General features: G+C 42.4%; 56 protein-coding genes (2 of these 56 running past the window's edge). 42 read left to right on the forward strand and 14 right to left on the reverse strand.

What is annotated here, in order from left to right; all coding sequences use genetic code 11:
- A protein-coding gene (locus DYI25_RS01155; RefSeq protein WP_213365999.1) for a CvfB family protein crosses the window boundary here: on the forward strand, window positions 1-381 show its 3' end. It extends 483 nt beyond the left edge of the window; the window shows 381 of its 864 coding nt (coding positions 484-864); its start codon lies off the left edge, out of view; the stop codon is at window positions 379-381.
- 179 nt (window positions 382-560) lie between these two features.
- Here DYI25_RS01155 and DYI25_RS01160 read toward each other — a convergent pair whose 3' ends face one another.
- Together DYI25_RS01160 and DYI25_RS01165 are read right to left on the reverse strand one after the other, a co-directional pair.
- Window positions 561-692: a DUF3941 domain-containing protein gene (locus tag DYI25_RS01160; protein WP_071976845.1), complete on the reverse strand. Its 132-nt coding sequence runs from the start codon at window positions 690-692 to the stop codon at window positions 561-563.
- Between the two features lie 63 nt (window positions 693-755).
- On the reverse strand, window positions 756-1,616 hold the full coding sequence (locus DYI25_RS01165) for a DegV family protein (protein ID WP_213366001.1): 861 nt from the start codon (window positions 1,614-1,616) through the stop codon (window positions 756-758).
- 129 nt (window positions 1,617-1,745) lie between these two features.
- Here DYI25_RS01165 and DYI25_RS01170 point away from each other — a divergent pair, with 129 nt between their 5' ends.
- Window positions 1,746-2,588 carry a YitT family protein gene (locus DYI25_RS01170; protein WP_213366003.1) on the forward strand — a complete coding sequence of 281 codons (843 nt, stop codon included), beginning with the start codon at window positions 1,746-1,748 and terminating at the stop codon, window positions 2,586-2,588.
- Window positions 2,589-2,611: 23 nt separating this feature from the next.
- The gene (locus DYI25_RS01175; protein WP_213366005.1) at window positions 2,612-3,400 is read left to right on the forward strand and encodes a BsuPI-related putative proteinase inhibitor; all 789 of its coding nucleotides are present in this window, start codon (window positions 2,612-2,614) and stop codon (window positions 3,398-3,400) included.
- Between the two features lie 41 nt (window positions 3,401-3,441).
- Here the strand turns inward: DYI25_RS01175 and DYI25_RS01180 are convergent, their stop codons facing one another.
- From DYI25_RS01180 to DYI25_RS01190, 3 genes are all read right to left on the reverse strand, one after another.
- Entirely contained in the window at window positions 3,442-3,633 is a 192-nt protein-coding gene (locus DYI25_RS01180; RefSeq protein ID WP_213366008.1) for a DUF3813 domain-containing protein, read from the reverse strand.
- Window positions 3,634-3,786, reverse strand: coding sequence for a hypothetical protein (locus DYI25_RS01185; RefSeq protein ID WP_213366012.1), 153 nt, complete (start codon window positions 3,784-3,786; stop codon window positions 3,634-3,636).
- 260 nt (window positions 3,787-4,046) lie between these two features.
- Window positions 4,047-4,865 (reverse strand): Cof-type HAD-IIB family hydrolase, encoded by an 819-nt coding sequence (locus DYI25_RS01190; protein ID WP_213366015.1) that lies wholly within the window; start codon window positions 4,863-4,865, stop codon window positions 4,047-4,049.
- A 366-nt stretch (window positions 4,866-5,231) separates the two neighbouring features.
- On the opposite strand from DYI25_RS01190, the gene DYI25_RS01195 reads away from it, so the two are divergent.
- The 3 genes from DYI25_RS01195 (at window position 5,232) to DYI25_RS01205 (ending at window position 7,707) form a co-directional block, all read left to right on the forward strand.
- Window positions 5,232-5,999, forward strand: a complete 768-nt coding sequence (locus DYI25_RS01195) for a prolyl oligopeptidase family serine peptidase (RefSeq protein ID WP_213366018.1) — start codon at window positions 5,232-5,234, stop codon at window positions 5,997-5,999.
- A gap of 78 nt (window positions 6,000-6,077) precedes the next feature.
- A complete protein-coding gene (locus tag DYI25_RS01200; protein ID WP_213366022.1) occupies window positions 6,078-6,389 on the forward strand; it encodes a metal-sulfur cluster assembly factor in 312 nt (103 codons plus the stop codon).
- A 190-nt stretch (window positions 6,390-6,579) separates the two neighbouring features.
- Window positions 6,580-7,707 carry a TIGR04053 family radical SAM/SPASM domain-containing protein gene (locus DYI25_RS01205; protein WP_213366025.1) on the forward strand — a complete coding sequence of 376 codons (1,128 nt, stop codon included), beginning with the start codon at window positions 6,580-6,582 and terminating at the stop codon, window positions 7,705-7,707.
- Between the two features lie 81 nt (window positions 7,708-7,788).
- Here DYI25_RS01205 and DYI25_RS01210 read toward each other — a convergent pair whose 3' ends face one another.
- Window positions 7,789-8,487 (reverse strand): Crp/Fnr family transcriptional regulator, encoded by a 699-nt coding sequence (locus DYI25_RS01210; protein WP_213366028.1) that lies wholly within the window; start codon window positions 8,485-8,487, stop codon window positions 7,789-7,791.
- A 435-nt stretch (window positions 8,488-8,922) separates the two neighbouring features.
- Here DYI25_RS01210 and DYI25_RS01215 point away from each other — a divergent pair, with 435 nt between their 5' ends.
- The 4 genes from DYI25_RS01215 to cls all read left to right on the forward strand — a co-directional run bounded on the left by DYI25_RS01215 (window position 8,923) and on the right by cls (window position 14,704).
- Entirely contained in the window at window positions 8,923-10,215 is a 1,293-nt protein-coding gene (locus DYI25_RS01215) for a NarK family nitrate/nitrite MFS transporter (RefSeq protein ID WP_213366031.1), read from the forward strand.
- A gap of 42 nt (window positions 10,216-10,257) precedes the next feature.
- On the forward strand, window positions 10,258-11,472 hold the full coding sequence (locus DYI25_RS01220; RefSeq protein ID WP_213366034.1) for a nitrate/nitrite transporter: 1,215 nt from the start codon (window positions 10,258-10,260) through the stop codon (window positions 11,470-11,472).
- Between the two features lie 300 nt (window positions 11,473-11,772).
- Entirely contained in the window at window positions 11,773-12,789 is a 1,017-nt protein-coding gene (moaA, locus tag DYI25_RS01225) for a GTP 3',8-cyclase MoaA (protein ID WP_213366037.1), read from the forward strand.
- Window positions 12,790-13,192: 403 nt separating this feature from the next.
- The gene (gene cls, locus DYI25_RS01230; protein ID WP_213366040.1) at window positions 13,193-14,704 is read left to right on the forward strand and encodes a cardiolipin synthase; all 1,512 of its coding nucleotides are present in this window, start codon (window positions 13,193-13,195) and stop codon (window positions 14,702-14,704) included.
- Window positions 14,705-14,783: 79 nt separating this feature from the next.
- Here the strand turns inward: cls and ric are convergent, their stop codons facing one another.
- A complete protein-coding gene (ric, locus tag DYI25_RS01235; RefSeq protein WP_213366043.1) occupies window positions 14,784-15,482 on the reverse strand; it encodes an iron-sulfur cluster repair di-iron protein in 699 nt (232 codons plus the stop codon).
- Window positions 15,483-15,704: 222 nt separating this feature from the next.
- Between ric and glp the strand changes: the two genes are divergently transcribed.
- The 3 genes from glp (at window position 15,705) to DYI25_RS01250 (ending at window position 18,048) form a co-directional block, all read left to right on the forward strand.
- On the forward strand, window positions 15,705-16,970 hold the full coding sequence (gene glp / locus DYI25_RS01240; protein ID WP_213366046.1) for a gephyrin-like molybdotransferase Glp: 1,266 nt from the start codon (window positions 15,705-15,707) through the stop codon (window positions 16,968-16,970).
- Window positions 16,958-17,473 (forward strand): molybdopterin-guanine dinucleotide biosynthesis protein B, encoded by a 516-nt coding sequence (gene mobB / locus DYI25_RS01245; RefSeq protein ID WP_249745201.1) that lies wholly within the window; start codon window positions 16,958-16,960, stop codon window positions 17,471-17,473. Before glp ends, mobB begins: the two co-directional genes overlap by 13 nt.
- A gap of 146 nt (window positions 17,474-17,619) precedes the next feature.
- Entirely contained in the window at window positions 17,620-18,048 is a 429-nt protein-coding gene (locus DYI25_RS01250) for a respiratory nitrate reductase subunit gamma (protein WP_213366049.1), read from the forward strand.
- A gap of 141 nt (window positions 18,049-18,189) precedes the next feature.
- On the opposite strand, the gene DYI25_RS01255 is transcribed toward DYI25_RS01250, so the two are convergent.
- Window positions 18,190-18,762 carry an MEDS domain-containing protein gene (locus tag DYI25_RS01255; RefSeq protein ID WP_213366052.1) on the reverse strand — a complete coding sequence of 191 codons (573 nt, stop codon included), beginning with the start codon at window positions 18,760-18,762 and terminating at the stop codon, window positions 18,190-18,192.
- 247 nt (window positions 18,763-19,009) lie between these two features.
- Between DYI25_RS01255 and DYI25_RS01260 the strand changes: the two genes are divergently transcribed.
- Entirely contained in the window at window positions 19,010-19,726 is a 717-nt protein-coding gene (locus DYI25_RS01260; protein ID WP_213366056.1) for a YwiC-like family protein, read from the forward strand.
- 62 nt (window positions 19,727-19,788) lie between these two features.
- On the opposite strand, the gene DYI25_RS01265 is transcribed toward DYI25_RS01260, so the two are convergent.
- On the reverse strand, window positions 19,789-20,481 hold the full coding sequence (locus DYI25_RS01265) for a Crp/Fnr family transcriptional regulator (protein WP_213366059.1): 693 nt from the start codon (window positions 20,479-20,481) through the stop codon (window positions 19,789-19,791).
- A 223-nt stretch (window positions 20,482-20,704) separates the two neighbouring features.
- On the opposite strand from DYI25_RS01265, the gene argC reads away from it, so the two are divergent.
- The 7 genes from argC to argF all read left to right on the forward strand — a co-directional run bounded on the left by argC (window position 20,705) and on the right by argF (window position 30,128).
- The gene (gene argC / locus DYI25_RS01270) at window positions 20,705-21,739 is read left to right on the forward strand and encodes an N-acetyl-gamma-glutamyl-phosphate reductase (RefSeq protein WP_213366062.1); all 1,035 of its coding nucleotides are present in this window, start codon (window positions 20,705-20,707) and stop codon (window positions 21,737-21,739) included.
- A gap of 11 nt (window positions 21,740-21,750) precedes the next feature.
- Complete coding sequence (gene argJ, locus DYI25_RS01275; protein WP_249745202.1) at window positions 21,751-22,986, forward strand: bifunctional ornithine acetyltransferase/N-acetylglutamate synthase; 1,236 nt, start codon at window positions 21,751-21,753, stop codon at window positions 22,984-22,986.
- A 22-nt stretch (window positions 22,987-23,008) separates the two neighbouring features.
- Complete coding sequence (gene argB, locus DYI25_RS01280) at window positions 23,009-23,770, forward strand: acetylglutamate kinase (RefSeq protein WP_342032502.1); 762 nt, start codon at window positions 23,009-23,011, stop codon at window positions 23,768-23,770.
- On the forward strand, window positions 23,770-24,927 hold the full coding sequence (locus DYI25_RS01285; RefSeq protein WP_213366068.1) for an acetylornithine transaminase: 1,158 nt from the start codon (window positions 23,770-23,772) through the stop codon (window positions 24,925-24,927). Before argB ends, DYI25_RS01285 begins: the two co-directional genes overlap by 1 nt.
- Window positions 24,928-25,001: 74 nt before the next feature.
- Entirely contained in the window at window positions 25,002-26,081 is a 1,080-nt protein-coding gene (locus DYI25_RS01290; protein WP_213366072.1) for a carbamoyl phosphate synthase small subunit, read from the forward strand.
- Window positions 26,074-29,175 (forward strand): carbamoyl phosphate synthase large subunit, encoded by a 3,102-nt coding sequence (locus tag DYI25_RS01295; RefSeq protein WP_213366075.1) that lies wholly within the window; start codon window positions 26,074-26,076, stop codon window positions 29,173-29,175. The genes DYI25_RS01290 and DYI25_RS01295 overlap by 8 nt, the downstream gene beginning before the upstream one ends.
- The gene (argF, locus tag DYI25_RS01300) at window positions 29,172-30,128 is read left to right on the forward strand and encodes an ornithine carbamoyltransferase (RefSeq protein ID WP_213366078.1); all 957 of its coding nucleotides are present in this window, start codon (window positions 29,172-29,174) and stop codon (window positions 30,126-30,128) included. The genes DYI25_RS01295 and argF overlap by 4 nt, the downstream gene beginning before the upstream one ends.
- Before the next feature lie 189 nt (window positions 30,129-30,317).
- On the opposite strand, the gene DYI25_RS01305 is transcribed toward argF, so the two are convergent.
- The gene (locus DYI25_RS01305; protein ID WP_213366082.1) at window positions 30,318-31,130 is read right to left on the reverse strand and encodes an undecaprenyl-diphosphate phosphatase; all 813 of its coding nucleotides are present in this window, start codon (window positions 31,128-31,130) and stop codon (window positions 30,318-30,320) included.
- 155 nt (window positions 31,131-31,285) lie between these two features.
- Here DYI25_RS01305 and DYI25_RS01310 point away from each other — a divergent pair, with 155 nt between their 5' ends.
- Both DYI25_RS01310 and clpB read left to right on the forward strand, forming a co-directional pair.
- Window positions 31,286-31,468: a YjzC family protein gene (locus DYI25_RS01310; protein ID WP_079508079.1), complete on the forward strand. Its 183-nt coding sequence runs from the start codon at window positions 31,286-31,288 to the stop codon at window positions 31,466-31,468.
- A gap of 143 nt (window positions 31,469-31,611) precedes the next feature.
- Window positions 31,612-34,215: an ATP-dependent chaperone ClpB gene (gene clpB / locus DYI25_RS01315; RefSeq protein WP_213366085.1), complete on the forward strand. Its 2,604-nt coding sequence runs from the start codon at window positions 31,612-31,614 to the stop codon at window positions 34,213-34,215.
- A 221-nt stretch (window positions 34,216-34,436) separates the two neighbouring features.
- Here clpB and DYI25_RS01320 read toward each other — a convergent pair whose 3' ends face one another.
- Window positions 34,437-34,625: a YjzD family protein gene (locus DYI25_RS01320; RefSeq protein ID WP_213366088.1), complete on the reverse strand. Its 189-nt coding sequence runs from the start codon at window positions 34,623-34,625 to the stop codon at window positions 34,437-34,439.
- A 259-nt stretch (window positions 34,626-34,884) separates the two neighbouring features.
- On the opposite strand from DYI25_RS01320, the gene DYI25_RS01325 reads away from it, so the two are divergent.
- The 4 genes from DYI25_RS01325 (at window position 34,885) to DYI25_RS01340 (ending at window position 37,825) form a co-directional block, all read left to right on the forward strand.
- The gene (locus DYI25_RS01325) at window positions 34,885-35,622 is read left to right on the forward strand and encodes a hydrolase (RefSeq protein ID WP_213366091.1); all 738 of its coding nucleotides are present in this window, start codon (window positions 34,885-34,887) and stop codon (window positions 35,620-35,622) included.
- A gap of 68 nt (window positions 35,623-35,690) precedes the next feature.
- Window positions 35,691-36,518: a hypothetical protein gene (locus tag DYI25_RS01330; RefSeq protein WP_213366094.1), complete on the forward strand. Its 828-nt coding sequence runs from the start codon at window positions 35,691-35,693 to the stop codon at window positions 36,516-36,518.
- Between the two features lie 143 nt (window positions 36,519-36,661).
- A complete protein-coding gene (locus DYI25_RS01335; RefSeq protein WP_213366096.1) occupies window positions 36,662-37,612 on the forward strand; it encodes a BMP family ABC transporter substrate-binding protein in 951 nt (316 codons plus the stop codon).
- 24 nt (window positions 37,613-37,636) lie between these two features.
- Complete coding sequence (locus DYI25_RS01340; protein WP_213366099.1) at window positions 37,637-37,825, forward strand: ComZ family protein; 189 nt, start codon at window positions 37,637-37,639, stop codon at window positions 37,823-37,825.
- Window positions 37,826-37,853: 28 nt separating this feature from the next.
- Here the strand turns inward: DYI25_RS01340 and DYI25_RS01345 are convergent, their stop codons facing one another.
- Window positions 37,854-38,165, reverse strand: a complete 312-nt coding sequence (locus DYI25_RS01345) for a hypothetical protein (protein ID WP_213366102.1) — start codon at window positions 38,163-38,165, stop codon at window positions 37,854-37,856.
- Between the two features lie 278 nt (window positions 38,166-38,443).
- On the opposite strand from DYI25_RS01345, the gene DYI25_RS01350 reads away from it, so the two are divergent.
- From DYI25_RS01350 to opp4C (DYI25_RS01410), 13 genes are all read left to right on the forward strand, one after another.
- Complete coding sequence (locus DYI25_RS01350) at window positions 38,444-39,376, forward strand: beta-ketoacyl-ACP synthase III (protein ID WP_213366106.1); 933 nt, start codon at window positions 38,444-38,446, stop codon at window positions 39,374-39,376.
- Window positions 39,377-39,435: 59 nt separating this feature from the next.
- Window positions 39,436-40,677, forward strand: coding sequence for a beta-ketoacyl-ACP synthase II (gene fabF, locus DYI25_RS01355; protein WP_213366109.1), 1,242 nt, complete (start codon window positions 39,436-39,438; stop codon window positions 40,675-40,677).
- A 493-nt stretch (window positions 40,678-41,170) separates the two neighbouring features.
- Window positions 41,171-42,154, forward strand: a complete 984-nt coding sequence (locus DYI25_RS01360; protein ID WP_213366112.1) for an ABC transporter ATP-binding protein — start codon at window positions 41,171-41,173, stop codon at window positions 42,152-42,154.
- Entirely contained in the window at window positions 42,151-43,173 is a 1,023-nt protein-coding gene (locus DYI25_RS01365) for an ABC transporter ATP-binding protein (RefSeq protein WP_274609480.1), read from the forward strand. Before DYI25_RS01360 ends, DYI25_RS01365 begins: the two co-directional genes overlap by 4 nt.
- A 212-nt stretch (window positions 43,174-43,385) precedes the next feature.
- Entirely contained in the window at window positions 43,386-45,035 is a 1,650-nt protein-coding gene (locus tag DYI25_RS01370; protein WP_213366115.1) for a peptide-binding protein, read from the forward strand.
- A gap of 419 nt (window positions 45,036-45,454) precedes the next feature.
- On the forward strand, window positions 45,455-46,405 hold the full coding sequence (locus DYI25_RS01375) for an ABC transporter permease (protein ID WP_213366118.1): 951 nt from the start codon (window positions 45,455-45,457) through the stop codon (window positions 46,403-46,405).
- A gap of 87 nt (window positions 46,406-46,492) precedes the next feature.
- A complete protein-coding gene (gene opp4C, locus DYI25_RS01380) occupies window positions 46,493-47,332 on the forward strand; it encodes an oligopeptide ABC transporter permease (protein ID WP_249745332.1) in 840 nt (279 codons plus the stop codon).
- Window positions 47,333-47,964: 632 nt separating this feature from the next.
- Window positions 47,965-48,618 carry a DUF2268 domain-containing protein gene (locus DYI25_RS01385; protein WP_213366124.1) on the forward strand — a complete coding sequence of 218 codons (654 nt, stop codon included), beginning with the start codon at window positions 47,965-47,967 and terminating at the stop codon, window positions 48,616-48,618.
- Window positions 48,619-48,793: 175 nt separating this feature from the next.
- The gene (locus tag DYI25_RS01390) at window positions 48,794-49,816 is read left to right on the forward strand and encodes an ABC transporter ATP-binding protein (protein ID WP_213366127.1); all 1,023 of its coding nucleotides are present in this window, start codon (window positions 48,794-48,796) and stop codon (window positions 49,814-49,816) included.
- Window positions 49,816-50,802, forward strand: a complete 987-nt coding sequence (locus DYI25_RS01395) for an ABC transporter ATP-binding protein (protein ID WP_213366130.1) — start codon at window positions 49,816-49,818, stop codon at window positions 50,800-50,802. The genes DYI25_RS01390 and DYI25_RS01395 overlap by 1 nt, the downstream gene beginning before the upstream one ends.
- Before the next feature lie 45 nt (window positions 50,803-50,847).
- Complete coding sequence (opp4A, locus tag DYI25_RS01400) at window positions 50,848-52,569, forward strand: oligopeptide ABC transporter substrate-binding protein (RefSeq protein ID WP_213366133.1); 1,722 nt, start codon at window positions 50,848-50,850, stop codon at window positions 52,567-52,569.
- A 37-nt stretch (window positions 52,570-52,606) separates the two neighbouring features.
- Window positions 52,607-53,572: an oligopeptide ABC transporter permease gene (gene opp4B, locus DYI25_RS01405; RefSeq protein ID WP_102261866.1), complete on the forward strand. Its 966-nt coding sequence runs from the start codon at window positions 52,607-52,609 to the stop codon at window positions 53,570-53,572.
- Between the two features lie 11 nt (window positions 53,573-53,583).
- Window positions 53,584-54,492, forward strand: coding sequence for an oligopeptide ABC transporter permease (opp4C, locus tag DYI25_RS01410; RefSeq protein ID WP_213366136.1), 909 nt, complete (start codon window positions 53,584-53,586; stop codon window positions 54,490-54,492).
- A 36-nt stretch (window positions 54,493-54,528) separates the two neighbouring features.
- Here the strand turns inward: opp4C (DYI25_RS01410) and DYI25_RS01415 are convergent, their stop codons facing one another.
- Window positions 54,529-55,509: a nuclease-related domain-containing protein gene (locus DYI25_RS01415; RefSeq protein ID WP_213366139.1), complete on the reverse strand. Its 981-nt coding sequence runs from the start codon at window positions 55,507-55,509 to the stop codon at window positions 54,529-54,531.
- A gap of 330 nt (window positions 55,510-55,839) precedes the next feature.
- On the opposite strand from DYI25_RS01415, the gene DYI25_RS01420 reads away from it, so the two are divergent.
- Both DYI25_RS01420 and DYI25_RS01425 read left to right on the forward strand, forming a co-directional pair.
- A complete protein-coding gene (locus DYI25_RS01420) occupies window positions 55,840-56,055 on the forward strand; it encodes a hypothetical protein (protein ID WP_213366142.1) in 216 nt (71 codons plus the stop codon).
- A gap of 81 nt (window positions 56,056-56,136) precedes the next feature.
- Entirely contained in the window at window positions 56,137-56,883 is a 747-nt protein-coding gene (locus tag DYI25_RS01425) for a YjbA family protein (RefSeq protein ID WP_213366145.1), read from the forward strand.
- A 50-nt stretch (window positions 56,884-56,933) separates the two neighbouring features.
- Here the strand turns inward: DYI25_RS01425 and trpS are convergent, their stop codons facing one another.
- Window positions 56,934-57,671, reverse strand: the 3' portion of a protein-coding gene (gene trpS / locus DYI25_RS01430; protein WP_213369323.1) for a tryptophan--tRNA ligase. The gene runs 255 nt beyond the window's last position; only the last 738 of its 993 coding nucleotides appear in the window; its start codon lies beyond the right edge, outside the window — the gene reads right to left on this strand; the stop codon is at window positions 56,934-56,936.

Raw genomic sequence — 57,671 nt, forward strand, 5'->3', positions numbered from 1 at the left:
ATATACCGGACGGCAAGGGTTGGAAGCTGGATGATTACTGCTGAAGGCTTTAAAGGTTTCATCCATGAATCACAGCGTCAGACAGAACCGCGCATCGGCCAGAAAGTCGAGGGCAGGATCATCGATGTGAAGCCGGATGGCTCCGTCAATATCTCACTGCTGCCTCGCAAACAGGAAGCGCTTGATGAAGATGCTGAAAAAATTATGGAATACCTGGAGCTCCGGAATGGTGCTATGCCTTATCATGACAAGAGTATGGCCGAGGACATCCAGGAACGCTTTGGCATGAGCAAAGGCTCCTTCAAACGGGCATTGGGAAGGCTGATGAAAGAAGGCAAGATTTATCAGGAAGGTAATTGGACTTATAAAAAAGAAAAATAGAGCCAGCTGGCTCTATTTTTTTATAGTATCAGAAAGATAAATTTTTCACTTCAAGAATTGGCCAGCTCCAACGCCTATCCCCCTCGAGTCGCTTCAGTCCTGCCAATGATGTCAAAAAACGACTTCACTGTCAGTCCCTCGAGCGCTTGTTGGGGCTGACCAAGGCGCTTTCGCTTTTCTTATAGATGATCTGTTTTCTTGGAATATTGGTTCTTGCCTGCTTTGCGGTTCTTTTCGCGCATCATATTTTTTTCATGGCGAAGGGCATTATTGTCCTTTGCTTTTTTATCATTATCAGAAGTATGTGGCATAATAAAAACTCCTTTCAGGTTAGGTACATTTTATTTTTCCTAAAACCTGAAAGGAGTATGTAATTATGAGTACTGTTTATTCAAAAAGAAAATCGCAATCGTACCTGGACCGGTATGGGACCCGACAGCAGCTCCGATCGAAGTAATGACAACATCCTTTGGCTGAAGCTCCTCAATGATCATTTTTTTCATTTCAGTCGCTGTTTCAAGATCATCTGCCTGGCTGATGCCGACGACCTGGTTTTCGAATGATGCTCCACGTTCTTTCATTACTTCAACAATTCTCCGAAGAAGCTTTTTCTTTCCACGAATTTTTTCGATAGGAACCAGCTTGCCGTCCTCAACATTCAAGAGAGGCTTAATGTTTAAAAGACCGCCTACGAAAGCAGATGCTTTTGAGACACGCCCGCCTTTTGCGAGATGGTCGAGGTCATCGACTGAAAATAAATGCTCCATATGCTGGCTGAAAAATTGAACTGCTTCGACGATTTCTTCTTTTGAAGCATTCTCTTTTGCCATGCGGACTGCTTCCATAACCACAAGACCTTGACCCAGCGAAGCGCATTTTGTATCAATGATGGACAAGTTAAAGTCAGGGTATTCCTCCTTGACCTGCTCAGCAATCATGACCGCTGTCTGATAAGTTCCTGATAGTTCGGAAGAGAAGGCTATGTATATCCCATCTTGCTTATTTTTGGCCAATTCTGTAAAGACTTCTGTAAAACCAGCTGGAGAAGCCTGTGAGGTTTTTGGAAGGTTGCCAGCACGGATTTGGTCGTACACTTGTTTTGGCTGGATTGTTCGTAGATCCTCATATTCATTGCCATTAATATGGACCTTTAACGGGAATAAAATTGCATCATTTTCTTCATAAAAATTCAATGGCAAATCACATGCACTGTCAGCCATAATTTTTACTGACATAACTTTCACCTGCTTTCAACCTTTATATGTTAATAGTTTATAGGGAATATGGGAAAAAGACAATTAAATATAGTGATTTTCGGCAAAATAGGGGTACAGGAAGAATAGAAAAGAATAAGGGGGATTTACATGGTCTGGTTGGAAACAAAAAAAATCATCATCGTGGTGATCGGTGCATTCTTGAATGCTATGTCACTGAATTTCTTTTTAATCCCGGCAAATGTGTATGCCAGCGGGTTTACCGGGATCGCCCAGCTCGTATCGAGCATACTTGGCGAATTTGCTCCATTTAATATTTCTACCGGGATTCTTCTCTTGTTATTAAATATTCCGGTGACCATCCTCGGTTGGATGAAGGTAGGGAAATCATTTACACTTTATAGTTTTATCTCCGTTTTGCTTTCATCATTCTTTCTTGAAATCATTCCGGTAAAAGAAGTATCGAGTGATATTCTGCTGAATGCCGTTTTTGGGGGAGTCATTGCAGCGTTAGGCGTTGGACTGACCTTAAAATGGGGGGCTTCCACGGGAGGAATGGATATTATTGCAATGGTCCTGTCACGAATGAATGATCGTCCGGTTGGTACATATTTCTTTACCTTGAATGGCATCATTATAATGACAGCTGGCTTTGTATTTGGCTGGGAAAACGCTCTTTATACTCTTGTCGCTCTGTATGTGTCCACCCGGTTAATTGATGCCATCCATACACGCCATGAGAAACTGACGGCGATGATTGTCACGAAGAAATCGGATGAACTAAAGAAGGCGATACATGACAAACTTGTACGTGGCATCACGCTGCTGCCTGCCAAAGGAGCCTTTTCAGGAGAACAGAAGGAAATGCTCATCATTGTTGTCACAAGGTATGAATTGTATGACCTGGAACACATTATCAAAGAAGTCGATCCACATGCGTTCACCAATATTGTTGAGACAGCAGGGATCTTCGGGTTTTTCCGAAGGGAGTAATCACTGAAACGGAGGTTTAGTTAATGAGGAAGGTCAGTTTGTTGATCATTTTGCTTTTGATGTCCGTGGCACCTGCACTGGCGATAGGGGAAGAAAAACAGTCACCAGCAACTCTGGAATACAGTTTTTACATAGACCCTTTAGCTGGTCCTGAAAAAGCTGAATTTGAGATCGTCCTGCAAAACCAGGGGAATACAGAGCTTTCTTTTGAATTTCCGACATCACAAAAATACGAAATTACCGTTCTGGATGCCAATAAGAAAAAGGTATATCAGTATTCAGAAGGAAAGTCTTTTGCCCAGGCTTTTGAAACCCTGACCTTGAAACCGCAGGAGAAGATGAAATGGGTGGAAGGTTGGGATTACTCGACGGCAGGAAAAAGAGTCCAAGAAGGGGAATACATGGTCACTGCACAGTTAAAAACATCTAGTGTCAACGGAAAACCAGTCGGGGACAAAAAGCTGCTGACGGATACGAAGACAATGTACATCCCAGGGGAAAATCCAGTTTTTAAAGGCGTTGTATCTGAGGGCAGCAAGGGCAATTATAAAATTATGGGTGAAGCTAGGCCGATCAATGGTACGTTCTACTATACTGCTGAAGATGGACATAACCAGCTAATTCCTGAAACAAAAGTTGTTCCTGGTGTAAAATACCCGCAATGGAAGCCTTTTTCGCTGGAAATTTCAATACCAGAAAACAAGCTTCCGCAAAATGGATCAGTCATTCTTAATCTATATGAGCGCAGCAAGGATGGCGATATCATCCATTCCTATCCAGTGTTGCTCGAAAGATTTAATAATAGCAATTAACAAAAGCAAAAGCTGGCGGGTTTTCCGCCAGCTTTCACTTTTTACTTGCTTTCAATTGAATTCAGCTCGTCCTGAAATGACCGAAGCTGCTCCTTTTCAGCCATCGTCGTATTGGCATACGCTGATGACAGAGCATTTTGAGCAGTGTTGATGGCTGCAGATTGTTCCGCAGGCTCCGCAGTCTTAGCTAACTGAACAGCCTTCCTAGCTTCCTGAAAAAGCCTGTTTCCCATCTAAATCCCCCCTAAAGAGGACTCTTTGACATTCGCCATCTTTTGAGCCTCAGCCTCGGCATAAGTGGTGTGGTAAGGGATTCGTTCATCATGCTTGGAGACAGTATCTACCCCTTGCTGTACAAAACGCTTGGATTTATTGCTTTTACCCATCGTTTTACCCCTCCATCTACGAGCGAATTTGAAACAGGCTATAACGCTGCTTCGTTTATAGTATGCTCTTTTGACATAAAAACAATCGGTTTTGGTGTAAGTTCAATTTGGAAGGTACAATTAATGATTTTCATTTATCGGAAAGCAGTGGGAATCAAAGGCAAAGTGTTCGATAAACCGCTTTTAACGGACAAACAGAACGGGAATCAACAGGAAAATGTCCGATAGAGCTTATCTATCGGACATCTTCTTGTGTGCATTTATAGTGCTTTCAAATTAAGCAAGTCGTTCAAGTAAACGCCAATGCCGTCTTCTTCATTTGTCAATGTCATGTCGTTTGCGATGTTTTTCACTTCGTCAACGGCATTGCCCATCGCGATTCCGCGGCCTGCGTATTCAAGCATTTCCAAATCGTTATCCTCATCGCCGAATGCAATGATACGATCAGCGGGGATTTGGAAATAATCAGAGGCTTTCTTTAAGCCAACTGCTTTGTTCAAGCCGCTTTTTACGATTTCTACGACGTGGAACGGAGCAGCCCAGCTTCTGTGGTCGATCACTTCGGCATGGACCTCTGACAGATGGTTACGAATTTTACGGACATGCTCTTCATCAGAGTGGATCAACATACTAGTTGGGGATGTCTTCAAATATCTCCTCAAATCGCCTGTCGTGATATTTGGATTTCCCATATTAAAGATGTCCATCAGTTTTTCATCATGATAATGGACATATACATCGTCGATTACTTCGGCAATGATGTTGTAGAACTTGAAATCATCAAGTGCTTCGACAATATCCTTGGCTACATCGATTGAAAGTGGAGAATGGTGCACTCCCCAACTATTATCAAGCGGGTGGTGGGTAAACGCGCCATTGAAGTTAACGATCGGCGTATCAAGTTTAAGCTCATGGTAGTACATCTCGCTGGATCGGAATGGTCTTCCTGTCGCAATCATGACAACATGGCCTGCTTCTCGTGCCTTTTTAATCACATGTTTGTTCTTTTCTGAGATCGTTTTATCATCTGTAAGTAATGTTCCATCAAGATCTAAAGCAATTAAATGTTTTTCAGCCATAAATACTCCTTCTTAACACTTTTTTTCTTTATCTAAATATTAAATTTTGGCACTAAGACTAGTGTCTAGCTACAGCGCCTAGCCCCCTCGAGTCACTTCGGTCCGCCCAATGAAGTCAAAGAACGACTTCACCGGTCGGCCCTCCAGTGCTTGTCGGGGCTGACCAAGGCGCTTCCGCTTTTCATAATGATATGCGTATGATTGGCTCTTTTTTCGTAAGAGTTCTACAATACATATATTGGATGATGGTTAATTGGTCTTATAACCACTATGGTAACCATTTTACATATAAAATGTAAAAAAATCATTTTAGATACTTAAAAGATCGGTAAATTTAATATCAGTTCGATGCAGGAGGGTTAATCATTGATTTTGGTCGAAAAGAAACGCATTCAACATATTCCCGTTCTCCATATTGTAAAACAAAAGCAATTTTCAGATAGAATGCCTTTGATTGTTTTTTTGCATGGGTTTACGAGCACTAAAGAACGAAACATGCATTATGCTTATCTTATTGCGGAAAAAGGCTTTAGGGTCATTATGCCAGAGGCGAAATATCATGGAACTCGCAGTGAAGGACTGTCAGAGACGGAGCTTAGCTACCGTTTCTGGGACATCGTCATCACGTCGATTGAGGAACTTTCAACAATCAAACAGGAATTGGTTGAGGAAGGTTTGGTGGATCCCGCAAGAATCGGTGTTGCAGGAACATCAATGGGCGGCATTACGACACTTGGCGCATTGGCAAGGTATGAATGGATAAAAGCTGGTGTCAGCTTGATGGGGAATCCTTCATTTGAGGATTTTGCTCTATGGCAGCTGAACGAAATGGAAAAAAGGAATATTCAGATTGGGCTGTCAAAGGAACAAGTATCAGATTTGCTGAACTTGCTTAAAAAGTATGACCTAAGCCTTCAGCCTGAAAAATTGAACAAGCGCCCGCTGTTATTCTGGCATGGAAAGATAGACCCAGTCGTCCCATATCAAGCTGCTTATCATTTTTACGAGCAAAACAGGAAAAGCTATGAGGGAACAAATGGGATGTTTGAATTCATCACAGATGAAAATGCCGGACACAATGTATCAAATGCAGGTGTGGAGGCAACTGCAAATTGGTTTGAAAAGCATTTATGATGCCTTTCCGCTTTTAATGCGTATAAATCATTGTTATGATAGAAATAGGTTACAGCAATAAAAAAGGAGTGTTCACCGATGGACCAAGATTTAAAAGATAGCCTTATGGGTGCGCTTGAGATGGTCGTTGACCCCGAACTTGGCGTTGATATCGTTAATTTGGGGCTAGTATATGATGTGGATTTGAACGAGGAAGGGCTTGCGACAGTGACAATGACATTGACGTCTATGGGCTGCCCGCTTGCAGGCACGATTGTTGAGCAGGTTAAATTAGCTCTTTCCGACCTACCGGAAGTTAAAGATACAGAAGTAAATATCGTGTTCAACCCGCCGTGGTCTAAGGACATGATGTCCCGTTACGCAAAAATCGCATTAGGCGTAAGGGATTAAGGTATAATCTCGAAGCAGCAGGAAACCTTCCTGCTGCTTTTTCTATTATTGAGGGTGTCCCATTAATCTCAGGTCACAAAATTGTCATACAAAAAGGCGATTATGGGTCTATTTATGTGAGTTAGTTCACTTAATCATGTTGGAAACACTTATATACTTCTTTTATAGAGAAGTACTTAAGGAGGCGCCAATGATGTTTGAAAGAGATTTTAACAAAGACCCATTCATTGTGATTTGGGAACTTACTAGAGCCTGCCAATTAAAATGCCTGCACTGCCGTGCGGAAGCACAATATAGAAGAGATCCGCGTGAATTGTCCTTTGAAGAAGGTAAAGCGCTGATTGACCAAATGTATGAAATGAATAATCCGATGCTTGTGTTTACGGGTGGGGACCCTTTGATGAGGGAGGATGTTTTTGATATCGCAGAGTATGCGGTGAAAAAAGGCGTGCGTGTTTCGATGACACCGAGTGCGACACCTAATGTGACGAAGGAAGCGATTGAAAAGGCGAAGTCAGTTGGGTTATCCCGCTGGGCATTCAGTATCGACGGGCCAACTGCTGAAGTCCATGACCACTTCAGGGGAACAGCAGGTTCTTTTGATTTAACGATGGAAAGAATCAAGTATTTGCATGAGCTGGAAATCCCGATTCAGATCAATACGGTTATTTCACGGTACAATATTGAGTATTTAGATGAAATGGCAAAGATGGTTGAAGATTTGGATTGTGTCCTTTGGAGTGTGTTTTTCCTTGTTCCGACAGGACGCGGCCAGGAAAAGGACATGATCTCTCCGGTAGAGCATGAAAAAGTCTTCACTTGGCTGTATGATTTAAGCAAAAGGGTAAAGTTCGACATTAAAACGACTGCGGCGCAGCATTATCGCCGGGTTGTGATCCAGCAAAAAATGCGCGAAGCAAAGGAGCATACAGAAGAAATTGATTATTTGACCGCGCTGACTAAGGAAGGGTTGACTGGGTCTATCGACGGCCTTGGACGTGCGCCAAAAGGAGTCAACGATGGCAATGGTTTTGTGTTCATTTCCCACGTTGGAGATGTCTATCCAAGCGGACTGCTCCCTGTGAAAGCAGGGAACGTAAGGGAACAGCCGCTTGCAGAAATTTACAGGGATTCGCCTGTCTTCAAGTCATTGAGGAATCCGGATGAGTACAAAGGAAAATGCGGAGTGTGCGAGTTCAGGTATGTATGCGGGGGTTCACGTTCAAGAGCATACGCCATGACCGGTGATTACCTGGAGAGCGAGCCATTCTGCGTATACATCCCTAAAGCGCTGAGAAAACAAAAACAGGAGAGCTAATAAGCTCTCCCGCCTCTGGCAAAATTACTTTCAACATGAAAAGCGAGTGAATCCAAAAGGGGATTTACTCGCTTTTTATCATTAATCTATGGAACAAAATACCGCCGGGCAGTTTTCGCAGCCGATTTCCTGTCGCAAATAATCCACATCATGAATTAGGATTTTACCTTTTTTAATTGAAATGATTCCTTCACGCTTCAAGTCGTTCAGGATGCGGTTTGTGCTTTCGCGGGAGGTGCCGCAGAAGTTTGCCAGCTCCTGGTTTGTTAACGGCAGGTCGATCAAAATGCCGGCATCTTTATTGATACCATAGCTGTTAGTCATTCGGATCAAGGTAGAAAATAATGCTCCTTTTTTTCCGTTAAGTACAAGATCGCGGAATTTAGTCTGAGTTTTACGGAAATGATCGCTCATCCACTTCATGAATTCAAATGCAAGTTTTGGATTGTGGAATATCTCCTTTTCAATTACATCTTTTCTGATTGCTGCGATTTTCGCATCCTCGAGGATAAGCGCACTTAAGAGATACTTAGGTGCATCAGTAAAAAGTGTCAATTCTCCACAAATATCGTTTTCCCCACAAATTCTTAAGGCAAGCTCGCGGCCATCCTGGGTGACTTTGCTGATTTGGACCTTGCCGCCAAGGATCAAATAAAGCTCCTCTGCCTCCATGCCTTCCTGGAACAGGTAAGAACCTTTTTTCACCTGGATCGTCCGGTCGGCAAACTGGAGTAATTCTTTAATTTCAATCGAATGAGTTACTTTAGTTGTGTTTGGCATGGTCATCACCCTTTTTAAAAAATTTGCTCTGCTAAAGATTGTCGCTAATGGTTGAAATTTAAACATAGACCAAAATATCTGAGTCACGTCATGAACAGTTGATTTTCCGTAACGAGTAATTTGTTTGTAACAATAATAACACCGTCATAGTGTTAATCGGATATCGAATCACCAATTGTCAAAATGTCGTCACATTTAAATGGTTGTATGTTCACAATTCAGAAACAAATAACCCCAGTTCTATTATACCGGTATTAAAGAGCAGCGGCAGCAGGGTTTGGAGCTAACTGTGACGTTTTGTTGAACAACAAAAAAGGTGTGAAGTTAATCACATAATAACGTTGAAGAGTTTTCTACGATTGAACAAAAGAGAATATTTTTGCTCGCTAGATTTTGAAAAAGCTTTTTAGAACTTAATTGAAAGGATGTTTGAAGATGGCAAGGATCAAACAATGGGAACCAGAGAACGATGAATTTTGGTTAAAGGAAGGAAAAGCCCATGCCCAGAGGAATCTTTGGATTTCAATTCCGGCCTTATTCCTTGCTTTTATCGTATGGCAGATTTGGTCTGTTACTGCTGTAAGGTTGAATGATGCCGGTTTTAATTTTACATCAAGTGAATTATTCACCCTCGCGGCGCTTCCGGGGCTTGTGGGAGCAACCTTCAGGATTTTCTTTACCTTCATGCCAGGAGTGTTTGGGGGAAGGAACTGGACAGTCATTAGTACAGCTTCCTTGTTAATCCCGGCAATCGGGATAGGGATTGCCGTACAGAACCCTGAGACATCTTTTACGACCATGGCTGTTTTAGCGGCTTTGTGCGGAATCGGCGGTGGGAACTTTTCCTCCTCCATGGCAAATATCAGCTTCTTTTTTCCTAAAAGGCTTAAAGGATCTGCCAACGGACTCAATGCAGGGATAGGCAACCTTGGAGTGAGTGCTGTTCAATTTTTAACACCGATTGTCATAACAACAGGAATCTTTTCTGGCATTTTTGGTACTTCGCAGCTGATGCCTGATGGCAAGGAAGTCTGGATACAAAATGCAGCATTTATATGGATTGTCCCAATAATAATTGTTGCAATTGCCGCATTCTTTGGGATGGATAACCTTCCGAACGCAAAGCAATCGTTCAAAGAACAGTCAATTATTTTCAAAAACAAACACACTTGGATTATGTCTTGGATTTATACAATGTGCTTCGGGTCATTTATTGGTTATGCTGCGGCATTCCCATTGCTGATCAAATCGGAATTCCCTGAAGTCAATGCATTGCAGCTGGCATTTCTGGGTCCTTTCGTTGGCGCAGCAGTACGGCCGCTGGGTGGATGGATTGCCGATAAAGTGGGCGGTGCAATTGTGACATTTTGGGATATTATCGTGATGATTGGTGCGACAATCGGAGTCATATACTTTTTGAATATCAATAGTTTCCCAGGATTTTTAACAATGTTCATCGTATTGTTTTTTACGACAGGGATCGCGAATGGCTCTACATTTAGGATGATTCCATTTATCTTTGAACCAAAGCAGGCAGCCCCCGTGTTAGGCTTCACTGCTGCAATCGCTGCATATGGGGCATTCATCATTCCAAAAATCTTCAGCTGGTCACTTGCAGCCACTGGAGCAGCTAATCTGGCACTGTATATTTTTATAGCTTATTATGTAATCAGCCTAGTCATCACATGGTACTATTACTCACGCAAAAATGCAGAAGTGAAGTGCTAGTTTGCATGATTTCAAATACTAAATGATGAGGAGCATTAGCGAATGAGTAATATTAGGAGCTTTTTAAAAAGTGGACATTTACCGACTTTGCTTTCTTCGTTCTTGTATTTTGATATTAGTTTCATGATTTGGGTTATGGTGGGAGCAACCTCCACATTTATCGTCCAGGATTTTGGACTCTCCCCGGCTGAAAAAGGATTGATGGTGGGAATTCCTATCCTTGGAGGTTCCCTTCTCCGGATTCCGATGGGGCTTTTGGCAGACCGTTATGGCGGAAAGCGGATGGGGATTATTGGAATGCTGCTGACCATCATCCCTCTATTTTGGGGATGGCAGTTTGGGAATTCTTTTACAGAGGTTCAGGCTTTTGGTTTCTTATTAGGGATTGCAGGTGCCAGTTTCGCAGTAGCATTGCCGCTCGCAAGCCGGTGGTATCCACCAGAGCATCAGGGTTTGGCCATGGGCATTGCAGGAGCAGGAAACAGCGGTACCGTATTAGCTACTTTGTTTGCGCCGAGAATTGCTGAAGCTTACGGCTGGCATGGGGTTTTTGGTTTTTCGCTGATTCCGCTTCTAATCGCGTTTATTGTGTTTGTCATTTTTGCTAAAGATTGTCCAAATGCTCCAAAACCACAAAAGCTGTCACAATATCTAGCAATTGTAAAAATAAAAGAAACCTGGATTTTCAGCTTCTTTTATAGCTTGTCATTTGGAGGCTTTGTAGGATTAACGAGTTATTTAGGGATTTTCTTTGTGGATCAATATGGGATTTCTAAAGTTACAGCCGGAGACCTAGTGACGATCGCTGTTTTTGCAGGAAGCTTCGTCAGGCCGATTGGAGGCTACTTTGCGGACCGGCTTGGAGGCATCAACCTGTTGATCAGGCTATTCATTCTTGCAGCCGTCATGCTAGGCTTCATTGGCTTCCTGCCTCCGCTGTATCTAACATTGCCGTTATTCATTCTTGCAATGCTGATTTTTGGGGTTGCAAACGGCGCATTGTTCCAGGTAATCCCGACAAGATTCCCGCGCGAAGTAGGAATATTCACTGGGTTTGTAGGGGCAGCCGGGGGTTTCGGTGGATTTTTCCTTCCGAATATTTTAGGAACATTCAAGGAGTTGACGGGATCGTATTCCATGGGATTTTGGTGGATAGGTGCAACTTTCGGCGTTGCCCTGTTCCTGATTGTCTCGCTGCGGAAAAAATGGGGAGAAGCTCAAATAGATTCACAAAATTCGTTAAATCAAATAAAATAGGATACAATTATTTATTATGGGGGTACCAGAAATTTCTGGTACTTCTTTTAAATTAATATAGAAAAATGAATCACGGTATGACTTTTGCTTATTTCACAATCAATAATATGACAACATCATGACAATTTCTTGATAAAAACACTACCCTGGCAGTTTTTATGTTGTAATATAGACATAAGGATGAAATCTACTATTTTAATAGAGGACTATTGATGTTACTGTGAGAATATTAACAGTTAACAACCTTTGTTGCTGTTACAATGTCAATAATCATAACTTCTACAATTGGAGTTGACACAAATGGTAAAAAACATAATAAAAGACCAATTAAATAGACCGCTCCGCGACTTGCGTATTTCTGTTATAGATCGATGCAATTTCCGCTGTCAGTATTGTATGCCTGCCGAAATATTCGGCCCGGATTTCGCGTTCTTACCTAAAAGCGAACTGTTGTCTTATGAAGAAATTGAACGTTTAGCCAAATTGTTCATAGAACTAGGGGTAGAAAAGATCAGGCTTACTGGTGGCGAGCCGTTAATGCGCAAGGATATGCCGATTCTGGTTAGAATGCTGAATGAGATCGAAGGATTGAAGGATATCGCTTTGACCACTAATGGTGTAATGCTGCCAAAATATGCAGAGGAGCTGCATGCTGCTGGTTTGAAGCGGGTCAATATCAGTCTTGACAGTTTAAAAGATGAACTGTTTGGCGAAATTAATGGCCGGAATGTTGGCGTCGGGCCAGTATTAAAAGGGATTGAAGCAGCGAAGAAAGCTGGCTTAGGCGTGAAAATCAATATGGTTATCAAAAAGGGGCTCAATGATTCTGAGATTCTTCCAATGGCAGAATTCTGCAAAAAAGAAGGTCTGGAGCTCCGTTACATTGAATACATGGATGTGGGCAGCACGAACGGCTGGAAAATGGATGATGTCATCACCAAGAAGCAGATTCACGACCTGATAAGCCAGCACTATGAATTAGAACCAGTTGATCCTGAATATTTCGGGGAAGTGGCAAAAAAATACCGATATAAAGGTACTGATATTAATGTCGGCTTCATTTCATCGGTATCAGAGTCATTCTGCTCAAGCTGCACAAGGTCACGTTTGTCTGCGAACGGGCAGATCTTCACATGCCTTTTCAACGGCAATGGCCATGATATCCGCGACTTCATGCGCGCTGGTGCTACGGATGACGAACTTCGCGCACGCATTACTGACGTCTGGAATCATAGAGCTGACCGTTATTCGGATGAACGTACGGCTGAAACAGTAGCGAACAGAAAAAAAATCGAAATGTCCTATATTGGCGGTTAAGACTCCTTCGGGGGTCTTTTATTTTGGCTCTTTTCTCAAACTTTGTTGCTATTGATTACAAAATAGGAGTGATTGAACTATTTTTCTTCCCAAAGTAGCCTCTTATTATGAGAAAAGAGCATGCAAACTTAATACCGAACTACAAAATGGCGTTCTATTACGTTAAAATCGGCTTTAGGATTTTAACAACAATCTTTACGAAAACAGCCTTTATTTTTGCAACAACATCACGCATACATCAGAGACAGCACCTCGCGTGCAAACTCTTGTTCACTCAATCTACTTTGAGTCCAATCATACTTCTATGCTTTTCTGATTTAGCAAAATTGGACATACTATGTTTCCGGACAAATGGTTTATGGGTATACATGAATCTACTATAAATTTGTTGGAGATTGCTGGAATGATAAAAAGAAGACTTGAGTTTATATTTGTTTTTATTTTAATGGCGTGTTTTTATATTGTTCTTTTCACAGGTTATAGCCAGAATTTCAAAGTATCAGCCATATTGATATATGCGGTAATCATTTTTATTAGCATGTATTCATTGATGCTTGAAAACCGTTCGGCTCAGCACACGCTGATGTGGATGTATGTCATGCTGCTTTTTCCTGTAGGCGGCTATTTCTTCTACTTGTTTTCTGGCCAGTTGTATTTGAAGGGTTATTTATATAAAAGTAAGCGTACGAGAGATCGTGATCAGTGGGAAAAACTGATGAGGAAGGAAGAGTCGAGGGACCTATCTTTTTTAATCGAGAATCAGCAATGCTTTGCAAAATATGCAAAGAATGCATCATTGACACCGATTACCACTGCTTCCAAGGCAAAGATACTGAAAAATGGGGAAGCGACTTTTTCCGAACTGAAAAAGGAATTGCGTGAAGCTAAAAAATTCATCCATATGGAATATTATATCTTCAGGTCTGACCGGCTTGGCAGAGAGGTTATTGATATTCTGGTTGAAAAAGCCAGGCAGGGTGTCGAGGTGTTGTTCATTTTCGATGCTGCTGGAAGCATGAACATCGCAGCCGCAGATTTAAAGAATATGCATGATGCAGGCATTAAAGCGGCTCCATTTTCTCCGCTGAAGTATGGATTCTTCAATCAAAAATTCAATTTTCGCAATCACCGGAAAATTGTCATTATTGATGGAGAAATCGGGTTTGTTGGCGGTTTGAACGTCGGGGTTGAATATTTAGGAGAAAATGACAAAATCGGTTTCTGGCGTGATACTCACATGATGCTGACAGGGGAGTCAGTCTATACTCTTCACAATGTCTTCCTGCTTGATTGGGAATATATAAGCGGAGAGAAGGTACCGGAGTATCATCAAGCCATGAAGAAACCCCAAGAAGATGATGAACTCGATGGTGCGATACAGGTGGTGCCAAGCGGTCCGGATACACAGCAGGGAATCATGAGTGATTTTTATTATACGATGATGTCCTGTGCAACAAAGTCGATTTGGATCGCTACACCTTATTTTGTTCCTGATGAAGCAATCCGCACTGCATTGAGAGTAGCCGCAGCAAAGGGGATTGAAGTAAGAATCATGGTACCAGAAATCAATGACAGCTATCTGACGCAATATGCAAGCCGTTCTTACTATTCAGAGCTATTGCGGAACGGGGCTGAAATCTACTCATACAAAAAAGGCTTTTTGCACCAGAAGGTCATCATCGTCGACGGGAATATCGCCTCAATCGGCACAGCCAATTTAGACATGCGGAGTTTCCATCTGAACTTTGAAGTCAATGTCTTCTTGTTTGGAACAAGCTCGATCAGGGACCTTGTGGCTCATTATGAAGAGGACCTTGAAGATTCAGAGAAAATCAGTGCTGTTCAATATCATAAGCGTGGGCTTTGGGAACGTACGAAAGAGTCGTTCGCGCGGCTGTTCTCCGGGGCATTGTAGCTTTTTGAAAATCGTTTCGGTGATATGTTTTTTGAAAAACTAGAAAAGACCTCATCAAGGGATGAGGTCTTTTTAATGATTAAGCAATATACCTTGGGAAAAGGATATTGTTTTCAAGATGGACATGCATGAAGGTATGTGATTCCAATGCTTCCAGGCGCTTGTATACTAAACGGTACGTTCCGCATGCATCGATTGGCGGATTGAAGTCAGCGGTGATTTCACGCAATTGTTTTAGGATTGAACCAGCTTGATCGTGTTCCTTCTCTAGCTCTGCAATTTCTGCGATCATTTCAGAACGGTTTTCCTCATTTGCAGTGTCAAGCTGCAGCAACAGCGGGAAGACGGTCTCTTCTTCTTTTGCCGTATGCTCCAGGAGCTCCTTCTTCAACGTATAGAAAAGCTCATAGACTTTCAACAGTTCTTCGTGGCGGTCACCATGAACTTTAGCTACTTTAGTTACATACGGGCTGAGCAATCTTAACTCTTCTTCAAGCTCACGGTGGTATTTGTTCTTGATATGGTCGATCAACTCCGTTGAGTCAGTTTCTGTCCAAACCTCCATGCTTTCTGGGGCGCCGTTATGCTTTTGATATAGTTCTTCGAGTGCAGCCATGATTGACGGCACATCCAGGTTCTGTTCACCAGCCGCTTCAGCTAGAGGACGGTTGCCGCCACAGCAGAAATCCAGTCTATTCTGCTTGAATAAATCACTTGATTGGGGGAATATATTGACAATATCTTTAACGAATGAATTTTGATCAAACGGCATTTTCATGTAAGAACCCTCCAGTAAATTATTTAATACTGTTTACATACTCATCATAAAGGAAATGGTTTTACTACTTGGTGATGTGCATCACACTTCACAAAAAATCTACATATTTTCAGGAAATATTTTGAGAGAATACTGTGAGATTTGTTATGTTTTCATTTTTACATTACTCTTATAATGAAAAGGGTAAATTTAGATGTTAAGCCTGCAATAGGAGCTGATTATATGTTAGAGAAAAGAAACCCTATTCCGATTGGAGAGGCAGTTAAGAGAGTGATGGAGCTTAAGAAAAACGGCTCTACTGAATATGTTTCAATTAATGAAAGCTATGGACGCTATCTTTCAGAGGACTTGAAAGCAACCAGCGATGTGCCGCATTTTGATAGAGCGCCATATGATGGATATGCGGTCCGTTCTGTCGATACACATGAAGCTTCCCAAAATCATGCTGTTGAATTTGAAGTAGTGGACCATATCGGAGCAGGGATGCTTACAGATAAAGAGCTCGGGCCCTTCCAGGCGGTCAGGATCATGACAGGAGCCCAGATGCCTGTTGGCGCTGACGCCGTTGTTATGTTTGAATTGGCTAAAGAAGTCGAGCGTGATGGAAAAAAATATATGGAAACAAAGCGGAAACATAATAAGGGAGACAATGTTTCCTACCGCGGCGAGGATGCAAAAGAAGGGGAAGTGCTTGTAAAAAAAGGCACTTTTATCAATCCGGGAATTCAGGCAATGCTGGCGACATTTGGGTATGCGAAGGTACCAGTTGCAAAGAAACCGGTAATTGGGCTTTATGCAACGGGAACTGAATTGCTTGATGTCGATGAACCGCTCGAACCAGGAAAAATCCGTAACAGCAACTCTTATATGATATCCGCGCAAATCCTTCGTGCTGGAGCTGAAGTGAAATACTTTGGCCAGCTGCCAGATGATTTTGATACATGCTTTGATGCCGTAAGCAAAGCGATAGAGCAAGTGGATTTATTCATTACGACCGGTGGGGTTTCCGTCGGTGACTACGACTATCTGCCAGAGATTTATGCAAAGCTGGGAGCAGAGGTGTTGTTCAATAAGGTAGCAATGAGGCCAGGCAGCGTCACTACTGTAGCGCAGCTTGATGGGAAGTTATTGTTTGGCCTATCAGGAAACCCTTCAGCATGCTATGTTGGCTTTGAATTGTTCGCTCGTCCAATTATCAGGAAGATGCTGTTTACTGAACAGCCTCATTTAAGGAAGGAGAAAGCGATTCTTGATGCCAATTTCCCTAAAGCAAATCCATTTACTAGATTTGTAAGGAGTGCCCTGACAATAGAGAATGGCAAGCTGGTCGTGACACCGAGCGGTCTGGATAAGTCGAATATCATCATGAGCCTGGCCGGGGCTAACTCCCTCATGATCCTCCCTGGCGGTACAAGAGGTTTCGAGCGGGGAACTGAGGTTGAGGTCCTTTTGCTGGAAGATCATGTGGGCAGTGGATGGCCTTGGTAAAACCGGTGCTGTTCCAGGTTGCAGGGTACCAAAACAGCGGCAAAACTACACTTAGCCTGAGGTTGATCAAAGAGCTGACTGCAGCAGGTCTGAAGGTTGCGACAGTCAAACACCATGGGCATGGCGGCAGGCCGGAAGTTGTAGAGGCAAAGGATTCAGACATGCATGTAAAGGCAGGAGCTGCTGTCTCCCTTGTAGAAGGAGGTGGCAGGATGATCATTCATGCTGAAAATGGGCAATGGTCCCTTTCTGAAGAAATAGACATGCTATCCTTCTTCAAGCCTGATGTAATCTTGATAGAAGGATATAAGAATGAGCCCTATCCTAAGGCGGTCATCCTTCGTGATGAAAGCGATTTGGAGCTAGTGGAAAAGCTGCATAATATCCAGGTCGTTTTATGCCGAAAACCTGGGTTGTCAAACTTGTTAAAAGATTCAGCTCTCCCTGTTCTTAATATGGATGATGGAGTTTGCTGGATTTTAGAATACATCACCAATAAATAGGTGATTTCCTCTAAGTCGTTCAAGGTTTAGCAAGAAAAAGTTCTTATTTTGGACATAATCGGCGACTTTTGTCACTGTCACTTCATACTTACCCGGTTAGAATGTTAATGGGGTTTAAGTTGTGAGATATGTGTGAGGTGAGAACGATGGAAATGCTGCAAATCTTCTTATGGATCGTGTACCCGTATTCGGTTGCGGCAATAGTGGCAATGGGGCTCGTTTGGCAGTACGATGCATCGAGAGAGGAAGGAACACGCTCGAAAGCAGGGAGGCTTCTGCTAGTCGTCGTCAAAACACTTATGGCTGCCAGCACAGCAACAGGTATCGCCATCGTGCTATCCAGCAGCATAGCTAACGAACCAGTATTGCTGTTGAGATGGCTCATCAGCCTTGCCCAGCTGCAGCCAGACATGAGCTTGGTCACGGATGTTTCCATTCTCTCTAAGGTGCATTTCATTGTTGTGTTCCTATTCCTATTGAGTCTGGCTTTCACGAAGGAAATTTATTATTTGTTAAAACCGCACTTATATTTGAAAAAAATCTTTTTAAAACTTCATTTTGAAAAAAGAGGCTGAAAATAAGTTTCTGATTTAGGATCAGAACTTGGATATTTTAAGAGATAAACAAAGCACGGTAAAATATTTCTAGTAATGGGATAGCAAGGCGATATAAAAAAACGCTTAGGAATTGAATTGAAATTCCTAAGCGTTTTTGCCTTATTTTCCACCACTTGCTAATTGATATTGCTCTGAGACGATGAAATCATCATCTATTAAAACATAAGGATGTGTTTCCATCAAAATCCTTGTGAGGTTGTCTGGCATTTTATCCCCTTCGTAAGCACAAATCAGTGGGAAAGACAGTGCATTTACAGCTTGGTCTACTATTCTTTCAAAATCTTCAATTATATGCAGTGGATCTTTCATTGTGGCCCACTCAACATGTGCCCAGGATCGGAAAGGGAGATCATTTTCTATATACGGCTGAACCATGTTATTAAAGTAATCCAGGATTGCAGGAGGATGATAACTGCCACTGGAATAATAAAAATCGAAGTTGTTTACCCAATGAACAAATTTCATTTGATCTTCCGTTAATCGTGAGCTGAGTTCTTCGTCAATTAAACGGAATAGAGGTTCATTTTCAATGAAAATAACATAATCCCCCGCCATAACGCCTTCTTCTATAAAACTAACAGCCTGATTAATGTATTTATCCATTTCATTGTAGGAATAAAGGACATGAACGCTCCTATGATCTTTAAACAACTGATTCATGTTGTTCTTCAAGTGATCACCCCTTCTTAAGTAATGCCTTCAAGTTTACTACACTTCCGTATATAAATAAATGACCGTTCAAGTTCAATCCCTGACTGAAGGGTTCAAATTTTTTAAGATGAATGTGCTAGAACCTTATAGTTTTTATGACAGTTCAGTGTCAGTGGGATTCCCACACGAAGAAATGTGATGTGTTTCACTTATTCATTGTTTTCACTGCTTTATATTTAAGGTAAGAAACATAAGGGAGTGTTCATTCATGAAGTTATTTATGCCAAAACAGCATGGGGCCTGGGCGATGTTGATCATCCCTTTCTGGCTTGGAGCAGCGGCAAGTGAAATAGTCTGGCAGCATGTCCCGTTTTTTATCGGATGGTTGTTACTATATCTAGGAACATATCCGCTTCTATTGATGTTCAAGAAAAAGAAAATTCCGTTTTATCGTAAATGGGCACTTATTTATATAATACCAGCGTTAGTGTTCTTAATGTTTCCATTGTTCACAACACCATCAATCGTAACCTTTGGCCTTTCAATGATTCCGTTTTTTTTGATCAATGCATACTTCTCTGCTAAAAATAAAGACCGGGCTCTCCTGAATGATTTAAGTGCAATCGTTGTTTTCGCCATTGCTGGACTGGCCAGCAGTTATCTCCCGAATGGGGAAGTCAATGAAAACGCCATTCTTGTTTTTGCTGCAGTTATTCTATTTTTCACGGGAAGCACGTTTTACGTGAAAACAATGATCCGTGAAAAGAAAAATAGTCAATTCAAATGGATTTCCTGGACGTACCATCTTCTGGTACCGATTTTATGGCTTGTGGCAGGAGAGGCAACCACCGCGGTAGCCGCCATTCCAAGCTTGATCAGAGCTGTTGCATTTTACGGTAAACCACTTTCCGTCATGAAGGTAGGGATATACGAAGTAGTGAACGCAGTCCTGTTTTTTATCATCATGCTATTTGCGATTCTGTAACAACAATCAAAGCGAAGACTACAAATAAGTAAAGCCGACAGAAAAAAATCTGGCGGCTTTTACTATTCGATATTGCATATTTCAATCGGGCAATTCTCACAATCTATTTCTCTTTTAAGTCGATTTAGTGCATGGACGGTAATAAAACCTTTATCAATTGAAATGATATTACTCTTCCTAAGATCACTCAATAATCTGTTTACGACCTCGCGAGAAGTCCCGCAAAAGTTTGCAAGCTCCTGGTTTGTAAGGGCTACATTAATTTTAAGTCCTTCATCTGTTTTGATTCCATAGCTGTTTACCATTCGAATCAAGGTGGAGTATAATGCCCCCTTTTTTCCATGAAGGACGAGATCCCTGAACCTTGTTTGTGATTTGCGATGCTGCAGGGAAAGCCATTTAACGAGTTCCAGTGCCAGCCCGCTATCCTTTTCGATTTCAGCCTCGAGCTTTTCCTTTTGAATCACCGCCACCGTCCCGCTTTCTGAGGCGCGGGCATTCAATATATGCTGAGATGCCTGGCTGAACAGTGATAACTCCCCAACCAATTCGCCAGCTGAACACATTCTGATTGTTAACTCGCGTCCATCTGGTACCATTTTGCTTATCTGAAATTTCCCGCTCTGGATAATGTACAGCTCATCTGCGGTATTTCCTTCTTCAAAAAGGAAGCGCCCTTTATCAATTGTCTTGATTCTGTGCACCTTTTCAAAAAGCTTATTCAAATTTGGTGACAACGTTGTTGCAGTCAACATATGAATACCACCTTATTAAGGGAAGATTAATACTCCCTTGTGTATCTGATATTAATATAATTATATTGTAAAGCATACAAATCCAGCAATAAAATTGTGAATTGTTCACATATTGTTAATAAATTGTTGCGTTTTTTCTTGTTTGTTCTTATAATAAAAAGAAATTTATTTATAAATATAAATATACATGATTATTTATACATAAGCTGAAAGGAGGTTTCAAGTGAAGGCAGCGATCATTGGTACCACTGGATATGGTGGAGGAGAATTGATCCGTATCCTGGAAAATCATCCATATATCAGTATTCATTCAATTCACACAACTAGAGATGAAAAACCTGTTTCTGAAGAATATCCCCATTTAACAGGTATTTTTGATAAGGTCCTCACCAAGATTGAAACTGAAAAAATCGCCGAGGAAGCAGACATTGTGTTCCTGGCAACCCCTTCTAAAGTTTCCGGAAAGCTTGTTGAATCATTTTTCAATAAGGGTATTAAAGTTATTGATCTATCAGGTGACTTGAGGTTAAAAGACGCATCAGCTTATAAAGCATGGTATAAGCATGAACCAGTCGGTGCTCCTATTCTGAATGAAGCAATCTACGGACTTAGTGAATGGAATAGGGAGCAGATTATGAACGCAAATCTACTAGCCAATCCAGGCTGCTACCCGACTGCAGCGCTCCTTGGGCTGGCACCAGTGCTGACAGAAAAGCTAGTTGAATCGAATAGTATCATAATTGATGCTAAGTCTGGCGTGTCCGGAGCAGGCAGGTCTCCATCAATGGGCACACTATATGCAGAGTTAAATGAAAATTTCAAAATTTATAAAGTCAATGAGCATCAGCATATTCCTGAAATCGAACAGCAGCTTAGTCTTTGGAATGGCGATGTGGTAAACGTAACCTTCAGCACACATTTAATACCGGTTACCAGGGGAATCATGGCCACAATATATGTCCATTTAAAAGAAGATTTGGATACTTTAAGACTGCTAGATTTATACAAGGAAACATATGATGGCCACCCATTTGTAAGAGTAAGAAAAAATGGAGTATTCCCGTCAATCAAAGAGGTCAAGGGATCGAATTACTGTGATATCGGCTTGCATGCGGACAGCAGGACAGGAAGACTGACGATTGTATCGGTTATCGATAATTTAATGAAAGGTGCTGCAGGGCAAGCGGTCCAAAACGCCAATATCATGTTCGGATTAAAGGAAAGTTCAGGACTCGAGATGATTCCACTGTATCCATAAAGGAGGAAAATATGTACCAGGCAATGACCGACAAGCAATTAATAAAAAAAATCCCTGATGGAGGAATTTTAACGCCAAAAGGGTTCCAGTGCGGAGGAATACATGCAGGGCTACGCTATGCCAAGCTTGATTTAGGGATGATTGTAAGCGAGGAACCAGCGAGTTGTGCCGCCGTCTACACAACGAGTCACTTCCAGGCAGCGCCATTGATTGTTACACAGGAAAGTATAGCAAAGGAAAAGGTTCTCCAGGCAATCGTCGTCAACAGTGCATGTGCGAATGCTTGTACAGGAGAACAAGGGTATCAGGATGCGCTGAAAATGCGCTCAGTGGCAGCAGCAAAAATGGGGATGCCAGAACATCATGTTGCAGTAGCATCCACCGGAGTAATCGGTGAATTTATGCAAATGGAAAAAATCGAGTCTGGAATCATCCAACTGGCCATCGGGAATAAAGCTGGTGATGCAAAGGACTTCCAAACTGCGATCCTGACAACCGATACGGTAATGAAAAGCTGCTGTTATTCTGCAGAGATTGACGGGATCACAGTAAGTATGGGGGGAGCTGCGAAAGGTTCAGGGATGATTCACCCAAATATGGCAACGATGCTTGGCTTTTTAACAACAGACGCAAATATCTCAAGTGAACACCTGACTGTCGCGCTAAAAGATGTAACGAACACAACCTTCAATCAAATCACTGTGGATGGAGATACATCAACGAACGATATGGTGCTGGTGATGGCAAATGGAACTGCAGGAAATCAGCCGTTGAATCCAGACCATCCAGACTGGCCAGTTTTTGTAGACCTGTTAAAAGAAAGCTGTGCAAGTCTTGCTAAACAAATCGCAAAGGATGGAGAAGGAGCAACTAAATTGATTGAGATATCGGTGTCAGGCGCGATGTCTGATGAAGAAGCACGAATGATAGGTAAACAAATCGCCGGATCCAACCTTGTCAAAACAGCAGTCTACGGTGCCGATGCGAACTGGGGACGGATCATTGGCGCGATTGGTCAAAGTCATGCATCCGTAAATCCAAAAACAGTCGATATATACCTTGGAGAAATTACTATGCTTAAAGGAAGTACACCCGTTGCGTTCGATGAAGTTCAGGCAAGGGAGTACCTGATGAATGATAAGGTTGAAATTTACGTTGACCTCCATTTGGGAGAGGGGAAAGGAATGGCCTGGGGATGCGACCTTTCCTATGATTATGTGAAGATAAATGCAAGCTATCGGACATAAAGGGGCGGATTAATTGGACACGGTGGTCATTAAATGCGGCGGAAGTGTGTTAGAGGAGCTTAATGACAATTTCTTTAATAGTCTAAAAGAATTGATGGAGGATGGTTTTTATCCCGTCATTGTTCACGGGGGTGGACCAGCAATCAATTCGATGCTTGATTTATATGAAATCCCCGCAAATTTCAAAGATGGTCTTAGAGTAACTTGTGAAAAGACCATGGGAATCGTTGAAATGGTACTGTCGGGCCAGACGAACCGGCAGCTTTGCAGCATGCTGATGAAGCAGGATTTCAATGCTCTGGGCATAAATGGCAGCGATGGACAATGTCTTCAGGCGGAATATATTGATAAACAGGGCTTAGGATACGTTGGGACTATTACCCAAGTAAACACTGACCTGATAATGTTGGCGGTTCATAATGGCTATATTCCTGTGATTACTCCAATTGGTATTGCTGAAGATGGCAGCAAGCTTAATATAAATGGTGATTATGCTGCTGCATCGATTGCGAAAGCATTGAAGGCTGAACGGTGTGCATTTGTAACCAATGTAGACGGAATCCTAATTAATGGTGAGTTGGTAAGCGAAATTACTGATAGTCAAATAGAAAGCTATATTTCTGATGGAAGCATCTACGGAGGAATGGTCCCAAAGGTGAAATCAGCATTGTCAGCTACAGCTGCGGGTGTAGAAACTGTTATGATCATTTCTGGCAAGAAGCAATTCTATAAAAATAACTGCTGGCACGGAACAGTGATTGCCGCAAAAGAAGAGGTGTTTTAATGAGCCATTTATTCCCTACTTATCAACGATGGGAAATTGAGCCTGAAAAAGCAGCAGGGACGATCCTCTATGGAAAGGACGGACAACAATACCTTGATTTTACTTCTGGTATCGGTGTCTGCAATTTGGGCCATCGTCCTGAAGCAGTTGAACACGCGGTCAAGGAGCAGTTGGAATTATTCTGGCATGTATCGAATCTCTTTCCGCAAAGCATCCAGGAAGAAGCAGCGAAAAAGCTCGCAGAGGGATCTGGCCTGGGTTGTGTGTTTTTTGCCAATAGTGGCGCTGAAGCAAACGAAGCAGCTATTAAACTGGCAAGGAAAGCTACGGGCAGGACCAAAATCATCACGTTCCTTCAATCTTTTCACGGGAGGACTTTCGCCGGCATGGCTGCGACCGGACAGGATAAAATCAAGCAGGGGTTTGGAAGCATGCTTGAAACATTTATCCACCTGCCATTCAATGATCTGGAAGCTCTAAAAAATGAAATTGATTCTGATACAGCTGCTGTGATGATTGAAATTGTCCAGGGTGAAGGCGGAATCCATGTCGTTACAAATGAATTTATAAAAGAAGCAGCTAAGTTATGTGCTGAAAATGGCGTCCTGCTAATAATCGATGAAATCCAGACTGGGATCGGACGGACGGGGAAACCATTTGCGTTTCAGCATTTTTGCATTGAACCCGATATCATAACCGTTGCGAAAGGTCTTGGCAATGGACTTCCAATAGGAGCTGCCATCGGCAAAGCGGAACTTTCGGAGTTTTTTGGTCCGGGAAGTCATGGATCGACCTTTGGCGGTAATCCGATCAGTACGGCAGCCGCAATAGCAGTTATGGAAATCATTTTTAACGAAGAATTCCTAAAAGAGGCATCTGCCAAAGGTAGACTACTGTTTGAGTTGCTTCACAAGGACCTAGGCTGTATGGAAGTGGTTAAAGAAATCAGGGGACTAGGGTTGATGGCCGGAATCGAACTGACTGTTGCAGCCCAGCCAATTCTAGCTGAATTGAGGAAATCAGGTCTGATTGCATTGCCGGCAGGAGAAAAGGTAGTCCGTCTTCTTCCGCCGCTGAATGTTACAGCAGAAGAGATTGAAAAGGCTGTCTCATTAATGAAAGAAATAATTAGTAAAAGTAAGGTAACAGCAAAATAAGCAGTAAATTTTTTTTGATTTTAATGTATAAAAATAAGTGGTATTAAATAAATATACATTTGGAGAGGTGTCTGATGAAAGGATATCTGCATCTGGCTGACGGCAAGACATTTCAGGGGCACATGCATGGATCGCTAGCTGAAGAGGGCATTGCCGGTGAGATTGTATTTTTTACAGGAATGACGGGTTATCAAGAAGTACTGACCGATCCTTCATACAAGAATCAAATCATTGTTTTCACCTACCCGCTGATTGGCAACTATGGGATCAATGATAAGGATTTTGAAAGCAAAAAGCCGCATGTTGCGGCAGTAATCGTCTTTGAAGCTGCCAAAACAGCTTATCATTATGAAGCCCAGCATTCATTTACAGAGTATCTTGAGAAATGGGATATTCCGGTACTTGAGCATGTTGATACTCGTGAGCTCGTAAAATGCATCCGCCAGAACGGTACGATGCCTGCTATTTTATCAAGCGAGCCATTTTGTGAATCAAGCTGTGACACGATCGATGGTCTCAAGGTGCAGAAGGTATCTTCTATGGCACCAGAATCTATAGGCTTTGGCGACAGTCATATTGTTCTAATTGATTACGGTTTTAAGAAATCCATTGCTGACTATCTGGTTAAACAAAACTGCCTGGTGACAATTGTTCCATACAATTATAGCTTTGAACAAATTGCTGCATTGAAGCCAGATGGTGTGCTTTTATCCAATGGACCTGGTGATCCGAAGGAATTATTTGGGCAGCTGCATGAGATTAGGAAAGTAATCGAGAATTACCCCGTATTGGGGATTTGCCTTGGGCATCAACTTGCAGCGCTGGCGCTTGGAGGGGATACACAGAAAATGCTCTTTGGACATCGAGGGGCAAACCAGCCTGTATACGATGTGAAAAGCAATCGGGTATTCATGTCCTCCCAAAACCACAGCTATGCTGTTGATCAAAGCAGTATTGGCAGTACAGGATTGAAGGTCCGTTTCTTCAACAAAAATGATCAGTCAATCGAAGGCCTTTACCATGAAAAATGGCCGCTGATGACTGTCCAGTTCCACCCAGAAGCCAGCCCGGGACCTGAAGACAGTGTATTCATATTTGAAGAATTCATCAATACAGTCAAATACAGAAAGCGGAGAGAAGTCAGCTATGCCTAAGGATAAAAATATTAAGTCAATACTAGTAATCGGTTCAGGACCAATTATCATCGGCCAGGCCGCTGAATTTGATTATGCAGGTACACAGGCCTGCATCGCCTTGAAAGAGGAAGGATATCGGGTCATCCTTGTAAACAATAACCCTGCAACCGTCATGACAGATCATGTATTTGCAGATGCAGTCTATTTTGAACCAATGACGGCTGAAGGTGTAGAAAAAGTGATCCAGCGAGAAAAACCAGATGGGATTTTAGGGACTCTTGGGGGCCAGGCAGGATTGAATCTTGTGTTCAAGCTAAGCGAAGAGGGCATTCTCGAAAAGTATAAGGTAAAAGTGCTGGGCACCTCGGTTGCAAGTATTAAGCAAGGAGAAGACAGGCAAGCATTCCGCTCACTGATGCATGAGTTGAATGAACCAGTGCCAGAAAGTGAAATTGTTCAATTTGTTGAAGAGGCGGTCGCCTTTGCAGAAAAAATCGGCTTTCCGCTGATTGTAAGGCCCGCTTACACGCTTGGAGGCACAGGCGGGGGGATAGCCGGAACAATGGAAGAATTAATCTCTCTTGTATCCGGCGGGTTGAATGAGAGCCCGATTAAGCAATGCCTGGTCGAAAGAAGCATTGCAGGCTATAAAGAAATCGAATACGAAATGATGAGGGATGCTGCAGGTACTTGCATCTCCATCTGTAATATGGAGAATATTGACCCGGTCGGGATCCATACTGGTGATTCTATTGTAGTAGCTCCCTCACAGACGCTGACAGACCGAGAATATCAGATGCTTAGGACATCGGCCGTTAAAATCATTTCAGCTCTAGGAATCGTTGGAGGCTGCAATATCCAGTTTGCCCTTGATCCAAAAAGCAAAAATTACTTTTTGATTGAAGTGAACCCGCGGGTCAGCAGATCATCAGCGCTTGCATCAAAAGCAACAGGATATCCAATCGCACGGATGGCCGCAAAGCTCGCGGTTGGATATAATCTAGCCGAAATAATAAACCCTGTTACAGGCAATACCTTTGCCAGCTATGAGCCGTCGCTTGACTATGTAGTGGTGAAAATACCGAAATGGCCGTTTGAGCAATTCCCGCAAATCGACAGGACCCTAGGAACGCAAATGAAGGCAACAGGGGAAGCGATGGCAATTGACCGAAGTTTTGAGCGAGCTTTTATTAAAGCCGTCCGGTCTCTGAATAGTAAAACTCAGGATTTACGACTGCCGGCATTTGAGGGATTTACGGTCGAACAGCTATACACTTTGGCAGGAAAACAGACAGACCAGCGCGTTTTTGCATTGCTCGAACTGCTGCGTCGGGGTGAAGAAGTTCTGTCTCTCCATGAAAAAACAAAAATAGATTTATTTTTCCTCAATAAATTTAAGTCATTGACTGATATTGAGAAGTCGATTGAAGGGCTTAAAATCGAAGACATTACGGCTGATGAGCTAAGGTATCTGAAAGAAAAAGGGTTTAGTGATGCTTATCTGGCCAAAGAGTGGAAGGTTGGCGAGCAAACGGTCAGAGAGTTACGGAAAAAACAGGGGATCACACCTGTTTATAAAATGGTCGATACATGTGCGGCTGAATTTGAATCTGCTTCTAATTATTTTTACTCTAGCTATCTTGGGGAAAATGAAGCGACGGTTGGAAGCGGCAAACGAAAGGTGCTTGTAATTGGCAGCGGTCCGATCAGCATCGGTCAGGGAATCGAGTTTGATTATTGCTCGGTGCATGGCGTTTTTGCCCTCAAAGAAGAAAATGTGGAAACAATCATGATCAACAATAATCCGGAGACCGTCAGCACTGATTTTACGATATCGGATCGATTGTATTTTGAACCCTTAACCTTGGAAGATATCTTGAATGTAATTGAAATAGAAGGGATAGAGGAAGTCATTGTCCAGCTAGGCGGTCAGACTGCCTTGAACCTGGCAAAGGGACTTGAGGAAGCGGGAGTCAAGCTGCTGGGAACGAGTTCTGCAACAATTGATATGTTTGAAGACCGGGATCAATTTTACCAGCTGCTTGACAAGCTTCAAATACCGCGCGTAAAGGGTGAAACAGCTGAGGACGAGGGTGAACTTCTGAGTGCTGTTGAGCGGATAGGGTATCCAGTATTAATCAGGCCTTCCTATGTAATTGGCGGATTAAATATGGTGATACTTCGAAATCAGCAGGAACTAAAAAGTGTACTGGATGCAGGTAATATTCAATACCCTATCCTGGTTGATCAATACCTTGAAGCAAGTGAGGCGGAACTTGATCTTGCGTCCGATGGAGAGAATATCTTGATTCCGGCCATCATCGAGCATATCGAAAAAACAGGCGTCCATTCGGGGGATAGCTTTTGTATCATTCCTGCACAAAGCTTTTCAAACGAAACAAAACAGAAGATGGCAGAGTATGCAAAGAGTATCGTGAATGAATTGAAGTATAAGGGATTAATGAACATTCAGTTCATTGTAAAGGAAAATGAAGTGTATCTGCTTGAAGTCAATCCACGCTCAAGCAGGACAATGCCGATCGTCAGCAAAGTAGCCGGTGTTGAATTAGTCAAAAAAGCGACAAAAATATTGCTTGGGAAATATTTTTTGTCGAAAGATGAAGTTTTGCTTAACTCTGATGCACGGTACACATGTGTAAAGCATCCGGTATTTTCGAATTTTGCCTTGAAAGGATTGGACCTCAAGACAGGTCCGCAAATGATTTCGACAGGGGAAGGAATCAGTATTGCTTCGACTCTTGAAGAGGCATTGAATAAGAGTTTCCATTCAATCAGCGGAAAAGCTGTCCAGGGAGCGATTGCATTTGCTGATAAAAACGAGTTATTGGAAGCTGAAAAACTGTCAGCAAATTTAAATTTAGTCGATATCGAAAATGTAGCGGATCCTCAAAATGTGACAGCTTTATATTGTCCTGGTACATCAGAGAGGGATTTATCTCTGAGAGAGTGGGCTGTAAAAAACCGAAAAATTGTATTGACCCAAAAAGAAACTCTATATGCATTATTAAAGAGTGCGACAGCCGAAAGCTGGAATGTGAACTCTCTGGATCAATGGCTGACAGAAACTAGTGAGGAAGTGATGGCAGAATGACAGCACTACAGCAGCTTCATATTGATATAAAAGGCAAGGACCTATTAACTCTGGCTGATTTTGAACCACAGGAAATCATAACTTTATTGGAAAAGGCAGTCATCTTAAAGGAAAAGACTTTAAAGAAGCAATTTGATCACCCCCTTAAAGGCAAAATACTAGGAATGATCTTTGACAAATCCTCAACGCGTACAAGAGTATCATTCGAGGTAGGAATGATCCAGCTTGGGGGAAGCGCTCTTTACTTAAATGGCAACGACTTGCAGCTAGGGCGGGGTGAAACAGTGGCAGATACAGCCCAGGTTCTTTCGCAATATCTTGACGGTATCATGATCAGGACCTTCTCACACAAGTCGGTAGAGGAACTTGCCGATCACGCGGACATTCCTGTCATCAACGGGCTGACCGATCTTTATCATCCATGCCAGGCACTTGCTGACCTTCTGACGATTTATGAAAAGAAAGGAAAGCTTAAAGGGCTTAAGCTTGCTTATATCGGTGATGGAAACAATGTCGCCCATTCATTGATGATCGCCTGCACAAAAGTCGGGATGGATGTATCGATTGCTTCTCCAAAGGGATACCTCCCGGATCAAACGATAACAGCTCGCTGTGAAGACTTCGCAAGCTTAAGCGGAGCAAACATGGTCATCACCGAATCACCTCAAGAAGCCGTTCAAGGCGCTGATATCATCTATACAGATGTGTGGACCAGCATGGGCCAGGAGCTCGAAAATGAACAGAGATTAAAGGATTTTCATGACTACCAGGTGAATGAAGCATTACTAAGAGAAGCAAATGAAAACTACCTGTTTATGCACTGTCTTCCCGCGCACCGCGGCGAAGAGGTGACAGCAGAAGTGATCGACGGCCAGAACTCCGTGGTATTCGAACAGGCAGGCAACCGGCTTCATGCACAGAAAGCATTGCTTGTGGAGATATTGAAGGATTAAGTAGTTGAATATGTGAAAAGTTCCTATAGAGATGTTCTATAAGCCCGAATGAGTGGTGGAAGGAGCTAAAAGGTCCTATAGAAAGATTCTATAAGCCCGAATAAGTGGTGGAAGCTGCGAAAGGGCCTATAGAAAGTATCTGCAAAAAAACACAAAAACCGGCTATTAAGTTAGCCGGCTTTTTGTGTATTAAGAAAAGAGGAGGACAAGTGGTCCTACAATGAAGCAGTAAATCGCAAAATACTTCAAGTTTCCACGCGCCATGATATTCATGAACCATTTTAATGAGAAGTAAGATGCTATAAGCGAAGCAATGAAGGCGAAAATATATGGAATTGCCAACTCCCCAAAACGGTCATCATGTAAGAGTTCAGAAAATCCGAGAACCATCCCGCCGAAACTAACTGGAATATAAAGCAGGAAAGAGTACCTTAGTGCAGTTTCCTGTTTCATTCCCAGGCTCATTGCTGCGACAATTGTAGCTCCAGATCGACTGATCCCAGGAATAAGTGCGACTGCTTGGGCCAGTCCAACAATAATGGCATCTTTGAAGCTTAAATCTCCATCATTCTTGCGGCCGCGCATATTACGGATCAGCCATAACGCCAGGCCAGTTACTATAAGTGTTATGCCGACAGTTTTAATGTCAGCCAATTGATCCTCGATAAAATCCCCGAATAGTACACCGATAGCCCCTGCTGGAATAGTCCCTACGATCAAATAAATGATGAACATAAAATCTGATTTTGCTTCAGGATCTTTACTTTTAAGGTATGCAATCCCGTTAACAATTAACCGGATTATATCGGCTCTATAAATTAACAATACAGCGAATAGAGAAGCTGTATTCATCAAAAGTGCAAAACTCATTCCTTCTATTTTCAGTTTAAAAAAATGCTCTGCAATTTCCAAATGCCCGCTTGATGAAACAGGAATTGGTTCGGTGATTCCCTGGAATAGGCCTAAAAATATGTATTTAATCAATTCATAGAAATTTTCCATATTGTCTTTGATTTCCTCCGCAAATTTTTTAAAACTCATACACACTAATGTACCGTATAACCCTTTTTTTTGGAAGGATAAATTATGCATAAATACTTTATTTAAATCAGCAAATAATAAAATTGCCGGAATACTTTAATGAAGGAGGAAGGCAAATGGGTCAAAGTCATCAGTTCCGTGCCGGACAAAAGGCACCGAATAATGGTATTTACATTGAAATTGGCGAAACAGGCAGCAATGTCAACAACCCGCAAAAAATCAAACTGAAAGCTGGGGATCGTTTTCCGGAAAACTCCAATCATAACCGCCACTGGACTTACATGCCAAAGTTTAAATAAATCACGCCAGGGCAAGAGCATTTTCTGTGATGAAATTCATACTGACTTATCTTAAAGCCATCCAGTGCGGATGGCTTTACTAATTGGGAATTTTTATTATAATATATATAAAGGTCAAAAAAGGTCAAAGGAGTGGTTGGGCCGTGGATTTAAATAAAATGACAGAAAGCTTGCAGAATGCCTTTGTATCAGCCCAGACCCTGGCTGTTCAACATAATCACCAGGAAGTAGATGATACGCACCTGTTGCTTTCCTTGCTTGAACAGGATGGCAATCTGGCGGCAACATTGCTTACTACTGGTATCGGACTGAATCTAGATAATCTTAAAGAAGAATTAATGTTTATCCTGTCAAAGAAACCCCAAGTCTCTGGAAGTGGTGTAGAGCAGGGGAAATTATATATTACCGCAACGCTGCAAAAGGTTTTAGCACAGGCCGAAAAGGAAATGAAACGGTTTGAAGATGACTATTTATCGGTAGAACATGTTTTGTTGGCCCTGCTTGAAATTCCTGGCTCTGAATCTGGCGGAGCAATGAGGAAATTAGGAGTTATCAGGGAAAAATTATTAACGAGAATCAATGAGGTTAGGGGGAACCAGAGAGTGACTTCACAAAATCCAGAAGCAACTTACGAAGTGTTAAAAAAATATGGACGTGACCTTGTGGAGGAAGTTCGGTCAGGAAAGGTTGACCCGGTAATCGGCAGGGACAGTGAAATTCGCAATGTCATCCGCATCCTTTCTAGGAAGACGAAAAACAATCCTGTTTTGATCGGCGAGCCAGGCGTAGGTAAGACAGCTATTGTAGAAGGGCTGGCACAGAGGATTGTTCGAAGAGATGTTCCTGAAGGTTTAAAGGATAAGACAGTTTTTGCACTTGACATGAGTGCACTGATTGCAGGTGCTAAATTCAGAGGCGAATTTGAAGAGAGATTAAAAGCTGTCTTGAATGAAGTGAAAAAGAGTGAAGGCAAAATCCTGTTGTTCATAGATGAACTCCATACCATTGTTGGTGCGGGAAAGACTGAGGGGGCAATGGATGCCGGGAATATGCTGAAACCCATGCTTGCTCGTGGGGAGCTCCATTGTATTGGTGCAACCACTCTGGATGAACACAGAAAATACATTGAAAAAGATCCTGCGCTTGAACGCCGCTTCCAGCAGGTGTTGGTACAAGAACCAGATGTCGAGGATACAGTGTCAATTTTACGAGGATTGAAGGAAAGGTTTGAAATCCATCATGGAGTAAACATCCATGACAGTGCACTAGTTGCTGCTGCTACATTGTCAGATCGATACATCACAGACCGATTCTTACCTGACAAGGCGATTGACCTGGTTGATGAAGCTTGCGCGATGATTCGGACAGAAATTGACTCGATGCCGACTGAGCTTGATGAAGTGACTAGAAGGGTAATGCAGTTAGAAATTGAAGAAGCGGCGTTGACAAAGGAAAAAGATGATGCAAGCCGCGAACGTCTTGAAACTCTTCGTAAGGAGCTCGCCAACTTGAGGGAAAAAGCGAATGCAATGAAGTCAAGGTGGCAGAAGGAAAAAGAAGGCATCCAAAAAGTTCAGGAACAGCGTGAGCTGCTGGAAAAACTCCGTCGAGAACTGGAAAAGGCCGAAAATGACTATGATTTGAATAAAGCAGCTGAACTTAGACATGGCCGTATTCCTTCTATTGAAAAAGAACTGAAAGCACTTGAGCTGGAAGTTAGCAAAAATGAAGGGGAAAGACTTCTCCGCGAAGAAGTGACTGAAGAAGAAATTGCATCGATTGTCTCCAGATGGACAGGTATACCAGTGATGAAGCTCGTTGAAGGAGAGCGGGAAAAGCTTCTCAAGCTAGAAAGCATCCTCCATGAGCGAGTTGTGGGACAGGAAGAAGCAGTATCACTAGTGGCCGACGCGGTCCTCAGGGCAAGAGCTGGCATCAAGGATCCGAACAGGCCAATTGGGTCATTCATTTTCCTAGGCCCTACCGGTGTCGGTAAAACGGAACTGGCCAAAACGCTTGCTCAGTCATTGTTTGACAGTGAGGAGCATATCATTCGAATCGATATGTCTGAGTATATGGAAAAACATGCAGTATCAAGGCTTATTGGAGCACCTCCAGGATATGTAGGTTATGAAGAAGGCGGCCAGCTGACAGAAGCGGTTAGAAGGAATCCATATTCGGTTATCCTCCTCGATGAAGTAGAGAAAGCACATCCAGAAGTTTTCAATATCCTTTTACAAATGCTGGATGATGGACGGATAACGGATTCTCAGGGAAGAACGGTCGACTTTAAGAACACTGTGATAATTATGACGTCCAATATTGGCTCGCACTATTTACTTGACCGGCAAGGTGGAGACGAAGAAATCTCTTCTGAGACCAGGGATCTGGTAATGGGCCAGTTGCGCAGTCATTTCCGTCCGGAATTTCTGAATCGAGTAGACGAGATCATTTTGTTCAAGCCTTTGGCATTAAAAGAAATCAAAATGATTGTAGGGAAATTAGTAAAGATTTTGCAGTCAAGATTGGCTGACCAGCAAATCCAGCTGTCAATCACGGACGAAGCAAAAGAGTTTTTAGCTGAGCATGGATTTGATCCTGTATACGGCGCGAGGCCGCTGAAGCGATTCATCCAGAGAAGTGTAGAAACAAAGCTTGCGAGGGAAATTATTTCCGGCAGAATAAAAGAGAAGAGCCAGGTAGAAATTGGCGTAGATAGTGGAGATATTTCGTTGAGTGTAAAATAAGACGTTATGGTACAAAAGATAAAAAGTCATCCGGGTCGGATGACTTTTTATGTACTTTTATAAGAAAGTATAAGCTTTTTGCACTAAGATTAGTGTCTAGCTCCAGCGCCTAGTCCCTAGAGTCGCTTCGGTCAGCCCAATGAAGTCAATGAACGACTTCACCGGTCAGCCCTCTGAGGCACACGATGTGCGAGACCCGCCAGCGCTTGCGCTTTTCTTATTTAATGGCCGTGCTTTTCTTCAGAGCCATTTGGAAGAACTGCCGGAATCACAAGGATAATGATTGTTGCCACAACAGCAAGGATCGTGCTTTGAGCTAAGTCCAATCCAACGCCGATCATCGCGCCAGCCACGTAATTAAGCATTAGAACCAGGAGGAATGTCCAGAATAAAGTCCAGAAATATTTCACGAATTTCACCTCTTACATTATTAAATCTTTTCTCATCTTACCACAAGCCATATAAATTATAAATCAAATTTGAATAAAATGAAAAGCGTTTTCACAGAACAATTCTATTTTTCCAAACCTAACAATATTAAATTTGCCGGAGTCATGGAGATTTGAGTATAGACAAGGGATTAAAATGGAAAAATGGGCAAAACCCCTTTCATTTCCTGTTAAACTACATACAGTAATATGAATAATCTATAGGGAAGGGGTTGGTAAGATGGAGAGCCGGAACTTTAAACTGGATACCGAATGGAATGTCATCCATTATCCTGAAAGGCCAAATGGTTTCGGTATCCTGACGATTGGAGATGAAAGGCACTTTGTGAACAGCAGCAGCAGCTTCTGGACGCAGAATGAAGGTAAACGTTCATTGTTGAACATATGGAAAAATGAAGGGTATACTGTTTTTTATTCAAATTTATATGGAAGGCATTGGGGAAGTGAAAAATCTGTCGATTTAACGATGAGACTGTGCAGTCATATCGTCCGTAATGAAATATTGAATACTTCATTTCATATAGTGGCTGAGGGTATGGGAGCACTTGTTGCCTTAAAGCTTTTAGCGATTAATGATTTTAATATCAGGAGCCTGGTCTTGATTAATCCAATCCTTTCTCTAAGTGCGCATCTTGAGCAGGAAAAAGAGAATAAGTTTTTTTATAAAAAGCTGATCGCAGAACTAGAAGCTGCATATGAAACCGATATGAGCATGCTCCTTGAGAGGCTTGATAGAGTCTCTGCTGGTCCTGCGTTCAATAAAGAAACGCCAGTGAAAATCATTCAGGTTTTATCGGGAAACAGGGCTTATAAGCAGTCAAGTATCATTAAGGATCTTTCAGTTAAATGGGAAAAAGATGACCTCCCAGTTACGATAAGCTATGTACTGCCAGAAAAAAAGCTGCAGGTAGGAAGCCAAATCGTTCAATTTTTTACAAAACATGAGCAAGTCCTATAACTCCCTGCAAATATTTTTAATTTTAGTCTCATAGTATACAAGAGAGTATTTGCAAGGAGGAATTTAAAATGGAAAGGGCAACCATTCTCGGAATATATGATTTTATTGGGTATAGCTTGTGCCGGTATATGCTTGATCTTGGCGTTGAGATAGATGGTATCGATCCAGAAGGGAACATAGAAGATTATTTTACAGAGGAAAAACGCCTGGAAATCGGCAGGAATGCCAACTTCACAGAAATTGGTCTGAAAGACTGGGAAGTTGAGGGAGCAAAAGGTTTTCTGTTTGTGACTTTATTTGGATCGCTTCAGACACGGAAGGGTACAGATGATATAGTGGAAGCACTTTTAACCAAATTAGAAAACCGTCATTTGAAAAGGCTGCCGACAGCTGTCATACTGCCTGCATACTTTGCCCAAGAAAATGTGAAATTGAGAGAGGCAGATACAAAAATTAGCCATTTTATCAGCAGCCGGGAATCCACACTTCTAACAATCTATTTGCCGACCATTTATGGTCCTTGGCAGCCGGAGGATTGTTTTTTTCAGCAAACGATGACTCTTTCTTCAATTGATGACAGGAAAATTCCTGACATTGGACAATGGGAATGGACGCATGATTGTTTGTATATTGATGATGCAGTAAAAACGATAAAAGAAATGGCTGAATCAGGCCACCAGGGCCAGTATATACTATCGAGTGGAGAACAGGGCAGATGGCTGCAATGTGCAGAGGAGCTACTTGGCAAGGAAGCTGCAATACTTAGGAAAGAAGTTAAGACACCAGTAATTAAAGGGTCAATCCAAGTCAGGCCAGTAGAACAAAATGAGCAAATCAGCAAGGGGTTAAGCAGGCAAAAGGAGCAATTTACCCGGATACAGGACAGCAGAGTCTAAGCGAATTTCGATAAACTACTTTTCAAAGTTATACTCCAGAGAGTAAAATGGTAAAAGATTCTTTTAATCGGTTCCATTTTAATAAAGCGAACACTGAATGATTTAAAGGATTTGCACAGTGGCGCAAAAAGGAGATGCATCGGATGCTGAAACGTTTCGGGCTAATATTGTTAAGCCTTCTTTTGCTTGGGGGATGCGGACAACCTCTTGCAACAGGCAAGGTGGAGAAAGTCGGTCTGTTGGTGCCTGAAACTATTAATGATCAGGTGTGGGGGACGAAAGGGTATCGAGGACTTCTGAAAATCCAATCCAGCCTGGGAGTTGATGTCTTTTTCAAAGAAGGCATGGATTCACAGGAAGCCGTAGAAGCTGCAGTGAGGGAGTTCAACCGGCAGGGTGTTAACCTTATATATGGACATGGAAATGAGTACGCTGCCTATTTCAATAAGATTTCAGGGAAATACCCTGACATACATTTCATCAGTTTTAATGGAGATGCCAGGACAAAAAATACTACAAGTCTAAACTTCAAGGCATATGCCATGGGCTTTTTTGGCGGAATGGTCGCGAGCCACATGTCTGAAACCGGCAGAGTCGGAATCATTGCAGCATTTGAATGGCAGCCAGAAGTGGAAGGCTTTTATGATGGTGCGATGTTTGAAAACAAGGATATGAAGGTCGACATACGATATGTAGGCCACTGGGATGACCAGGAGAAAGCGCTTGATGTACTTGATGATTTTTTGGCTAAGGGGGCTGATGTCATTTATCCAGCTGGTGATGGGTTCAATGTGCCCATCATTGAAAGGGTGAAGGACAAGGGGTTATATGTAATAGGCTATATTTCAGACCAGTCTGATTTCGGTGAGTCGACAGTTTTAACGAGTACTGTCCAGCATGTTGACGACTTGTATGAATTGTCGGCTAAAAAATTCAATAACGGAGACCTGAAGTCGGGTAATTTATCATTCGACTTTCAGGACGGAGTTATTTCCCTCGGTAAGTTCAGCCCACAAGTCGATTCGGATTATAGGAAAAAATTGAGCACGTATATCAATACTTATAAAGAAACCGGCAAATTACCAAACCAATGATTAAGACTAGAGGAGGCAATATACATGCAAAATAATGACAAAACAATGGAGTTCATGCAAATCGCCATGAAGTATCTTCCGGAAGCACAGCAAAAACTTCAGGAGGCAGGCATTGAATTGACAATGGACAACCTGCAGCCATTTTTCACGCTTTTCACAAATGTAATGAACGAAGCTTACGAGCTGGGAAAAGCTGATGCCGCAAAAGAATAACATATACAGAAAAAAGCTGAGGAGCGCCTCAGCTTTTATTTTTTTCTATGAAATGGTCAAAAAGTGGCCTTACCTTGCCCACTAGTGGCTTGAGCTCTCTGGCTGATGTGATCAATGTATCTACATGGTACATCACTTCATCTAAATCAATTTGTCCCAGGTACTTGTTGAGGGGAGAATTATTTTTCACACTTTGCTCGCTTTCTTCTTCTTTATTGCTGGGACGCCCGAACATGAATTGGTCGAAATGGGTATACTCCTGTTCTTGTTGATCGGAACCTTCATCATTCTCTCTCTTTAGCTTAAAACCAAATAGGTCCCTGGATCTTCCATCCTCCATTTTCACTCCCACCTTTCTTTTTCCTATTTTTCGTAAGAAACTGATTAGACTGGCTTATTTCAATTGCTTTTAGGGCGTCAAATACGGCCCAAAAACATTGGTCTTCACTGTCATTTTATGATTTGTCTGGCCATATGGACTAGGGCAGGTGCGGATTTCTTAATTTTCAGTTGCAGTGAAAGAGCAGTTTCTGATAAAATTAGTACCAAGTCATAATAATTGATAATAAAAATTTAGAGAAATATAGAAATAATACAAGATAAAAGGAGATGGATCCCATGAATGCAGGGATAACTGGGGTTGGCCGGTACTTGCCGGAGAATATTGTGACAAACCTTGATTTGGAAAAGAGAATGGATACTTCGGATGAGTGGATCCGGACAAGGACGGGGATTGAAGAAAGAAGAATAGCAGGCGACGATATAGAAACATCGGATTTAGCCTACCGTGCTGCTGTTGAAGCAATCAGCAATGCTGGGATATCAGCTGAGGACCTCGACTTGATTCTTGTGGCAACTGTTACACCTGATCAGCCTTTTCCAACAGTATCGTGTATGCTCCAGGATCAACTGGGGGCGAAAAAAGCAGCAGCGATGGACGTGAGTGCTGCATGTGCCGGTTTCATGTATGGGATGGTTACGGCGAAACAATTTATAGAATCAGGTGCTTATAAGTATGTTTTAATAGTAGGTGTAGAAAAGCTGTCCAAGATCACCGACTGGAACGATCGCAATACAGCTGTTTTATTTGGTGATGGTGCTGGAGCGGTAGTTATGGGACCTGTTTCGGAGGGCAAAGGAGTTCTTTCGTTTGAATTGGGTTCTGATGGCTCTGGCGGGAAGCATCTATACCAGGAAGATTACATTGTGATGAACGGGCGGGAAGTTTTTAAATTTGCTGTCAGGCAAATGGGCGAGAGCAGCATTAACGTTCTTGAAAAAGCAGGGCTTTCAAAAGAGGACGTCGATTTCTTGATTCCCCACCAGGCAAATATTAGAATTATGGAATCAGCCCGCCAGCGACTGGAGCTGCCGGTTGAAAAAATGTCTAAGACAGTCCATAAATACGGAAATACATCAGCCGCGTCTATTCCAATCTCGCTTTTTGAAGAACTGGAAGCAGGAAAAATCAAGGATGGCGATTTAGTTGTCATGGTTGGATTTGGCGGCGGTTTGACATGGGGCGCGATTGCTATGCGCTGGGGTAAATAAATCACATAAGTTGAACTCTATATAAAATAAGAGTCTAGTTAAAAGGAGATGCAATTAGAATGGATAAACGCAGAGTTGTAGTTACTGGAATCGGAGCTGTCACTCCTATAGGGAATGACGCGGAAACTACATGGAAAAACATCATTGAGGGTGTTTCCGGAATCGGACCGGTCACAAGACTGAATGCAGATGACTTTCCTGCTAAGGTTGCGGCGGAAGTAAAAGAATTTAATGTTGAAAACTTTATCGATCGCAAAGATGCTAGGAAGATGGATCGTTTTACTCATTATGCAGTTGCCGCTTCATTGATGGCAGTAAAAGATTCTGGTCTGGAAATCACAGATCACAATGCTCCTAGGGTCGGTGTATGGATTGGGTCAGGAATTGGCGGGATGGAGACATTCGAGCAGCAGCATGAAACATTCATGAATAGGGGCTACCGCAGAGTAAGCCCATTCTTTGTGCCAATGATGATTCCTGATATGGCTACAGGACAGGTATCCATCACACTGGGCGCAAGAGGCTTTAATTCTTGTACAGTCACAGCATGTGCGACAGGTACCAACTCAATCGGGGATGCCTTTAAGGTCATCCAACGCGGCGACGCTGACGTGATGGTTACTGGAGGAGCAGAAGCGCCAATCACGAAAATGTCTTTTGCAGGCTTTTGTGCAAATACAGCTCTATCTACTAACCAGGATCCACAAAAAGCGAGCAGGCCATTTGATAAAAATCGTGATGGATTTGTCATGGGTGAGGGCTCAGGCATTGTTGTCCTTGAAGATTTAGAACACGCACTGGCCCGTGGAGCTAAAATATATGCTGAAATCGTTGGTTACGGTGCTACCGGAGATGCATATCATATTACCGCGCCAGCTCCTGAAGGAGAAGGCGGGGCAAGAGCGATGAAAATGGCACTTGACGATGCAGGCCTTGCTCCAGAAGAAGTAGGATATATCAATGCCCATGGAACAAGCACTGAATATAATGATAAATACGAAACAATGGCCATCAAGTCAGTTTTTGGGGAGCAGGCGTATAAGCTTGCAGTAAGCTCAACAAAATCGATGACAGGGCACCTGCTCGGAGCAGCAGGCGGTATCGAAGCAATTTTCACGATTCTTGCTTTGAAAGAAGGAATCCTGCCACCAACTATCAACCTGGAAACACCAGACCCAGATTGTGACCTGGATTATGTGCCTAACGAGGCACGTAAGCAACAGGTAAATGCAGCAATCAGCAACTCACTAGGCTTCGGCGGACATAATGCGACAATTGCATTTAGAAAATATGATGCTTAATGAATAAGACGGGGAAGAAGTTAAATTCTTCTACTAGCAGAAACTCTATTTGATTATAGGGTTTCTGCTTTTTTTTATTACCCCTTTAGTAGGTAAAAGCAGAGTCCTTGCATTGTCCGAAAAAGCTCCCAATCTCCATATTTGGGTAAAAGCAGAGTCCCTGCATTGCCCGAGAAAGTTTCAATACTCACATTTGGGTAAAAGCAGTGTTCATCATACTCCCTCTCAAAACTTCCATTGTAGAAAACGAAAACTCAATCCTATTCTTATCTCGCTCATTTGCGACTAGTAAAAAGCGACTTCAATTAAAACAATTCACCTGCAAAAAGTACATTTTTCCTAACACTTATAAAATATTGCACATAAAAAAGTAATGAAAGTGTAATAAAAGAACGCTCTTTCTAATAATTAATAATTATCAGAATCTTTTACTTGGTCAGAAAGTCATTTCTCTTAATATCAATTTCATTGGAATAGGCGGTGTACAAGAAACGTGACAGCCTTATTGGAACTAAAGAATCTTAAAACCTATTTTAAAAGGAAAAAGACAATGATTCCAGCAGTTGATGGAGTTGATTTAGTCATCAATAGAGGGGAAACTGTCGCATTGGTAGGGGAATCAGGATCTGGAAAGAGTATTACCTCTCTATCGATTATGCGATTGATACCTAGTCCTCCCGGAGAAATTGTGGACGGGCAGATCCATTTTGATGGCCGGGATCTTGTCAAAGCCAGCGAGGAAGAAATGTGCAAAATCCGCGGGAATGATATATCGATGATTTTCCAGGAACCTATGACCTCGCTCAATCCTGTACTTACCATCGGTGATCAAATCATGGAAGTCCTGACATACCATCAGGGCTTGAATAATGCCATGGCGAAGAAAAAGGCAGTTGAGATGCTGGAGTTGGTTGGTTTTTCCCGTGCGAAGGAAATCATCAATGATTATCCGCACCGGCTTTCGGGGGGGATGCGCCAGAGAGTGATGATTGCGATGGCGATGAGCTGCAACCCTAAGCTATTGATAGCGGATGAGCCGACAACTGCATTGGACGTGACCATACAGGCGCAAATATTGGACTTGATGAAGGAGTTGAGCACAAAGTTTGAAACCTCAATCCTTATCATCACCCATGATCTGGGAGTGGTTTCTGAAGTTGCTGATCGAGTCGTCGTCCTGTATGCAGGGCAGGTAGTAGAAGAAGCAATGGTGGAAGATCTATTTGAAAATCCGCTGCATCCTTATACCAGTGGTCTTATGGGTTCCATCCCATCGATAGACGAGGACCATTCACGGCTTGCTTCTATTGAAGGAAATGTTCCGTCGCCTGAAAATCTCCCATCAGGCTGCCGTTTTGCGCCTCGCTGCCCGCATGCCTTTGAGCGCTGTTTCAGTGAAATGCCAGAGCTTGTGAGAAAATACGCCAATCGTTCTGTAAGGTGCTTCCTACATGATAGCAAGGAGGTGAAGCAATGATATCGCCAACTGAAACCATGGAAAAGAATTCATCGGAGAATGGCTCTGAAATCTTGCTTGAATTACAGGATGTAAGAAAACACTTTCCCATAAAATCCGGCTTGCTGCAAAAGACAGTTGGTCATATAAAGGCAGTCGATGGAATAAATCTGAAGGTGAATAAAGGTGAGACATTAGGAATCGTTGGAGAATCAGGATGTGGCAAATCAACAGTCGGCAGGACCGTTATCCGACTCTATGAACCTACCGATGGAAAGATCATTTTCAATGGCAGGGATATCTCCCATTTATCTGAAGGTGAGCTTCGAAAGGATGTACGCAAAAACATCCAGATGATTTTTCAGGATCCATTCGCTTCCCTTAACCCAAGGAAAACACTAAGGTCAATCATCAGGGAGCCTCTTGATACCCATCATCTGTATAAAAGCAAAGAGAGGGATGAAAAAGTTGAAAGTCTGTTGGAGAAGGTCGGACTCAATGCTTCATTCATCAATCGGTATCCACATGAATTTTCAGGCGGACAGCGGCAAAGAATCGGGATATCAAGGGCGCTGGCATTGAACCCTGAACTGATCATTGCCGATGAAGCTGTGTCAGCATTGGATGTTTCAATCCAGGCACAAATTATCAATTTGATGGAGGACCTGCAGGAAGAATTCGGTCTTACTTATATCTTTATATCGCATGACCTAAGTGTTGTCAGGCATATAAGCGACAGGGTAGGAGTTATGTACCTTGGAAAAATGATGGAGCTTGCTTCAAAAAAAGAGCTTTACGCAGAACCGCTCCATCCATATACGCAGGCATTGCTGTCGGCTGTGCCGGTGCCTAGAAAGAAAGGTGTCATAAAGAGGGAACGGATTATTTTAAAAGGTGAGCTGCCAAGCCCGGCAAACCCGCCAAAAGGGTGTGTCTTCCATACAAGGTGTCCAGCTGCATTTGACCTTTGCAAACAAGTGAACCCTGACTTCAAAGAAGTCAAGAACAACCATTTTGTTGCCTGCCATCTGTATACATAGGGCAGGAGCAGGACTTGAAAGGAGGAGATACCAGCACCTTTCTATTGTTTAAGGCTATTTACGTAAACTTTGTTGTTGAACGAGTATTAATGTATTCCGAAATCAGTCTGGAAGCTTGTAAGAATGCATTAGCAGATGCGAATAACAAAAATGGATTCCGTAAATGAAATGGCAAATAAAAAACCTAGTAAAAAACTTAAGGGGGAAATGAAGTGAAATTTAAAAAAGCTTCTTGGTGGTTGATTAGCCTTACTTTGATCTTGTCGATGTTCCTGACTGCGTGTTCAGGGAATACAGCTGAGGATCCTAAAGAAACTCCTGGAGATGACGGCAAGAAAGAAGAGGAGGCATCAGGGCCGCAGCAAGGCGGGGACTTAATTATTGGTTCCACTGGTGCTCCAACGATTTTCAACCCGCTTTACTCTACTGACTCGTCAAGCTCTGACATTGAGGGGTTCATTTTTGACAGTCTTGTATCTTCAGATACTGAATTCAACCCGACACTCAGTATGGCTGAATCCATCGATACATCTGAGGATGGCCTGACTTTTACAGCCAAATTGAAGCAGGGCATCAAATGGCATGACGGAGAGGATTTCACAGCAGACGATGTCGTGTTCACCTTCAGTGTTCCGAAAGATCCTGATTATAATGGTGAGCGAGGATCAGCTTTCGAGGCATTAGAATCCGTAACAAAAATCGATGATTATACTGTTGTGTTCAAACTGAGTAAGAAGGATGCTTCATTCTATCCCGTTTCCTTGAGCTACTATATCCTTCCTGAACATATTTTAAAGGATGTCCCTGTTGCAGAACTTGGCGAGCATGAATTCAATACAAAGAGTCCAATTGGTACAGGTCCATTCAAATTTGTTGAATGGAAGGATGGCGAATATGTAAAAGTTGAAGCATTCGGTGACTACTTCAAAGGTCGTCCTTATCTTGATACACTCACATACAAAATCGTACCAGACATGGATGCGATGATTGCGCAGCTCCAGGCTGGCGATATTCATTTTGCAGCAGGCGTTCCTGGTACTGACATCGAAACAGTCAAGTCATTCCCAGGTGTAAAGGTAGAATCGGGCTTAGGTCTTTCTTACACATACCTGGGCTATAACCAGAAGAATGACCTGTTTAAAGACAAGAAAGTACGCCAGGCAATCACTCATGCAATTGACAGAGAAGCGATTGTCAGCTCTGTCATGAACGGTGATGGTAAAGTGGCACACGTTCCGGAAAGCCCGCTATCTTTTGCCTATAATGATGACGTTAAAAAATTCGAGTATGATGTTGATAAAGCTAAGGAATTACTTGCTGATGCTGGATGGAAAGACTCTGATGGCGATGGAATCCTTGATAAGGATGGGAAGAAATTCTCATTCACGGTTAAAACGAACCAGGGCAACAAAGTCCGTGAAGATATCGTTGTCGTCCTTCAGGAACAGCTGAAGGAAGTAGGAATCGAGGCGAAGCCTGAAATCGTTGAATGGAGCGCGTTCATTGAGCAGATTTCCGCTCCGAACTGGAACTATGATGCACTTGTCCTGGGATGGAGCCTGTCAACATTCCCGGACCAGTATGATATTTTCCACACGAGCCAGATGGAAGAAGGCCTTAACTTCGTCTGGTACTCAAATCCTGAAGCAGATAAGCTGATGGAAGAAGCAAAACAGATTCTTGATCAGGATGAATATAAGGCAGCATATGCCGACATCTATAAGATGCTGGCAGAAGACCAGCCATACACATTCCTGTACTATCCTAACGTCCACAGGGTAATGCCAGCGAATCTTGAAGGCTATGTTTTCCACGCGAAGGATGATTTTTATGAAATCTCCAAGTGGTGGATAAAAAATTAGATTTATTAACCCACATCATCTGTATGGGAGGGAAGGGGGATCCCTTCCCTCTCAAACTTTGAATATCAGAAATAATAAATTTCACTCCGAGAATTGCCCAGCTCCAGCGCCTAGCCAGTTTTCATCCCTGTAAAGGCTTCCTGGAGTATCTTGCGAGAAGCGTTAGCTTTGAGCAGCTCGAGTCGCTTCGGTCCGCTCAGGTGAAGTCAAAGAACGACTTCACCGGTCTGCCCTCCGAGGCACACGATGTGCTAGACCCGCCAGCCACAGGACAAGGAAAGCATCGGAGCGATTCATCGCACGACCGAAAGCGGTAGCTTTTGGGAGGACGTGGCGTTATCGGCGGGCAGCGCTTGTCGGGGCTGACCAAGGCGCTTGCGCTTTTCTTATAATCTCTTCATTTTAAAAGGAGAATTGCCATGCTATCTTATATCATTCGCCGAATACTGATGGCCATTCCTTTGCTGCTAGGGATTACGATTGTCTCCTTTGCAATTATGAAGCTTGCTCCCGGTGATCCTGCCAGCCTGATGATGGACCCAACGATCAGTCCGGCTGATAAGGAAAGGTTCATGGAAAGGTACGGGCTTAACGATCCTGTCCATATTCAGTATTTAAAGTGGCTGGGGGCCATGCTTCAGGGTGACTTTGGTACTTCGCTTATCCGCAAAGGTGTTCCGGTAATTGAAATGATTATGAACAGGATGCCTAATACGATTTTACTGATGGTCGTTTCAACATTCGTGGCCCTGTTAATTTCGATTCCATTTGGAGTCATTTCTGCTACACGACCGTATTCAAAGCTGGATTATTCAGTTACAGTCACATCATTTCTTGGAGTCGCAACCCCAAACTTCTTCCTGGGCCTGATATTAATCATGGTCTTCGCGGTTCAGAACAACTGGTTCCCGACTGGAGGAGTAGCGACATTGAACGCTCCTTTCAGCTTATGGGACAGGATACACCATTTAATCATGCCGGCATTTGTTTTGGCTTCCGCCGATATGGCTGGACTGACTAGGTATACGAGATCGAGCATGCTCGAAGTGATTAAACAGGATTATATGAGGACTGCGAGAGCGAAAGGGTTTAGAGAAAACAAAGTCATTTATAAGCACGGTCTCCGTAATGGCCTGATTCCGGTCATAACGATTTTCGGCTTGATGATTCCTTCCTTCATAGGCGGGGCAGTCATTGTTGAAAAAATTTTCACCTGGCCAGGGATTGGCTTATTGTTCGTAGACTCCGCGTTCCAGCGGGATTATCCGGTGCTTATGGGTTTAACAGTGATTTCATCGGTGTTTGTCGTAATCGGGAATCTAATTGCCGATATACTTTACGCAATTTTTGATCCAAGGATCGAGTATTAAGGGGAGGTAAACATGGCAAAAACAAATCTAGCTGGAAATAACTCTGGCAGCCTTGACTTGCATGGCATCAAAACCTCGCGGGATACAATGCTCGGGATCATTGTCAGGAAGTTTTTCAAAAACAAGCTTGCCATTTTTGGCGGATTATTCTTGGTCATCATTATTACGGCAGCACTTTTAGCGCCGGTCATCGCGCCATACTCGCCTTCTAAACAAAATCTGCTGTTAAAATTGCAGCCGCCTAATAGCGAGCATTGGCTTGGGACCGACCGATTCGGCAGGGATGTATTTTCCAGGCTTTTATATGGGGCAAGAATATCTCTATTGGTAGGTTTTGCTTCAGTGTTAGGCTCGATTACGATCGGAACCTTTCTTGGAGCTGTAGCTGGTTATGTTGGCGGGATTGTAGATGCTATCATCATGCGTTTTGTAGATATCATACTATCAATCCCATCCATTTTCTTATTGATTACTCTCGTTACGATTTTCAAGCCAGGAGTGGATAAGCTAATTTTAATTTTCGCCCTGCTAGGCTGGACAACTACTGCCCGTCTTGTGAGAGGTGAGTTCCTATCATTAAGGTCAAGGGAATTTGTCCTAGCATCCAAAACGATTGGAACAAGGACACATACGATTATTTTTTCACACATCCTGCCCAATGCTATGGGGCCAATCATTGTATCAGCCACATTGGCAGTAGGCTATGTCATTCTGGCAGAATCAGGGTTAAGTTATTTGGGACTAGGCATTCAGCCTCCGGACGCAAGTTGGGGAAACATGCTACAGGACGCACAAAATTTCACGATTCTATTAAAATCATGGTGGTACCCGCTGGCACCAGGATTAATGATCTTGTTGACCGTCATTTGTTTTAACTTTGTCGGCGATGGACTCAGGGATGCGCTCGACCCGAAAATAAATGAGTAGCATTTTTAACGACTCGAAACTTTATAAACAGCGAGCACCTATTCAAAGAGTAATCTTCTGTTAGATAAAAGCCAGGTAATCCTGGCTTTTTCTATGTTAAGGAGTTTATAAAGTTAATAGGTTGTGGAAAACCATATGTAGTTTTCGTAATCCAGCTCCAGCGCCTAGCCCCTCGAGTCGCTTGTCTAGCTGCGGCTCCTAACTCCTCGAGACGCTTGTCTAGTGTCGCCTCCTAAAAACTCCGAAACTTCAACTCCGCCGACAGAAGCAAAAAAGCGCTTCTTTGTCGGAGTCTCCAGTTTCAGCGTTTCTGGGCAGTCGGCTATACATTTCGATTTCGGTCCTGCCAATGAAGTCAAAGAACGACATCACCGGTCGGTCCTCCAGCGCTTTTTGTTCATGTTGGGAAAATTTTAAAAATGATCAGGACTTTCCCGAACTAATGGCCTTTATTTTCATAGAATAGCTGTAAAAGTGATTTTCTTCGGAGGGAGAGCAATGGGGTAGTCAGGACTGATCGATGGTTAGAAACTGATTTTAACAGTCCGAAACGGATATGTGAAAAGCTGGTTGATTATTTTGAAGGTGAAGTCGACTCAAAAAAAATATACGGTTATTTAAAGAACTTTGGCATGTACAAGCCGGACCCCAGAACCAGGAAGACCCTGGAAGAGCTAGATGCAGGGGAATTTTGGTCTGTGACAGAAGAAATTTTTATGAAGTATAAAAGAAAGTGGAAAGGTCCGGACATTCCAATCTTCATCTTTCCTATGGATCATTCGAATGCCAGGTTAATGAGGGAAGGGAAAGGAAAATCGGGTCTATCCTTCATTGATAAAATGTTTATTTTCCTTACACCGATAAATGATGAGAAAGAGTTGGAAGCATTGTTTGTCCACGAATATCACCATGTATGCAGGATGCGGGCACAAAAGAAAAACCCTGAGGAATATACTCTCCTTGATTCAATTATTTTAGAGGGTCTTGCAGAGCATGCAGTTGCCGAAAATTGCGGTGAAAAATATACAGGAGATTGGAGCAGACGATATTCGACAAAAGTTTTGGCTGAGTTTTGGGAAAATGAGCTTGCAGAAAAGCTTTCACTCAAGAGGAATGACCGTCAGCATGATGAACTTTTGTTTGGATTAGGGAGCAAGCCTAGGCTTCTAGGCTATGCAATGGGCTATGAAATTGTAAAACAATATAAACAACATGGATATTTTACTGAAAAAGCATCGTTTAAGCTTCCTGCCAATGAATTTACAAAGTTACTAAAATTTCAATAAATTTCAACGCGGGAAAAACCCTGTTATAACGGGGTTTTTTATTATTTTTGAAAAATTATAAATTTCCCAATTGAAAAAAAAGTATTGCAAATGTAATAAATCTGTAATAACATTTTATTAAAATATATTGAATTTGCAGAATATTTTATTATTTAAAATGTGAGAAGGTGTCCAAATGAGCAACTATTCAATACATAAAGAAGCACCTTTGCTTGAGGTCAAGAACCTTGAAACAGCATTTGATATCGATGGTGAATTTTATAACGCTGTAGACAAGGTCAGTTTTGCTGTCAAACCACGGCAGATTGTCGGGGTTGTTGGCGAATCAGGGTGCGGGAAATCGGTTATGAGCCTTTCAGTCATGCAGCTCCTTCCAAAAGGGGTTGGCAAAATCCGTGGCGGGGAAATCGTTTTCGAAGGAGTCCACCTGGAAAAAATGTCCGAAAAGGAAATGAACAAAATCCGCGGGCGCGATATCTCGATGATCTTCCAGGAACCAATGACATCGATGAACCCGGTTTTCACAATCGGATTCCAGCTTCAGGAAGTGTTATTCAACCATACAAAAATATCAAAAGCAGAGGCAAGGCAAAAAAGCGTTGCGCTGCTGAAAAGCGTTGGTATATCACGACCTGAAAAAATAGTTGATGAATATCCACACCAGCTTTCCGGGGGTATGAGACAAAGGGTTATGATCGCGATGGCAATCGCTAATCAGCCGAAGCTCCTGATTGCCGATGAGCCAACGACTGCACTGGATGTAACCGTACAAGCCCAGATCCTTGATTTGCTTAAGAGCATCCAGGAAGTAAATGATATGTCAGTCATCATGATCACGCATGATCTTGGCGTTGTCGCTGAGATGTGTGATGAAGTCATCGTAATGTATGCAGGCCGCATCGTTGAACGAGCTGATGTTGACACACTTTTCTATAATCCGAAGCATCCATACACAGAATTGATGATGGGTGCCATCCCGAAAATGGACGAGGAAAAAGAAGAATTAAGCTCGATCAAAGGGATCGTCCCGTCACTTAAGAATATGCCGGCAACTGGTTGCCGTTTCGCAAACCGCTGTCCGAAAGCAATGCCAGAGTGTACAAGTATCACTCCACAGCTTGGAGAAGTCGAGCAAGGACATGAAGTGGCGTGCATTCTATATGAAGCAAGTATGCCAAAAGAAGGGGTTAAGGCATAATGAGCAATACAACTTTAGTAGAAAAAGAGAATTTGCTGGAAATTAAGAATCTGAAAACCTATTATCCTGTAAAAGGTGGTTTTTTCCGCCGCACAATCGGCAATGTTAAGGCTGTCGATGATGTCTCATTTGAAATTAAAAAGGGTGAAACATTGGGACTTGTAGGGGAATCAGGCTGCGGCAAGTCTACAACGGGAAGAACGATCATCCGCCTGCTGAATGCAACCGATGGTGAAATTATCTTTGAAGGCAAGGATATCACTAAACTAAGAGGCAAGACACTCCAGGCGATCCGTCAGGATATCCAGATGGTCTTCCAGGATCCCTATGCTTCACTTAATCCGATGCAGATGGTTGGAGACATTGTCTCTGAACCAATAAGAAACTTCAAGAATGCAAGCATGACGGATCTTAAAGATGAGGTAATGGATTTATTAACAAAGGTTGGTCTACCTGAAGATGCTTATTATAAATACGCCCATGAATTTTCTGGTGGGCAGAGACAAAGGATCGGCATTGCCAGGGCGCTGGCGCTGAGACCGAAACTTATCATCGCAGATGAGCCGGTATCAGCACTGGACGTATCCGTTCAATCCCAGGTTCTGAATCTATTGAAAGAGCTTCAGAAGGAATTTGACCTAACATTCTTATTTATCGCTCATGACCTTAGTGTCGTTAAGCATATGAGTGACCGGATCGGCGTAATGTATCTCGGCAATATGGTTGAAATTGCCGATCGCAACAGCATGTATGCTGAGCCGCTCCACCCATATACACAGGCTTTGATCTCAGCCATTCCAATGCCGGACCCGCGCAGGAAGAAGGAAAGGATCGTACTTGAAGGAGACGTGCCAAGTCCATTGAACCCTCCGACAGGATGCCCATTCCATCCGCGCTGCCCAGCTGCGATGGCAGAGTGTTCCCAAGTGAAGCCAGCTTTAAAGGAGGTGAAGCCAGGACACCGAGTTGCTTGCCACCTTTACTAGGGCAATAATTTTTACAAAAAATATAAGAAAAATGGGGGGAAAACCATGAAGAAACCATTGCTTTGGCTAGCTATGCTAGTATTGGTTTTATCAACATTCCTTGCTGCGTGCAGCGGAGGAGAAAAAGAGAAGACAACAACTGATCCAAAAGATGATGACAAGGACAACGCAGCAGAAGAAACAGGACCGCAAGATGGCGGTACATTGACTTACGCTTTAAGCTCTGAGTTCAAAGGCCTTTTGAACTGGAACTTCTACGATGCTGACGGAGACGATGACATCATCGCATTCTTCGACGATGCATTGATCGACTATGATGAAAACCTTAAAGCAGAACCAAACATCGCTAGCTGGACTACTGATGACAACAAAGTTTTCACATTCACATTTGAAAAAGGCGTAAAATGGCACAATGGCGAAGAACTAACAGTTCATGACTGGGTATTCGCTATCGAAACTATTGCTACTCTTGGTGGAGAACACCAGCGTTGGTCTAACGTCAACACAATCGAAGGTGCAAAGGATTTCAATGAAGGAAAGACTGAAAAGATTGCTGGTCTTGAAGTTGTTGATGACTACACATTGAAAATCACTTTTGACAAAGCTCGTGTAAACAACCTTGACAATGTGTGGGCTTACCCGCTTTCTCGCAAGGAGTTTGAAGGAATCGATCCTAAGGACATGGCTGCTTCTGAGCAGGTCCGTACTAAGCCTGTAGGAACTGGTCCATTCAAAGTATCAAAGGTTATTCCTGGTGAATCAGTAGAACTAGTTAAAAACGAAAACTACTGGAAAGGCGCACCTCACTTAGATAAGATCGTCGTTAAAGTTATCGATACTTCACTTACAACGGGAGAACTTAAGAATGGAAGCCTTGACATGACTCCATTCCACCCAACAGTTCTTCCTGAAATCGAAGCTCTTGATAACGTTGAAGTGGTAAGATTCCCTGGCTTATCATACTACTACATTGGCTTCAAGCTTGGTAAATACGATGGTAAGAAAAACGTAATGGATAAAGACAAGTACGCAAGCAAAGAATTGCGTCAGGCTATGCTTTTCGCAATCAACCGCGAAGAGTGGGTTAAAGCTTTCTTCAGCGGACTAGGACAGCCGCTTAACCGTCCAATCCCATCTGCACACTGGATTGCTGCAGATAACAAAGATATGCCTGTACAATATGAGTACAACCCGGAAAAAGCGAAAGAAATCCTTGATAAAGCTGGTTACGTAGATAAGGATGGAGACGGATTCCGTGAAGATCCAAAAGGCGAGAAGTTCGTTGTTAAGTTCTCTCACTATGCAACTGGTAACCCAACTTTCGAAGCACGTGCTAAAGCTATGACTCAGTACTGGGAAGAAGTTGGTTTGAAATCTGAGCTTCAAATGACTGATGTTAACCTTTACTACGATCAACTTGAAAAAGATGACCCAGCTCTAGAAGTATTCTATGGCGGATGGGGAACTGGTTCAGATCCAGATCCACTACCACTTTGGGGTATCGAATCTGTTTGGAACTACCCACGTTGGGTAAATGAAGATGCTCAAAAACTTCTAGAAGACGCTGTTGACCTAGAAGTAGTAGGAACTGACACTGAGAAGCGTGCAAAGCTTTATGCTGACTGGCAAAAGATTTTCAACGAAGAAGTTCCAGCACTTCCAATCCTTGAGCTAGAAGAAGTAATGGCTGTTTCTAAGCGTGTTCAAGGCGTTAAGTTCGATGTTTCTGGCTCTAACTCACCTCATGAATGGTGGATCAAGCAATAATCATTAAGCCCCACCTATTCAGTTAAGGAGAATGCATATGCTTAAATACAGTTTACGACGCATACTCGGCATGATTCCTATGCTTTTCCTTATCTCCATTGTAGTGTTTTCCCTGGCGAAACTTATGCCAGGGGACTCACTAAGTGGGGAAATCGATCCGAACAATACGGATCCGGCATACATAGAAGAGATGCGCGAAAAGCTTGGTTACAATGACCCTGTCCATATTCAATATTTTACTTGGATAACAAACTTCATGCAGGGAGACTTCGGGAAATCAACCCGTTATAAAATCCCAGCAAGTGAAATCATTGGAGAACGTTTGCCGAATACGATATTCCTAGGTTTTTCGAGTATTTTAATCACTTATATTCTTGCGTTTATAATGGGTATTTATGCCGGCAGGAAGCCATATACACTCGGCGATAATGTCATAGGTACCGCCAACTATATAGGACTGGCACTTCCTTCATTTGTTGCAGGGGTGTTCGCAATCTATTTTTTCTCATTCACATTAGGCTGGTTCCCTTCAAACGGTTCCGTGGACATTTCCACAACAGAAGGTACAGCTGCATATTGGTTAAGCAGAATTCATCATGTTTTCTTACCAGCACTAGTATTAGGTTTATTGAGTACTGCAAGCTATACGCAATTCCTGCGTAATGACATTATAGAAAACAGCCGTAAGGATTTTGTAAGAACGGCACGTGCAAAGGGAACACCTGAAAAGAAAATCTATAATCAGCATATCTTGCGTAATTCTATTATCCCGCTGATTACTTTCCTGGGATTCGACATCGTTGCATTGGTCGGTGGAGCAATCATCACTGAAACAATCTTCACTTATCCGGGAATTGGTCAATTATTCTTGAACTCTGTCAGTCAAAGAGACTATCCAGTCTTAATGACTTTGACTATGATGTTTTCATTCTTGACACTGTTTGGAAACCTTGTTGCAGACATATTATATGGAATCGTTGATCCAAGGATCAGGCTTGATTAAGGAGGATGGCTATGGAAGTTTCTACATCAAATAATACACAGATTAACCTGAAGCCGGAAAAAGGCCTGTCTCCTTGGGCCATCGCTAGAAGGAAATTCATGAAAAACAAATTGGCGATGACAAGCTTGATCTTCTTGATTTTCGTAATGATCGTCTCTTTTCTGGCTCCATACATTACAACAACAGATATCACAAGAATCAACATTGGCTCGATGTCCTTAAAGCCATCTGCAGAGAACTGGTTGGGAACGGACAAAAACGGGCGTGACGTTTTTACCAGATTGTTATACGGCGGAAGGGTATCACTCTTAGTCGGTATTAGCTGTACACTATTCGTAATCATTTTTGGAACCATTGTAGGATCAATCGCAGGATATTTCGGTGGAATTGTTGACAGCATGCTCATGCGATTTACTGATTTCGTCTTGAACTTCCCGTTCCTGGTATTCGTTATCGTATTGGCTACAATTTTCCATGGTAAAATCAATGGTCTTGTTATCCTGATTATGGTTATCAGCTTGCTGAGCTGGGGCGGGGTAGCGAGGATCGTCCGAAGCAAGATTTTGGCTGAAAAGGAGAATGAATACATTCTTGCTTCCATCTCAATCGGATGTTCACCATTCAAAGTAATCACAAAGCATTTACTTCCAAACGTCCTTTCAACAATCATCGTACAGGCAACAATCCTGTTCGCTTCCATGATTGTCGCAGAAACAGGACTAAGCTTCTTAGGATTCGGTGTCCCATCCGAAATTCCATCATGGGGTAACATGCTTGCATTCGCAAATGAACCAGACGTATTACAGGGAAAGCCGTGGATCTGGATTCCACCAGCTCTTGCCATCACACTCACGATCTTGTCAATCAACTTCGTAGGTGAAGGCTTAAAAGATGCATTGAATCCAAGATCACGCCGTTAAAAAATCTACCATACAAAGGTAGATTTTTTATTTTGGCTATCTTTCTATTAGAGGGGTAAGGTCATAGACCCGCCCTTTTTTTGAACCGACATAGGGAAGGCTGAGTGAAATCAAGAAAGAAGAGGCTGACTTCCTATTTGAAATCGGAAACAATAAAAAATCGGAAAATTGGCTAAGTGTAATGTTATGGCCATAGAGGAAATAAAAATCACTTAGTGCGGGAATATGGGCTATTTTTGATGAAGTATGGCAGGCAGGGCAATACCAGCTGCCATGGACTTTTTGCATGGGGATGGTCATACATTGTGGACATTGAACTCCTTTCTTTACATCATTAGGATCGATAGAATAGGTTTCAAAAATATTGGGTTTAAAAGGCACATGAAATTTCACCAGCTGTTTTGCTATTCTTTTAATCTCTTTAGTAGTAATTATTTCTTTCGGATAACGTTTTTCTAGTTCGGAGATCCTGGATAAAATATGGTCAGCATGTACAACTCGAAAATTATTGTAAGGATTTGATCCTTTTGATTTTATAATGGTTGAAGATCTTGATATAGCAACCAAGTACTCCATTTTTAATGTCGGTAGTTTATGTTCATTTAGCCACTTTGATAACAAACTAATATGTCTTTGTACTTGGGAGAATGGATCGCGTATGCCTTCTTCTTTTTCGTTAAAGATTCGTACGCACTGGCTGAATTCATGATCAAACACGATTATTCCGGCAATATTTTTGGAATCAATAATAAAAGAAACAGGAGGGGAAATCAGGAGGGAATCGATTTGAAAAAAGTGGCCGTTTTGCTGTAATCTGAGGTCATTAAGGATCAGGTAGTTATGATCGGTTAGATGTGATAATTGGTAATCCAGTTCTTTTTCACCTCTAATTCCCGCCAGTCTTTTTCGGTATTCTTCTTCTATGATTGGCAGTTTCAGGTGATTCTTATGAAGTCGACGGATTAAGGCTTCTTCGGCTTTCAGTTTAAAAGGTATGTCTCTGTTTTTATAAAACAAAATCATCTCTCCCTTACATGGTTTATAGGAATGAATTCTCTAATTTGCTGAGATTTCCTATGTTTAATTGTGGAGATTATATGACAAAAACCGGATATTCCTTAAAGGCTTGATATATTCCTGAATTCGGCCTTAATATTCCTTAAAATCTCAATATATTCCTTAAAGGAAATCAGTTTTTCCTTAAAAATTGAATATATTCCTAAATTCCCTAAAAGATAAGCTATCGGTACTTTCTCACCAGCTTCCTTCATATATATGATAAAAATGGACAGGCCGGGGTGAGAGAAGTGTGTGATGTGAATTTCTGTTATGAAAAGGGTCAATCTGATGATTTTTAGATTGTTTGTTTTGACGATTGGTTTTGGACTGGCTGTATCCGGGGGTATAAGTACGATCGCTTACTTGAATATGATTACTGCAGGGCACGGTGTTGATGAGTATCTCTCCTTCATATCGAGGAGGGTGGAATGTTATCTCCTACCGGCGGGGATAGGGACCATCTGGTTAAGCATTTATTGGCCACATAATGATGATATAAATTGATCTTCCTTTTAAGGAATAATTTTACTTAGTGCTGCCCATACTGATGGACAAACAGTTTCTTGAAGTGAGGGGTTATAAATCATGTTGTATCTTCATGATGTCTGGGTAAACTGGTTCGAAGGGGAAGAGAACGGCTATAATGTCTGCCATTTCCACGAATGGCGAAAGGACGATGGTGTTGAGTTACTTGACCAGGTGCCGCTCCTGAAAATTGACCATCTGTTATTTAATTACATTGAGAATGATTTATCAGAGTTGCCTCAACAGCTTCTGGATGACATTTACCGTAAGGCATACTTGAGGAAAAACCATGAACGCACACAGCTTGATTACTGTTTCGTTGTATCGGATGGGACAGGGATTTTGGCAGTTGATACAATTGGATACAATATCCCGATTCGCAAAAGCCGTCTTATCCCGCGTCAGGAGCAGCTTGTGTATGAAATGATCGAAAACCAGGATACCATCCATTATGGATTCAATGATCAAAGTGCTTTAAAAGATTTCCATATCTTGTCCCCTTCTCCGGATTTAATGAGAGGGTTGACACGTAAGGAAAGACAGTTGAAGCAATTATTGTTCATGGCCATGGACCAGCTGAGTTCTTCTAAAAATGTGGCTGAAGTCCGCTACTGGTTCACTGAATGGAAACCTGAGTTATATGAAGAAATTCAACGCCTCACATTTGAAGAAGTGTGGGAGCAATTATATGAAGAAACAAAGTATGGCTGGTCACATAAACACGAGAAATTCTGCGAAAACATTATCAAAGGACAATCCTTTTTCGAAAAACTTTGGGAAATGGAGCACGGCCCTAAAGTAAATTGATAATTATTACGAAAAAACGGGGCTGACACATTGTCAGCTCCGTCTTATTATTACTTACGCTTGCGCCCCAGGCCCATCGCATTCTCCATTTTCTTTAACATTTTGTTTGCAACAAGGTTTGCTTTTTCAGCACCCTGGTCAAGAATTTCATCCAACTCTGCTGAATCGATCAGCTCGTAATACTTTTTCTGGATTGGTTCAATGACGTCGACAACAACCTTCGCAAGGTCTCCCTTAAAATCTCCATAACCTTTACCTTCATATTCTTTTTCAATATCAGCAATTGCTTTGCCGGTCAAAATAGAATAGATAGACAAGAGGTTGGAGATGCCAGGCTTGTTCTCTTTATCATATTTTACGATGCCCTCTGAGTCAGTTACAGCACTCTTGATCTTCTTTTCGATTTGCTTCGGTTCGTCGAGCATTGAGATGAATGCCTTGCTGTTCGGATCTGACTTACTCATTTTCTTCAATGGATCCTGCAATGACATGACTCTTGCTCCGACTTTAGCAATACGAACTTCTGGAATCGTAAAAATGTCATTGTATTTCTTATTGAAACGTTCAGCCAGATCTCTTGTGAGCTCTAGATGCTGCTTTTGGTCTTCGCCTACTGGTACGAGATGCGTACTATATAGAAGGATGTCGGCTGCCATTAGCGGAGGATAGGTTAAAAGACCAGCTGAGACAGCTTCTTTTCCAGTTGATTTATCCTTGAATTGGGTCATCCTTTCAAGCTCACCTATATAGGCAACGCATTGCATCATCCATCCTGCCTGAGCGTGTGC

The organism is Mesobacillus boroniphilus, from assembly GCF_018424685.1.
GTDB lineage: Bacteria > Bacillota > Bacilli > Bacillales > Cytobacillaceae > Mesobacillus > Mesobacillus boroniphilus_A.

What these genes read in the sequence shown, in the direction of transcription:
- DYI25_RS01160 (WP_071976845.1), bottom strand. Translation starts at nt 692, where the DNA reads ATGCCACATACTTCTGATAATGATAAAAAAGCAAAGGACAATAATGCC.
- DYI25_RS01165 (WP_213366001.1), bottom strand. Translation starts at nt 1,616, where the DNA reads ATGTCAGTAAAAATTATGGCTGACAGTGCATGTGATTTGCCATTGAAT.
- DYI25_RS01170 (WP_213366003.1), top strand. Translation starts at nt 1,746, where the DNA reads ATGGTCTGGTTGGAAACAAAAAAAATCATCATCGTGGTGATCGGTGCA.
- DYI25_RS01175 (WP_213366005.1), top strand. Translation starts at nt 2,612, where the DNA reads ATGAGGAAGGTCAGTTTGTTGATCATTTTGCTTTTGATGTCCGTGGCA.
- DYI25_RS01180 (WP_213366008.1), bottom strand. Translation starts at nt 3,633, where the DNA reads ATGGGAAACAGGCTTTTTCAGGAAGCTAGGAAGGCTGTTCAGTTAGCT.
- DYI25_RS01185 (WP_213366012.1), bottom strand. Translation starts at nt 3,786, where the DNA reads ATGGGTAAAAGCAATAAATCCAAGCGTTTTGTACAGCAAGGGGTAGAT.
- DYI25_RS01190 (WP_213366015.1), bottom strand. Translation starts at nt 4,865, where the DNA reads ATGGCTGAAAAACATTTAATTGCTTTAGATCTTGATGGAACATTACTT.
- DYI25_RS01200 (WP_213366022.1), top strand. Translation starts at nt 6,078, where the DNA reads ATGGACCAAGATTTAAAAGATAGCCTTATGGGTGCGCTTGAGATGGTC.
- DYI25_RS01205 (WP_213366025.1), top strand. Translation starts at nt 6,580, where the DNA reads ATGATGTTTGAAAGAGATTTTAACAAAGACCCATTCATTGTGATTTGG.
- DYI25_RS01210 (WP_213366028.1), bottom strand. Translation starts at nt 8,487, where the DNA reads ATGCCAAACACAACTAAAGTAACTCATTCGATTGAAATTAAAGAATTA.
- DYI25_RS01215 (WP_213366031.1), top strand. Translation starts at nt 8,923, where the DNA reads ATGGCAAGGATCAAACAATGGGAACCAGAGAACGATGAATTTTGGTTA.
- DYI25_RS01220 (WP_213366034.1), top strand. Translation starts at nt 10,258, where the DNA reads ATGAGTAATATTAGGAGCTTTTTAAAAAGTGGACATTTACCGACTTTG.
- moaA (WP_213366037.1), top strand. Translation starts at nt 11,773, where the DNA reads ATGGTAAAAAACATAATAAAAGACCAATTAAATAGACCGCTCCGCGAC.
- cls (WP_213366040.1), top strand. Translation starts at nt 13,193, where the DNA reads ATGATAAAAAGAAGACTTGAGTTTATATTTGTTTTTATTTTAATGGCG.
- ric (WP_213366043.1), bottom strand. Translation starts at nt 15,482, where the DNA reads ATGAAAATGCCGTTTGATCAAAATTCATTCGTTAAAGATATTGTCAAT.
- glp (WP_213366046.1), top strand. Translation starts at nt 15,705, where the DNA reads ATGTTAGAGAAAAGAAACCCTATTCCGATTGGAGAGGCAGTTAAGAGA.
- mobB (WP_249745201.1), top strand. Translation starts at nt 16,958, where the DNA reads ATGGCCTTGGTAAAACCGGTGCTGTTCCAGGTTGCAGGGTACCAAAAC.
- DYI25_RS01250 (WP_213366049.1), top strand. Translation starts at nt 17,620, where the DNA reads ATGGAAATGCTGCAAATCTTCTTATGGATCGTGTACCCGTATTCGGTT.
- DYI25_RS01260 (WP_213366056.1), top strand. Translation starts at nt 19,010, where the DNA reads ATGAAGTTATTTATGCCAAAACAGCATGGGGCCTGGGCGATGTTGATC.
- DYI25_RS01265 (WP_213366059.1), bottom strand. Translation starts at nt 20,481, where the DNA reads ATGTTGACTGCAACAACGTTGTCACCAAATTTGAATAAGCTTTTTGAA.
- argJ (WP_249745202.1), top strand. Translation starts at nt 21,751, where the DNA reads ATGTACCAGGCAATGACCGACAAGCAATTAATAAAAAAAATCCCTGAT.
- DYI25_RS01285 (WP_213366068.1), top strand. Translation starts at nt 23,770, where the DNA reads ATGAGCCATTTATTCCCTACTTATCAACGATGGGAAATTGAGCCTGAA.
- DYI25_RS01290 (WP_213366072.1), top strand. Translation starts at nt 25,002, where the DNA reads ATGAAAGGATATCTGCATCTGGCTGACGGCAAGACATTTCAGGGGCAC.
- DYI25_RS01295 (WP_213366075.1), top strand. Translation starts at nt 26,074, where the DNA reads ATGCCTAAGGATAAAAATATTAAGTCAATACTAGTAATCGGTTCAGGA.
- argF (WP_213366078.1), top strand. Translation starts at nt 29,172, where the DNA reads ATGACAGCACTACAGCAGCTTCATATTGATATAAAAGGCAAGGACCTA.
- DYI25_RS01305 (WP_213366082.1), bottom strand. Translation starts at nt 31,130, where the DNA reads ATGGAAAATTTCTATGAATTGATTAAATACATATTTTTAGGCCTATTC.
- DYI25_RS01310 (WP_079508079.1), top strand. Translation starts at nt 31,286, where the DNA reads ATGGGTCAAAGTCATCAGTTCCGTGCCGGACAAAAGGCACCGAATAAT.
- DYI25_RS01325 (WP_213366091.1), top strand. Translation starts at nt 34,885, where the DNA reads ATGGAGAGCCGGAACTTTAAACTGGATACCGAATGGAATGTCATCCAT.
- DYI25_RS01330 (WP_213366094.1), top strand. Translation starts at nt 35,691, where the DNA reads ATGGAAAGGGCAACCATTCTCGGAATATATGATTTTATTGGGTATAGC.
- DYI25_RS01335 (WP_213366096.1), top strand. Translation starts at nt 36,662, where the DNA reads ATGCTGAAACGTTTCGGGCTAATATTGTTAAGCCTTCTTTTGCTTGGG.
- DYI25_RS01340 (WP_213366099.1), top strand. Translation starts at nt 37,637, where the DNA reads ATGCAAAATAATGACAAAACAATGGAGTTCATGCAAATCGCCATGAAG.
- DYI25_RS01345 (WP_213366102.1), bottom strand. Translation starts at nt 38,165, where the DNA reads ATGGAGGATGGAAGATCCAGGGACCTATTTGGTTTTAAGCTAAAGAGA.
- DYI25_RS01350 (WP_213366106.1), top strand. Translation starts at nt 38,444, where the DNA reads ATGAATGCAGGGATAACTGGGGTTGGCCGGTACTTGCCGGAGAATATT.
- fabF (WP_213366109.1), top strand. Translation starts at nt 39,436, where the DNA reads ATGGATAAACGCAGAGTTGTAGTTACTGGAATCGGAGCTGTCACTCCT.
- DYI25_RS01365 (WP_274609480.1), top strand. Translation starts at nt 42,151, where the DNA reads ATGATATCGCCAACTGAAACCATGGAAAAGAATTCATCGGAGAATGGC.
- DYI25_RS01375 (WP_213366118.1), top strand. Translation starts at nt 45,455, where the DNA reads ATGCTATCTTATATCATTCGCCGAATACTGATGGCCATTCCTTTGCTG.
- opp4C (WP_249745332.1), top strand. Translation starts at nt 46,493, where the DNA reads ATGCTCGGGATCATTGTCAGGAAGTTTTTCAAAAACAAGCTTGCCATT.
- DYI25_RS01385 (WP_213366124.1), top strand. Translation starts at nt 47,965, where the DNA reads ATGTACAAGCCGGACCCCAGAACCAGGAAGACCCTGGAAGAGCTAGAT.
- DYI25_RS01390 (WP_213366127.1), top strand. Translation starts at nt 48,794, where the DNA reads ATGAGCAACTATTCAATACATAAAGAAGCACCTTTGCTTGAGGTCAAG.
- DYI25_RS01395 (WP_213366130.1), top strand. Translation starts at nt 49,816, where the DNA reads ATGAGCAATACAACTTTAGTAGAAAAAGAGAATTTGCTGGAAATTAAG.
- opp4A (WP_213366133.1), top strand. Translation starts at nt 50,848, where the DNA reads ATGAAGAAACCATTGCTTTGGCTAGCTATGCTAGTATTGGTTTTATCA.
- opp4B (WP_102261866.1), top strand. Translation starts at nt 52,607, where the DNA reads ATGCTTAAATACAGTTTACGACGCATACTCGGCATGATTCCTATGCTT.
- opp4C (WP_213366136.1), top strand. Translation starts at nt 53,584, where the DNA reads ATGGAAGTTTCTACATCAAATAATACACAGATTAACCTGAAGCCGGAA.
- DYI25_RS01420 (WP_213366142.1), top strand. Translation starts at nt 55,840, where the DNA reads ATGATTTTTAGATTGTTTGTTTTGACGATTGGTTTTGGACTGGCTGTA.
- DYI25_RS01425 (WP_213366145.1), top strand. Translation starts at nt 56,137, where the DNA reads ATGTTGTATCTTCATGATGTCTGGGTAAACTGGTTCGAAGGGGAAGAG.